The 57,671-nt window shown below is 63.8% G+C and carries 51 protein-coding genes and 1 pseudogene (1 of these 52 running past the window's edge); 29 read left to right on the forward strand and 23 right to left on the reverse strand.

The genetic code is table 11. From position 1 onward, the window contains the following. The 8 genes and pseudogenes from G559_RS28945 to G559_RS0112685 all read right to left on the reverse strand — a co-directional run. Window positions 1-260: pseudogene (locus G559_RS28945) on the reverse strand (hypothetical protein); the annotation flags it as partial. 75 nt (window positions 261-335) lie between these two features. Further along, window positions 336-1,547: an NADH:flavin oxidoreductase gene (locus tag G559_RS0112655; protein WP_028628565.1), complete on the reverse strand. Its 1,212-nt coding sequence runs from the start codon at window positions 1,545-1,547 to the stop codon at window positions 336-338. After that, the gene (gene ribB, locus G559_RS0112660; protein ID WP_028628566.1) at window positions 1,544-2,632 is read right to left on the reverse strand and encodes a 3,4-dihydroxy-2-butanone-4-phosphate synthase; all 1,089 of its coding nucleotides are present in this window, start codon (window positions 2,630-2,632) and stop codon (window positions 1,544-1,546) included. The genes G559_RS0112655 and ribB overlap by 4 nt, the downstream gene beginning before the upstream one ends. A gap of 11 nt (window positions 2,633-2,643) precedes the next feature. Beyond that, the gene (locus tag G559_RS0112665) at window positions 2,644-3,570 is read right to left on the reverse strand and encodes an alpha/beta hydrolase (protein ID WP_028628567.1); all 927 of its coding nucleotides are present in this window, start codon (window positions 3,568-3,570) and stop codon (window positions 2,644-2,646) included. A gap of 11 nt (window positions 3,571-3,581) precedes the next feature. Beyond that, a complete protein-coding gene (locus G559_RS0112670) occupies window positions 3,582-4,397 on the reverse strand; it encodes an SDR family NAD(P)-dependent oxidoreductase (RefSeq protein ID WP_028628568.1) in 816 nt (271 codons plus the stop codon). 87 nt (window positions 4,398-4,484) lie between these two features. After that, window positions 4,485-5,459 carry an NADP-dependent oxidoreductase gene (locus tag G559_RS0112675; protein WP_028628569.1) on the reverse strand — a complete coding sequence of 325 codons (975 nt, stop codon included), beginning with the start codon at window positions 5,457-5,459 and terminating at the stop codon, window positions 4,485-4,487. A 13-nt stretch (window positions 5,460-5,472) separates the two neighbouring features. Continuing rightward, window positions 5,473-6,111, reverse strand: a complete 639-nt coding sequence (locus G559_RS0112680; RefSeq protein WP_028628570.1) for a Dabb family protein — start codon at window positions 6,109-6,111, stop codon at window positions 5,473-5,475. Further along, window positions 6,101-6,433 carry a hypothetical protein gene (locus G559_RS0112685; protein WP_028628571.1) on the reverse strand — a complete coding sequence of 111 codons (333 nt, stop codon included), beginning with the start codon at window positions 6,431-6,433 and terminating at the stop codon, window positions 6,101-6,103. Before G559_RS0112685 ends, G559_RS0112680 begins: the two co-directional genes overlap by 11 nt. A 180-nt stretch (window positions 6,434-6,613) precedes the next feature. Here G559_RS0112685 and G559_RS0112690 point away from each other — a divergent pair, with 180 nt between their 5' ends. From G559_RS0112690 to G559_RS0112725, 8 genes are all read left to right on the forward strand, one after another. Then, window positions 6,614-7,660 (forward strand): Rieske 2Fe-2S domain-containing protein, encoded by a 1,047-nt coding sequence (locus tag G559_RS0112690; protein WP_028628572.1) that lies wholly within the window; start codon window positions 6,614-6,616, stop codon window positions 7,658-7,660. A gap of 108 nt (window positions 7,661-7,768) precedes the next feature. Further along, the gene (locus tag G559_RS0112695; RefSeq protein WP_036997370.1) at window positions 7,769-8,899 is read left to right on the forward strand and encodes a helix-turn-helix transcriptional regulator; all 1,131 of its coding nucleotides are present in this window, start codon (window positions 7,769-7,771) and stop codon (window positions 8,897-8,899) included. 230 nt (window positions 8,900-9,129) lie between these two features. Continuing rightward, window positions 9,130-9,714: an ADP compounds hydrolase NudE gene (gene nudE / locus G559_RS28950; RefSeq protein WP_051246638.1), complete on the forward strand. Its 585-nt coding sequence runs from the start codon at window positions 9,130-9,132 to the stop codon at window positions 9,712-9,714. Window positions 9,715-9,757: 43 nt separating this feature from the next. Further along, complete coding sequence (locus G559_RS30420) at window positions 9,758-9,931, forward strand: hypothetical protein (RefSeq protein ID WP_155945720.1); 174 nt, start codon at window positions 9,758-9,760, stop codon at window positions 9,929-9,931. 235 nt (window positions 9,932-10,166) lie between these two features. After that, entirely contained in the window at window positions 10,167-11,582 is a 1,416-nt protein-coding gene (gene ccoG, locus G559_RS0112710) for a cytochrome c oxidase accessory protein CcoG (protein ID WP_028628574.1), read from the forward strand. Between the two features lie 81 nt (window positions 11,583-11,663). Beyond that, a complete protein-coding gene (gene mapR, locus G559_RS0112715; protein WP_028628575.1) occupies window positions 11,664-13,085 on the forward strand; it encodes a GntR family transcriptional regulator MpaR in 1,422 nt (473 codons plus the stop codon). A gap of 303 nt (window positions 13,086-13,388) precedes the next feature. Then, window positions 13,389-13,586 carry a hypothetical protein gene (locus G559_RS0112720; RefSeq protein WP_028628576.1) on the forward strand — a complete coding sequence of 66 codons (198 nt, stop codon included), beginning with the start codon at window positions 13,389-13,391 and terminating at the stop codon, window positions 13,584-13,586. A 154-nt stretch (window positions 13,587-13,740) separates the two neighbouring features. After that, complete coding sequence (locus tag G559_RS0112725; protein WP_028628577.1) at window positions 13,741-15,213, forward strand: inorganic phosphate transporter; 1,473 nt, start codon at window positions 13,741-13,743, stop codon at window positions 15,211-15,213. 217 nt (window positions 15,214-15,430) lie between these two features. On the opposite strand, the gene G559_RS0112730 is transcribed toward G559_RS0112725, so the two are convergent. Then, window positions 15,431-16,921, reverse strand: coding sequence for a helicase HerA-like domain-containing protein (locus G559_RS0112730; RefSeq protein ID WP_028628578.1), 1,491 nt, complete (start codon window positions 16,919-16,921; stop codon window positions 15,431-15,433). A 124-nt stretch (window positions 16,922-17,045) separates the two neighbouring features. Between G559_RS0112730 and G559_RS0112735 the strand changes: the two genes are divergently transcribed. After that, window positions 17,046-18,923, forward strand: a complete 1,878-nt coding sequence (locus G559_RS0112735; protein WP_028628579.1) for a methyl-accepting chemotaxis protein — start codon at window positions 17,046-17,048, stop codon at window positions 18,921-18,923. 35 nt (window positions 18,924-18,958) lie between these two features. On the opposite strand, the gene G559_RS30685 is transcribed toward G559_RS0112735, so the two are convergent. The 3 genes from G559_RS30685 to purU are packed head-to-tail and all read right to left on the reverse strand — an operon-like array spanning window position 18,959 to window position 20,467. Further along, the gene (locus G559_RS30685) at window positions 18,959-19,132 is read right to left on the reverse strand and encodes a hypothetical protein (protein WP_169338771.1); all 174 of its coding nucleotides are present in this window, start codon (window positions 19,130-19,132) and stop codon (window positions 18,959-18,961) included. A gap of 9 nt (window positions 19,133-19,141) precedes the next feature. Beyond that, window positions 19,142-19,567 (reverse strand): CBS domain-containing protein, encoded by a 426-nt coding sequence (locus G559_RS0112745; RefSeq protein ID WP_028628580.1) that lies wholly within the window; start codon window positions 19,565-19,567, stop codon window positions 19,142-19,144. A gap of 48 nt (window positions 19,568-19,615) precedes the next feature. Next, a complete protein-coding gene (gene purU / locus G559_RS0112750; protein WP_028628581.1) occupies window positions 19,616-20,467 on the reverse strand; it encodes a formyltetrahydrofolate deformylase in 852 nt (283 codons plus the stop codon). A gap of 325 nt (window positions 20,468-20,792) precedes the next feature. Between purU and mvaT the strand changes: the two genes are divergently transcribed. After that, the gene (mvaT, locus tag G559_RS0112755) at window positions 20,793-21,173 is read left to right on the forward strand and encodes a histone-like nucleoid-structuring protein MvaT (protein ID WP_028628582.1); all 381 of its coding nucleotides are present in this window, start codon (window positions 20,793-20,795) and stop codon (window positions 21,171-21,173) included. Between the two features lie 82 nt (window positions 21,174-21,255). On the opposite strand, the gene sbcB is transcribed toward mvaT, so the two are convergent. Next, window positions 21,256-22,686, reverse strand: a complete 1,431-nt coding sequence (gene sbcB / locus G559_RS0112760; RefSeq protein ID WP_028628583.1) for an exodeoxyribonuclease I — start codon at window positions 22,684-22,686, stop codon at window positions 21,256-21,258. A 309-nt stretch (window positions 22,687-22,995) separates the two neighbouring features. Between sbcB and G559_RS0112765 the strand changes: the two genes are divergently transcribed. The 6 genes from G559_RS0112765 to G559_RS0112790 are packed head-to-tail and all read left to right on the forward strand — an operon-like array spanning window position 22,996 to window position 29,865. Next, window positions 22,996-23,730 carry an RDD family protein gene (locus tag G559_RS0112765; protein WP_036997371.1) on the forward strand — a complete coding sequence of 245 codons (735 nt, stop codon included), beginning with the start codon at window positions 22,996-22,998 and terminating at the stop codon, window positions 23,728-23,730. Continuing rightward, entirely contained in the window at window positions 23,727-24,707 is a 981-nt protein-coding gene (locus G559_RS0112770; RefSeq protein ID WP_028628585.1) for a stage II sporulation protein M, read from the forward strand. Before G559_RS0112765 ends, G559_RS0112770 begins: the two co-directional genes overlap by 4 nt. Then, complete coding sequence (locus G559_RS0112775) at window positions 24,694-26,277, forward strand: DUF4129 domain-containing protein (protein WP_028628586.1); 1,584 nt, start codon at window positions 24,694-24,696, stop codon at window positions 26,275-26,277. Before G559_RS0112770 ends, G559_RS0112775 begins: the two co-directional genes overlap by 14 nt. After that, on the forward strand, window positions 26,274-27,515 hold the full coding sequence (locus G559_RS0112780; protein WP_028628587.1) for a DUF4350 domain-containing protein: 1,242 nt from the start codon (window positions 26,274-26,276) through the stop codon (window positions 27,513-27,515). The genes G559_RS0112775 and G559_RS0112780 overlap by 4 nt, the downstream gene beginning before the upstream one ends. Continuing rightward, entirely contained in the window at window positions 27,512-28,537 is a 1,026-nt protein-coding gene (locus G559_RS0112785; protein ID WP_028628588.1) for an AAA family ATPase, read from the forward strand. The genes G559_RS0112780 and G559_RS0112785 overlap by 4 nt, the downstream gene beginning before the upstream one ends. Further along, complete coding sequence (locus G559_RS0112790; protein WP_028628589.1) at window positions 28,534-29,865, forward strand: DUF58 domain-containing protein; 1,332 nt, start codon at window positions 28,534-28,536, stop codon at window positions 29,863-29,865. Before G559_RS0112785 ends, G559_RS0112790 begins: the two co-directional genes overlap by 4 nt. Before the next feature lie 104 nt (window positions 29,866-29,969). Here the strand turns inward: G559_RS0112790 and rhlB are convergent, their stop codons facing one another. The 5 genes from rhlB to G559_RS0112815 form a co-directional block, all read right to left on the reverse strand. Next, the gene (gene rhlB / locus G559_RS0112795; protein ID WP_028628590.1) at window positions 29,970-31,445 is read right to left on the reverse strand and encodes an ATP-dependent RNA helicase RhlB; all 1,476 of its coding nucleotides are present in this window, start codon (window positions 31,443-31,445) and stop codon (window positions 29,970-29,972) included. A 98-nt stretch (window positions 31,446-31,543) separates the two neighbouring features. Beyond that, on the reverse strand, window positions 31,544-32,701 hold the full coding sequence (locus G559_RS0112800) for a dipeptidase (protein WP_028628591.1): 1,158 nt from the start codon (window positions 32,699-32,701) through the stop codon (window positions 31,544-31,546). A 176-nt stretch (window positions 32,702-32,877) separates the two neighbouring features. Beyond that, window positions 32,878-33,816 (reverse strand): GGDEF domain-containing protein, encoded by a 939-nt coding sequence (locus G559_RS0112805; RefSeq protein ID WP_028628592.1) that lies wholly within the window; start codon window positions 33,814-33,816, stop codon window positions 32,878-32,880. A gap of 313 nt (window positions 33,817-34,129) precedes the next feature. Continuing rightward, window positions 34,130-36,031 (reverse strand): acyl-CoA synthetase, encoded by a 1,902-nt coding sequence (locus tag G559_RS0112810; RefSeq protein ID WP_028628593.1) that lies wholly within the window; start codon window positions 36,029-36,031, stop codon window positions 34,130-34,132. Between the two features lie 28 nt (window positions 36,032-36,059). Beyond that, the gene (locus tag G559_RS0112815) at window positions 36,060-36,719 is read right to left on the reverse strand and encodes an alpha/beta hydrolase (RefSeq protein ID WP_028628594.1); all 660 of its coding nucleotides are present in this window, start codon (window positions 36,717-36,719) and stop codon (window positions 36,060-36,062) included. A gap of 476 nt (window positions 36,720-37,195) precedes the next feature. Here G559_RS0112815 and G559_RS0112820 point away from each other — a divergent pair, with 476 nt between their 5' ends. From G559_RS0112820 to G559_RS0112835, 4 genes are all read left to right on the forward strand, one after another. Continuing rightward, entirely contained in the window at window positions 37,196-38,224 is a 1,029-nt protein-coding gene (locus tag G559_RS0112820; RefSeq protein ID WP_028628595.1) for an amino acid ABC transporter substrate-binding protein, read from the forward strand. Between the two features lie 109 nt (window positions 38,225-38,333). Beyond that, the gene (locus tag G559_RS0112825) at window positions 38,334-39,521 is read left to right on the forward strand and encodes an amino acid ABC transporter permease (protein ID WP_028628596.1); all 1,188 of its coding nucleotides are present in this window, start codon (window positions 38,334-38,336) and stop codon (window positions 39,519-39,521) included. Between the two features lie 10 nt (window positions 39,522-39,531). Further along, window positions 39,532-40,629, forward strand: a complete 1,098-nt coding sequence (locus tag G559_RS0112830) for an amino acid ABC transporter permease (RefSeq protein WP_028628597.1) — start codon at window positions 39,532-39,534, stop codon at window positions 40,627-40,629. 10 nt (window positions 40,630-40,639) lie between these two features. After that, complete coding sequence (locus tag G559_RS0112835; RefSeq protein ID WP_028628598.1) at window positions 40,640-41,401, forward strand: amino acid ABC transporter ATP-binding protein; 762 nt, start codon at window positions 40,640-40,642, stop codon at window positions 41,399-41,401. 177 nt (window positions 41,402-41,578) lie between these two features. Here G559_RS0112835 and G559_RS0112840 read toward each other — a convergent pair whose 3' ends face one another. From G559_RS0112840 to G559_RS0112860, 5 genes are all read right to left on the reverse strand, one after another. Further along, entirely contained in the window at window positions 41,579-42,355 is a 777-nt protein-coding gene (locus G559_RS0112840) for an ABC transporter substrate-binding protein (RefSeq protein ID WP_028628599.1), read from the reverse strand. A gap of 264 nt (window positions 42,356-42,619) precedes the next feature. Further along, window positions 42,620-43,069: a molybdopterin synthase catalytic subunit MoaE gene (moaE, locus tag G559_RS0112845; RefSeq protein WP_028628600.1), complete on the reverse strand. Its 450-nt coding sequence runs from the start codon at window positions 43,067-43,069 to the stop codon at window positions 42,620-42,622. A 1-nt stretch (window position 43,070) separates the two neighbouring features. Beyond that, window positions 43,071-43,319 (reverse strand): MoaD/ThiS family protein, encoded by a 249-nt coding sequence (locus G559_RS0112850; RefSeq protein ID WP_028628601.1) that lies wholly within the window; start codon window positions 43,317-43,319, stop codon window positions 43,071-43,073. 2 nt (window positions 43,320-43,321) lie between these two features. Next, entirely contained in the window at window positions 43,322-43,792 is a 471-nt protein-coding gene (gene moaC / locus G559_RS0112855; protein WP_028628602.1) for a cyclic pyranopterin monophosphate synthase MoaC, read from the reverse strand. An 81-nt stretch (window positions 43,793-43,873) separates the two neighbouring features. Continuing rightward, entirely contained in the window at window positions 43,874-45,265 is a 1,392-nt protein-coding gene (locus G559_RS0112860) for a PhoH family protein (protein WP_028628603.1), read from the reverse strand. A gap of 420 nt (window positions 45,266-45,685) precedes the next feature. On the opposite strand from G559_RS0112860, the gene yaaA reads away from it, so the two are divergent. From yaaA to G559_RS0112905, 9 genes are all read left to right on the forward strand, one after another. Further along, the gene (gene yaaA, locus G559_RS0112865; RefSeq protein ID WP_028628604.1) at window positions 45,686-46,465 is read left to right on the forward strand and encodes a peroxide stress protein YaaA; all 780 of its coding nucleotides are present in this window, start codon (window positions 45,686-45,688) and stop codon (window positions 46,463-46,465) included. Between the two features lie 773 nt (window positions 46,466-47,238). Then, the gene (gene algD / locus G559_RS0112870) at window positions 47,239-48,549 is read left to right on the forward strand and encodes a GDP-mannose 6-dehydrogenase (protein ID WP_028628605.1); all 1,311 of its coding nucleotides are present in this window, start codon (window positions 47,239-47,241) and stop codon (window positions 48,547-48,549) included. 57 nt (window positions 48,550-48,606) lie between these two features. After that, window positions 48,607-50,088 carry a mannuronan synthase gene (gene alg8 / locus G559_RS0112875; RefSeq protein ID WP_028628606.1) on the forward strand — a complete coding sequence of 494 codons (1,482 nt, stop codon included), beginning with the start codon at window positions 48,607-48,609 and terminating at the stop codon, window positions 50,086-50,088. Between the two features lie 29 nt (window positions 50,089-50,117). Next, window positions 50,118-51,278: an alginate biosynthesis protein Alg44 gene (locus G559_RS0112880; protein WP_028628607.1), complete on the forward strand. Its 1,161-nt coding sequence runs from the start codon at window positions 50,118-50,120 to the stop codon at window positions 51,276-51,278. A gap of 13 nt (window positions 51,279-51,291) precedes the next feature. Then, a complete protein-coding gene (algK, locus tag G559_RS0112885; protein WP_028628608.1) occupies window positions 51,292-52,665 on the forward strand; it encodes an alginate biosynthesis TPR repeat lipoprotein AlgK in 1,374 nt (457 codons plus the stop codon). Between the two features lie 15 nt (window positions 52,666-52,680). Then, complete coding sequence (locus G559_RS0112890) at window positions 52,681-54,126, forward strand: alginate export family protein (RefSeq protein ID WP_028628609.1); 1,446 nt, start codon at window positions 52,681-52,683, stop codon at window positions 54,124-54,126. 71 nt (window positions 54,127-54,197) lie between these two features. Then, a complete protein-coding gene (gene algG, locus G559_RS0112895; protein WP_371926369.1) occupies window positions 54,198-55,715 on the forward strand; it encodes a mannuronan 5-epimerase AlgG in 1,518 nt (505 codons plus the stop codon). Between the two features lie 11 nt (window positions 55,716-55,726). Beyond that, window positions 55,727-57,151 carry an alginate O-acetyltransferase AlgX-related protein gene (locus G559_RS0112900; RefSeq protein ID WP_028628611.1) on the forward strand — a complete coding sequence of 475 codons (1,425 nt, stop codon included), beginning with the start codon at window positions 55,727-55,729 and terminating at the stop codon, window positions 57,149-57,151. Window positions 57,152-57,165: 14 nt separating this feature from the next. Continuing rightward, window positions 57,166-57,671: the 5' portion of a mannuronate-specific alginate lyase gene (locus G559_RS0112905; RefSeq protein WP_028628612.1), read on the forward strand. The gene runs 589 nt beyond the window's last position; only the first 506 of its 1,095 coding nucleotides appear in the window; its start codon is at window positions 57,166-57,168; its stop codon lies off the right edge, out of view.

A 57,671-nucleotide genomic window follows, 5' to 3' on the forward strand; every position in this document is an offset into this window, starting at 1 on the left:
AGCCAGAAACCATCCTGGCCCGCTTCATACACCACGACCACTCTGGCGGACGCCGGCAACGCCCAGAGCGCGCGCGTCTCCGCGATCGTTTGCACCACCTGCTCCAGGCGCGCCAGGGGCTGCGGTGCGTCGACTGTCTTCAGCCGGGGGTTGCGCCGGGCATCGCTCAGCGCCACTTTCCAACTGGCCTTGGCCAACTCCAGCGCCACTGCCAGGACCGGTTCATTCGCACTATGCTGTTCAACGTAGGCCGTTCGCATGTCGATTCCTCCTCTGGGCCAAACCTTCTATCCCCCGGATTAAGAATCGGCGTGCGGGCGGCCTTTGCATAGGATCTACCGGAAGACCGCCGGCTGGTTAAGCACACAACGAATCCCACCTGGGAGTCCCATGCTGGCCACGCACTGGTTGCAGTGGGTGCAGGCACTGCGCCAGGTCGAGCCTTGATGCTGCAGGTGCTGCAGCAGGTGCGGGTCATTGAGCAAGGCGCGCCCGAGGGCAAGAAAGTCGAAGCCTTCCTCCACCGCCCGCGCCATGCCTTCGCCGCTGGCCACGCCGCCGAGGTACACCAGCGGCATGCTCACGGCGCGCCGCATCTGCCGGGCCAATTCGAGGAAGTACAGCTCCTCGAAGGGCAGGTCGGGGAAGCTGGCGCCGCCAAACCACTTCATGGCGGTGCGCTGCAGCGGGTTCCTCTCCAGCGGCACCATCTGCGCCAACGGGCTCGCGCCCCGGAAGAGGAACATCGGCGTGCGGCTGACCAGCCCACCGCTCATGACGATGGCGTCCAGCCCCGCCTCTTCCAGCAGGCGCGCGGCCTGGCAGGCTTCTTCGATCTGCAGGCCACCGGCAAAGCCATCGCTGAGATTGAGCTTGGCCAGAATCGGGAAATCGCGTCCCACCGCACCCCGCACCGCCGCCAGCACCTGCAGTGGCAGGCGCATGCGGTTCTCCAGCACGCCGCCGTAGGAATCGCGACGCTTGTTCAGGGCCGGCGAGATGAACTGGCTGAGCAGGTAGCCATGACCCATGTGGATTTCGATGGCATCGAAGCCCGCGTCGCGGACAAGGCTGGCTGCCGCAGCGTACTCAGCGACCGTGCGGCCGATGTCGGCGATGCTCATGGCACCGCCGAATGGAATGCCGGAGAACAGGCCGTACTGGTTGATGCAGGCGCTGGGACCACGCGGCCGTGGAATATTGAGCGGACGATTGCGGCTGAAGTAGCCGCAGTGGGCGAGCTGGGCGGATAGGGCGCCCCCCTCGGCATGCACCGCCGACGTCAGGCGCTGCAGCTGCGGGAAGATGCCGGCGTGCATCCACATCTGGTCGGGAAAGGTCAGGCCGTCGGGCGAAACGCCGCAGTAGGCAACGGTGGTCAGACCGACGCCGCCGCGAGCCATGGTCGCGTGATGCTCGACCAGGTCGTCGCCGGGAACCCCGCCGGGGCACATGCCTTCGAAAGTGGCCGTCTTGATCAGTCGATTACGCAACTGAAGGCCGGCCAGGCGAGCCGGCTGCAGCAGGCTGTCGAGGTTCGGGTTCATGCCTGCTCCCGATCGAAGGGGACGAATTCGGCGACTTCCAGCTCGAAGCCGGACACCGCCTTGTAGTTCACCGGGAAGCTCAGCAGGCGCATCTTGCGAACGCCAACGTCCCGCAGGATCTGCGCGCCGATCCCCAGCGTGCGCTGCGGAAAGCTTGGCGGGCGAGGCTTGTGCGCGCCCTGCTGGAGCTGTTCGATCAAGGCGGCCGGCGTTTCCTGCTGGGCCAGCAGCACCACGACGCCGGCGCCTTCCTGCGCCACCTTCGCCAGGGAACGGTCGAGGTTCCACTGGTCGGGATGGCTGTCCAACAGGTCGCGCAGGGTTTCCGCAGCCTGCACCCGCACCAGTGTCGGCCGGTCGCGGCGGACATCGCCACGTACCAGGGCCAGGTGCAATTGCCCCTGGTAGTCGTCCAGGTAGGTGACAACGCGGAACTCGCCGTGACGGGTCTGGATCGGGTACTCGCCCGAACGGCGGATGGTGCCCTCGTGGAGGATGCGGTAGTGGATCAGGTCAGCGACGCTACCCAGCGGCAGACCGTGCCGTTGCGCAAAGTCGCGCAGGGCCTGGCCGCGTGCGGGTTCGCCGTCTTCGTCGAGGATGCCGACCAATACCGCGGCGGGCATCAGTCCGGCCAGGCGTGCCAGGTCGCAGGCGGCCTCGACATGGCCGGCGCGCTGCATCACCCCGCCGGGTTGCGCACGCAGGGGAAAGATGTGGCCGGGCTGTACCAGGTCGGTCGCGGTGCTGGTCGGGTCGACGGCCACTGCGATGGTGTGGGCGCGGTCGGCCGCGGAGATGCCGGTGGAAACCCCGCTGCGGGCTTCGATGGAGAGGGTGAAGCCCATGCCGTGACGGGCCCGCGAGTTGGGCACCATGAGTTCCAGGCCGAGGGCCTGGCAGCGCTCTTCGGTCAGGGCCAGGCAAATCAGCCCGCGTGCCTCGCGGGCCATGAAGTTGACGGCGGCGGCATCGGCGCGACCGGCAGCGATCACCAGCGAACCTTCGCCATCCCCCTCGTCGTCGGTGACCACCAGCATGGTGCCGTTGGCCATGGCCTCGATCAGTCGTTGCGGGCTGTCCATGGCGTGCCCCTTCAGTTCAGCGCGTGGCGCAGGTCGGCGGCGGCGGATTCCAGCACGGCCTGGGCGCCGGAGACGAACGCAGCCATGCTGATGAAGCCGTGGATCATGCCCGCGCAACGCTCCAGCCGGGTCTTCACGCCCGCCTGTTCGAGGCGTCGGGCGAAGGCCTCGCCCTCATCGCGCAGCGGGTCGTACTCGGCACTGAACACGGTGGTCGGCGGCAGACCCGCCAGCTCCTCGGCACGCAGCGGCGAGGCCAGGGCATCGTCGCCCTGCTCCGCGCGTGGCAGGTACTGCCGCCAGAACCATTGCATCTGCTCGCGGGTGAGGAAGTAGCCTTCGGCGAACTCGTGCTGGGAGGCGCTCTCGCAACGGGCGTCGGTGGCCGGGTAGAACAGGCACTGCGAGGCGATGCGCGGGCCCTTGCGGATCTGCGCCAGGCGGCTCACGGCGATGGCCAGGTTGGCCCCGGCGCTGTCACCGGCAAGGGCCAGGCGGCTGGCGTCGAAGCCCAGTTCACGGGCCCTCTCCACCAGGTCACAGGTGGCGCGGTAGCAATCATGCGGGGCGGCCGGGAAGCGATGCTCCGGGGCCAGCCGGTAGCCCACCGAGACCACCACGGCACCGGTCAGGCGGGCCAGGCTGCGGCAGAGGTTGTCGTGGGTATCGAGATTGCCGATGACGAAGCCGCCGCCGTGGAAGAACACCAGCAGGGGCAGGTCATCACGGTCTTCCGGGCGATAGAGGCGCGCGTCCAGCTCGCCCTCGGCGCCGGCCAGGCGCAGGTTGCGCACCTCGAACAGGCGTTCGCCGGGCATGGGCGGCATCAGGTTGTCGGAGAACTGGCGGTACTGAACCGGGTCGAGTTGGCTGTAGTCCGGCTGTGGCATGCCGCTGAATTGCTGGAGCACGGCGGCGATCTGGGGGTCGAGGGACATGCTGGATATCCTTAGGCGTCGGCCATCTGGAAGACCGGGTTGGTCTCGTCGAGGATGCTGGACAAGCGCCGTTCCAGCGCCGGTTTGAAGTTCTTGTGGGGCAGCAGCCAGAAGCGCCCGGCCTCCAGGCCGGCAAACACTTCGCGGGCCAGTTCGCGCGGGTCCATGCCCTGGCGGATGCTACTGTCGAGCAGGTCGTCGAGCTGTTGCGTGGCGGCGCCGCCAGCCTCGTTGGAGGCCATGATGTCGCTGGCCACCGGCCCCGGGCAGAGCACGGCCACCGCCACCTGAGACTGGAGCATGGCCAGTTCGTAGTGCAGGGTCTCGGAGAGCGCCACCACCGCCTGCTTGCTGACGGTGTAGGGGCCGAGCATGGGGCTGCAGATCAGCCCGGCGAGGGACGCGGTGTTGACCACCCGGGCCGGGCGCTGCTGGCCGAGCAACAGCGGCACGAAACTGCGGACGCCGTTGATCACGCCGCCCAGGTTGATGGCCAGCAGACGCTGCCACTGGGCGCTGTCGATTTGCCAACTGAAGCCGGTCTGCATCACGCCGGCGTTGTTGAACAGCAGATCGACGCCGCCAAAGCGCTGCACGGCGAGATCGCGCAGGGCATCCACCTGCTGCGAGTCACCAACGTCGACCACCAGGCTGGCGACCTCCACGCCCTGCCCTTGCAGCGTTTCGGCCAGGGCCGTCAGGCGTTCACCGCTCACGTCGCTCAACACCAGGCGCAGGCCACGCGCGCCCGCTTCCTCCGCCAGACCGCGGCCAATGCCACCGGCCGCTCCGGTGATCACCGCCACCTGGCCCCGTTCGATTCGCATGGCTGATTCCCCTTCCTATTGTTGTAGTGCTCGCCAGTAGAGCCGCTTCGGCCCGGCCGGCCATCGTCCGTGCGGACGAGGGCAGGGTCAGCCGACGACCTGCAGCACCTGCTTGCGCCGCGCCCGCCCCTGCTGTAGACGTTCGTGGGCACCGGCCACCTCGGCCAGGGGCAACAGGTCGATGGCCGGCGGACGCACCCGCCCGGCAGCCAGCAGGCTGGCGATGCGCCCCAGCAGTTCGCCGCTGGGCATGCGGCTGTAGGCCATTGCCGTGCGCAGCCCACGCTGAGCCGCCGTGGCGTGGTCGGGGCCGGCATCCCCCGGCGCCAGGGTGAGGATGGCGACCAGGATGCCGCCCGGCCGCAACAGGTCGAGGCCATTGGGCAGGCTGCCCCCGCCGATGCAATCGAGCACCAGGTCAACGCCATCCGGCGCCCATTGGCGCAGGGTCTTGTGGATATCTCCGGCGCGGTAGTCGATGGTGCATTCGGCACCCTGGGCTCGCGCCTGGCTGGCACTGTCCGCGCCGCAGGTGGTAGCGATGCGCGCTCCGGCGCAGCGGGCGAACTGGATGGCAAAACCGCCCACCGCGCTGCCGCCGCCGTGGATCAGTACAGTCTGCCCGGGGACCAGGCCACCTTCGTCGAACAGGCCGGTCCAGGCTGCCAGGGCCGGGGTGGGAACGGCCGCTGCGGCGGCGAAATCGAGGTTGTCCGGCATGGGCACCAGCGCGGCACGGGACACGCAGGCGTACTCGGCGTAGGAGCCCCACTTGCCGGCGCCGACATCGCTCTGGGCGAACACGCGGATGCCGAGGGGCAGGTCGTTGACGCCCTCGCCCAGGGCTTCGACCGTGCCGGCCAGATCGAAGCCGAGCACGAAGGGGAAGCGGTAGGTGAGGAAGGCGCCGAGGTAGCCCTCGCGGCATTTCCAGTCCGCCGGATTGACCCCGGCACAGACCACCCGGACCAGGACTTCGCCGGGGCCGGGTTGGGGGCGGTCGACTTCTTTCAGTTGCATAACCTCGGCTCCGCCGAGGCGTTCGATGACCACTGCGCGCATGCGAGTCTCCCGGTCAGTTGTCTGGGTTTGAGGCGGCCCGGCCGAGCAGGCTGGTCTGCAAGGGGCAGAAGGCATGGGCGATGGCGTCCACCGTCCAGTCCGGGCAGTCGGGGTCGAACCAGCGGTCCACCCAGGCCCAGTGATAGGGGTGAATGAGGTACTCGCCCAGCAGGTCGTCGACACAGGCGAATTCCTGCTGCCAGACATGGGTCCAGTGCCCCGGCGTCGAGACCCGGGCCAGCTGCCAGTTGCGGATGCCACCGATGTAGTCCGGCATCCGCAGCAGGTCCTGCTCCAGGGCCGCGCGCTGCTCGACCGTGGCCTGCGGGCGAACCCGCAGTAGCAAGGTGCGCCAGATGCCGCCCGCCAGCCCCGGCTCGCGCAAGCCACCGCCAATGCGCCGGTAGGCCACGCGCTCGACGCTGGCGATGCCGGGTAGCTGGCCGAGCCGGTCATCCAGGTTCGCGGGCGCCGCATCGGCAAACAGCAAGTCGAGGGTGCAATCGGCGGCCCCCCAACTGCCGGGCAGGTTGCGGCCAAAACCGAAATGCAGCAGACCGGGCAAGGCCTGGAGGCGCTCACGCAATCGGACTTCGAACTCCACGGGGTCAACGCCGCCGAACAGGTTCAGCTGCAGCGATTCACGCGACATCGGGAGCCTCCAGGGGTTGGCCCGCCGATCCGAGCACATGGCGGCGACGGCAACTGCCGCCCTCTTCCACCAGGTCCCAGAAGTCACGTACCTCGGCGCCTGCGGCGCTGCGCATGGCGTAGTAAGCCGGGACATCGGCCACGCGCCAGAGCAGCCAGAGGGTGTTGGGCTGCCCCGGCACCACGACCGGCGGCGACACCCAGCGCTGTTCCAGGGTCAGGCCCCGGCCGGCGCAGGCCGGCAGGTAGAGCCTGTCCAGCGCCTCCAGCACCTGGGCGATGCGCCCGGCGACGAGCGGAATCTCATCGAGTATGTGGATCACCTTCGGGCGCTCCTGATTGTTGTTCTGCCGCGCAGTAAAACCGGGGGACAGTCCGGGGCCATCGTCCGATCAGACGATGCCGGGAATTGCTGGCACCGCAGAATCCGGTCAGTGCATGTGCTGCAGCGACTCTCAGAAGCCGGATGCAGCCCACGAGAACCCTGATGGGAGAACAAGAAGATGAGTACCCTGCACCGAATCGAAACCAAGCAACTGGAACCGCGTTTCGCCCGTGGCTGGCATTGCCTGGGGCTGGCCGGGCAGTACCGCGACGGCAAGGCCCACCGCCTGGATGTTTTCGGCACCCGCCTGGTGGCCTTCGCCGGGGAGGATGGGCAGATCCGCATCCTTGATGGTTACTGCCCGCACATGGGCGCCGACCTGAGCCAGGGCTGCGTCGAAGGCGATGCCATTCGCTGCCCTTTCCATGAATGGCGCTGGCGCGCCGACGGCGTGTGCGACGACATTCCCTACGCCAAGCGCATTCCCCCCCGCGCGAAAATCAAGTCGTGGCCGGTCCTGGAGCAGAACCAGCTTCTGTTCGTCTGGAACGACCCGGAGGGCAACCCGCCGATTGCCGAACAGGCCATTCCCCGAATCGATGAATGCTTCAGCGACGAATGGGCCGACTGGGAAGTGGCCGAACTGAAGATCGACACCAACTGCCGTGAACTGATCGACAACGTGTCCGATATGGCGCACTTCGATTCCGTCCACGGCACCGACCTCAACCACTTCAGCAACACCTTCGAAGGCCACAAAGCGGTGCAGGTGATGCGCGGCAGCAGTGCCCGGTTGTCGGGCGACAGTGAGCTGACCACGGTCGCCACCTACTACGGCCCGGCCTACCAGATCACCGAGATGACCGGCGCAATGGACGGCGTGCTGATCCACTCCATCCTGCTCAACTGCCACGTGCCCATCGACCTGAACAGCTTCACGCTGCGCTACGGCGTGCTGGTGAAGAAGGTTCCAGGCCTGACCGAAGAGCAGAACCGCGAGATGGCCAAGGCATACGTGAAACAGGCACAGGACGCCTTCTACGAGGACGTGGCCATCTGGCACAGCAAGACCCGCGTGGACAACCCGCTGCTGTGCGACGGCGATGGCCCGGTCTACCAGCTGCGCAAGTGGTACGACCAGTTCTACACCGATGTCGCCGAGCTGCCCGCCAGCATCAAGGAGCCACGCTCCTTCGTCGTACTGGATGAAACCGAAACCGCCTGAGTCCGGACTGGGCCGATCGTCTCCCGATCAACGGGGGACGATCCAGCTTGATGAACCATCCCATAAGCCGGTAAGAAGCTCCCTACAAAAATAAGAAGCGGTTCAGATATGGCACACACTCTCTTGCTCGACGAATTCAGTGAGATGCTCGGCAACCTCTATCAGGGGCCCTTGGAAGACGTCCCGTGGGCGACCTTCCTCAATCAACTGAACCTGTATCTGCACAGCAAGTACGTCACCTTCATCCTGCGCCCTCCAAGCGAACATGCCGAAGGCCTGATGGTGAACACCACCGGCAGCTCCTCGGAAGTGACGGCCTCCTATAACAAGCACTTCTTCGCCCTCGATCCTTTCGTCGACCTGCCCAACCGCCAGGTAGTCACCAGTGGCGAGTTCCTCTCGCGGCAGGAGTGGGTGGAGTCGGAGTTCTACAAGAGCTTCCTGGAACCCGTCGGGGTGTTTCACATCCTCGGTGCCGACATCCGCACCTGCGACGGCGCCCAGTGCCGCATCCGCATCAGTCGCGGCCCGGAGGAGCCTGACTTCACCGACGACGACAAGGCCCTGGTTGCGCGGTTCATTCCGCACCTGGAACGCTCGATCAAGATTCATATGCAGCTCAACCGCATCGAGACCGAGCGCAATCTCTACGCCGGCGCCGTGGACCAGTTGGCAGTCGGCACCATCATCCTCGACGAAGACGGCAAGGTGCTGCAGACCAACCGCGTTGCCGAGCGCCTGCTGCATGACAAGGACGGCCTCAAGCTGATAAATGACGGCCTGCAGGTGGGCAACCCGCGCGACACGCAGGAGTTCCGCCGGCTGGTGAAGCAGGCCCTGCAGTCCCAGAAGAACAACCTGCCTTCAGTGGTGGAGGCGCTGCGGGTCCAGCGGCCGTCGGGCAAGACGGACTTGGGCATCATCGTGCGTTCAGTACCGCTGTCGGCCTGGAACGAGGGCAAGCAGTGTCCCTCGGTGGTGATCTTCATCAGCGACCCGGAGCAGGAGTCCAGCGCGCCCCAGGAGATCGTCAAGGCGCTGTTCGACCTGACCCCGGCGGAGGCGCAACTGGCCATGCTTCTGGCCAACGGTCTGACCCTGGATGAAGCCTCCGACGCCCTCGGCATCAGCCGCAACACGGCGCGGGCGCACCTGCGCTCGACCTTCTCCAAGACCGGGGTCACGCGGCAGACCATGCTGGTGCGGTTGATTTTGCGAAGTGTGGCAACACTGGGCTGAGCCCGTCGACACCGGGTGGAAATCCGTCCTGGGATTTCCACCGATTCGAAGCCGGGCCCCTACCGCGAGTCGGGTGATGGGGACTTCTCCGTTGCGCCAACGGGTGGACAGAACACGTTGCCCACCCTGAGGGACGGCCTCGCCGACCCTCTCGGTGCTAGTCCATCCAGACGATGCCCCAACACCTAATGCGCGCGACGCTCTGCCTGGACACGACACGGGAGCCCGCCATGCGCAGCTTGCCCACCATCCTGAAGACCGAACTCCTGGCCAAGAGCGACTGGTTCCAGATCGAAGCTCTGCACCTTGAATTCAGCAACGGCCAGCAGCGGGTCTATGAGCGCCTGCGTGGCTCCGACTACCAGTCGGTGATCGTGGTGGCACAACCCGATCCCGACCATGTCCTGCTGGTGCGCGAGTACGCAGTAGGGGTCGAGCAACGGGTCCTGGGTCTGCCCAAGGGCGGCGTCGAAGGCGACGAAAGCCCGGTGCAGGCCGCCACTCGCGAACTCATGGAGGAGGTCGGCCTGCGTGCCAACCGCGTGCAGGAACTGGGCTTGCTGACCCTGGCTCCCGGCCACCTGTGCCATAGCTGCCGCGTGGTATTGGCCGAAGACCTCCAGCCCTGTACAGCCGAGGGTGATGAACCGGAACCCCTGGAGGTCGTGCGCGTACCCGTATCGAAGCTGCCGGCCCTGGTGGCCTCGGGAGAGCTGCAGGAAGCACGCGCCATTGCTGCGCTGTTCATGGCACTTAGTCGGCCAATCCGACATCTAGTCCATTCGGACGAGGCGGCCTGTCGCAGCGGTTCCTAGTCTTGCCCCAAACAACATGTCCCTCCTGTGTAGAGGAATGACCATGAAAACAAGAAAAAAGCTGTACCTCGCCCTTGTCCTCTGCGCCTTCGGCGCTGCCTACACCGCCATGATCATGCGTCCTCTGCCACCGACGCTGGCTGCCACGCAGTACTGCCCGCCCGCGTACCCCAGCTGTTTCATGCCAGTCCCAACCATTGGAACGATGCTGCCCTGAACAGGCCCCGTCAGCTCTGAGCCACACTGGGCGGCCAACCCGCTCGACGCCCCGCGACCGGATGCCGCACAGCTGCCACGGATTCTGCCGTCAGGCGCCCAATCCATGCACCTTGCGGCCTGGCGCCCTGTTCCGAATCATCTGATATGGTTTTTACCGGCTGATCTGAATCTGTTTTACCCATCAGTGCCTTCCTATAGTCCGTCTCGCCGTAACAGCCTGATGGGCACTGATCATGAGCGAGAGAATCCCGGCGCAGGTCATTGAGGTAGCTCCCTCCCTGCCGCCCGCAGCAAGCAAACCCCTTTCCGCCTCCAACGGACCTGTCCACACCCGCCGCTTCACCGGTTTCTACCGCGACCTGCGCCGCCTTGGCGCGGGGCTCCTGTGCCTGCTGTTCTTCGGCACGCTCTGGCTCGACTGGGATGGCCGCCAAGCGGTGCTCTGGAGCCTGGAGCAAAGCAAGTTCTTCATCTTCGGCGCCACCTTCTGGCCCCAGGACTTCATTCTGCTGTCGGGGCTATTGATCATCTGCGCCTTCGGCCTGTTCTTCATCACGGTGTTCGCCGGTCGCGTCTGGTGCGGCTACACCTGCCCGCAGAGCGTCTGGACCTGGATCTTCATGTGGTGCGAGCAGGTCACCGAGGGTGACCGCAACCAGCGCATCAAGTTGTCCGCCGCGCCCTGGAGCCTCAACAAGTTCCTGCGGCGCACGGTCAAGCACAGCCTCTGGCTGGTGATCAGCCTGGCCACGGCCATCACCTTCGTCGGCTACTTCACCCCGGTGCGCGAGCTGGTGGCCAACCTGGTCACCTGGGAGATTGGCGGCACCGCACTGTTCTGGGTGATCTTCTTCACCGCCGCCACCTATATAAATGCAGGCTGGATGCGCGAGCAGGTGTGCATCCATATGTGCCCTTACGCCCGCTTCCAGAGCGTGATGTTCGACAAGGACACGCTGATCGTCTCCTACGACGCCACCCGCGGCGAATCCCGCGGCCCACGCAAGAAGGGTAGTGACCCGAAGGCCAAGGGCCTGGGCGACTGCATCGACTGCCAGATGTGTGTACAGGTCTGCCCCACCGGCATCGACATCCGCGATGGACTGCAGATCGCCTGCATCGGTTGCGCAGCCTGCATCGATGCCTGCGACTCGATCATGGAACACATGGGGTATGCCCGTGGCCTGGTGGGATACAGCTCGGAACGCGCGCTGGAAGGTGGCAAGACCCGGCTGCTGCGCCCGCGCCTGATCGGCTATGCCGTCGCCTTGCTGCTGATGATCGTCGCCCTGGCCTGGATGGGCGCGACCCGTTCGCAGCTGTCGGTGGATGTGATCAAGGACCGTGGCATGTTCCGCGAAAACGCCGCCGGCGAGATCGAGAACATCTACAACCTCAAGCTGATCAACAAGACTCAGCGAGAACAGCGTTATGTGGTGGAACTTGAAGAGGTCCCGGGCTTCCGCCTGCAGGGCGAGCACGAGGTGAACATCGGCGCAGGCGAGATCGTGTCGCTGCCAGTCTCGGTGGCACTGACCGACGACAGCGGCCCCGCCGGCTCGCGTCCACTGCGTTTCGTGGTGCGCAGCCTGGATGAACCGGGCACCGTGACCAGCGCCAGCAGCACCTTCGTCAGTCCGAGGCGCTGACGCATGGCCCGGGATCATGGCGGCGAACGCGTCGAGCGCTTAGAGTTGGGCACCAACTGGCCGCTGCCCAACCAGGAAAAGATGAAGCGCTACGAGAAATTCGCTGACGACATCGCCGAACTGATCCGCACCGGAGTCCTGGCCCCTGGGCAGAAAGTACCCTCGGTGCGCCACGCCAGCCGCACCTACGGTGTGAGCGCATCCACGGTATTCCAGGCCTACTACTTGCTGGAAAGCCGCGGGCTGATCATGGCCCGCGCGCGCTCCGGCTACTTCGTCTGCGAACACGTGCGCCGACCGCTGCCGGAGCCGCAGCCAGGCCCACGGGAGGCGGCGACCACGGAAGTGGACGTCAGCGAACTGGTGTTTTCGGTCCTGAGTTCCATCAAGGACCCGGACACGGTGCCCTTCGGTTCGGCCTTCCCCAGCCCAGAGCTATTCCCCCTGCAGCGCCTGGCCCGCTCCATGGCCCACGCGGTTCGCGAGATGGACCCACGCTCCACAGTGGCCGATATGACGCCGGGTAATCATGCCCTGCGCCGACAGATCGCCCTGCGCTACATGGTCGGCGGCCTTCCGCTGCCCATCGAGGAACTGGTGATCTGCAATGGGGCGCTGGAAGCACTCAATCTCTGCCTGCAGGTCGTGGCCCGCCCTGGCGACCTGGTGGCCATTGAGGCACCGGCCTTCTATGCCAGCCTGCAGGTGCTGGAGCGGTTGAAGCTCAAAGCCGTGGAAATCCCCGTGCACCCGCGCGACGGTATCGACCTTCAAGTGCTGGAGGACAGCCTTGAGCGGCTACCAATCAAGGCCTGCTGGTTCATGAGCAACTTCCAGAACCCGCTGGGGGCAAGTCTCTCCGAAGAGAAGAAGCGCCAGCTGGCGGCCCTGCTCGCCAAGCACCAGGTGCCGATGATCGAGGACGATGTCTACGCCGAGCTGTACTTCGGCCAGCAGGCGCCCAAACCGGTGAAGGCGTTCGACACCGAAGGCCTGGTGATGCACTGCAGCTCATTTTCCAAGAGCCTGGCGCCCGGCTACCGGGTTGGCTGGGTGTCCGGTGGGCGATTCGCCGGGCAGATAGAACGGCTGAAGCTGATGACCAGCATCTCCGCCTCGGTGCCGGCCCAGGCGGCCATCGCCGACTACCTGCAACACGGCGGCTACGACCGTCACCTGCGCAAGTTGCGCTACGCCCTGGAAAGCCAGCGCAACGCCATGCTGGCCGCAGTGGCCCGACACTTCCCCGAAGAAACCCGCGTCAGCCGGCCCGAAGGGGGCTACTTCCTCTGGCTGGAATTCCCCGAGCAGGTAGATTCTCTACGCCTGTTCCAGCTCGCCCTGGCCCAGGGCATCAGCATCGCCCCGGGGCCGATTTTTTCCGCAACACGGCGTTTCGGCCATTGCGCCCGCCTCAACTATGGTCACCCCTGGAGCAACTCCAGCGAGCAGGCGATGGAAACTCTCGGCAGGATTATCCGGTCTCTTATGGGCAATCCCTGATACCCGACGAATAGATATCCTTCACGCTCAAGGGATTCTTCTGTAATGGAGCTTTCCCGTTTGCTTGTTATACTTCCCAATGTTCGCTCCGGGCCTTCAGAGAAATCGACTTCTAATCCCGGAATAGTCGCAGGGCCTTTCCGTAGTGCGTAGGAAAGTCCACCGTAGTTGCGACAATCGAACTTTGTCCTACAAGAAGGCCGCGACGACGGCCTCGACCGGGCGACCGACGCTATGGGGGCCGAGACCTCTAGATCGCCCGTTCCACCTGAAGACCATTAATCAAAGAGACGGAAAAACCACGTGACGAAAGACGAACTGCGCGCCGAACTTGAGCGCCAGGCGCAACGTTACAAGGATGTATACGGCGGCGAGGTCACGACCTATGCCGCGCAAAGGGATCCTGAGCGCAAGCCTTGGCGCAAGAAACCCAGCCTGCTTGACAAGAGCTTCGAGAAAGAACTCGAGAAGATCGAGAAAGAGCTCAGAGAGGAACCCTGACAATTTGTCGCACCCAGTCAGCTGGGGAATCTTCCGTATAGATTTGCGACAACTTGCGTAGGGAATGCCAGGAACCGCTCGACGCCCGGGTCTGGGCGACGACCGGTTTTCTGGCATAATCGCGGCCCCTCCATGAGCCAGTCACAAAACTTTCATGTTCGATCTCTTCAGCGGGCTAGATGCCTGGCTGGTGCTGAGCCTCTGTCTCGCCCTGGCATTCGTCCTGACCTTCGAGTTCATCAACGGTTTCCATGACACCGCCAACGCGGTGGCCACTGTCATCTACACCAAGGCCATGTCGCCCTACCGGGCGGTGTTCCTCTCGGGGATCTTCAACTTCCTCGGTGTGTTGCTGGGCGGCGTCGGCGTGGCGTATGCCATCGTCCACCTGCTGCCGGTGGAACTGCTGATCAACGTCAATACCGGCCACGGCCTGGCCATGGTGTTCAGCCTGCTCACCGCCGCCATCGCCTGGAACCTGGGCACCTGGTATTTCGGTATCCCGGCTTCCAGCTCGCACACCCTGATCGGTTCGATCCTTGGCGTCGGCCTGGCCAACGCACTGCTCACCGACCTGCCCCTGGGCGAAGGTGTGAACTGGGGCAAAGCCATCGATATCGGCCTGTCGCTGATCTTCTCCCCGGCTGCTGGTTTCCTGGTCGCAGCCCTGCTGCTGCTGGGTCTGAAGTGGATGTACCCGTTATCGAAGATGCACAAGACGCCGGAAACCCGTAAGGAGCTGGACGAGAAGAAGCATCCGCCCTTCTGGAACCGCCTGGTCCTGGTGCTTTCCGCCATGGCCGTGAGCTTCGTACACGGTTCCAACGATGGCCAGAAAGGCATCGGCCTGATCATGCTGGTACTGATTGGTATCGTTCCGGCCAAGTTCGTGCTGGACCTCAATAGCACCACCTACCAGATCGAGCGTACCCGCGACGCGGCGACTCACCTGAGCCAGTTCTACCAGCGTCACACCGACACCCTTGGTGAGATGCTGGCCCTGGGCAAGAGCAATGGCAGCGAGATGCCGAAGCTCTATCGCTGCGATCCGAAGCAGACAGAGCCGACCATCAACGCCCTGCTCCAGAAGCTCAATGGCGTGGCCAACTACAACGACCTTAACGACGACACCCGCGTCGAGGTCCGCCGCTACCTGCTCTGCCTGGACGACACCGCCAAGAAGGTGGGCAAGCTCTCTGAGCTGCCGGCTCGCGAAAAGGCCGACCTGGAGAAGCTGCGCAAGGACCTGACCGCCACCACCGAGTACGCCCCGTTCTGGGTGATCCTGGCCGTGGCCTTGGCACTGGGCATCGGCACCATGGTTGGCTGGAAACGCGTGGTGCGCACCGTCGGCGAGAAGATCGGCAAGCAGGGCATGACCTATGCCCAGGGCATGAGCGCCCAGATCACCGCCGCCTGCGCCATCGGCATGGCCAACATCTACAGCCTGCCGGTGTCCACCACCCATGTGCTGTCCTCCGGCGTCGCCGGCACCATGGTTGCCAACCGCAGTGGCCTGCAAGGTGGCACGGTGCGCAATATCCTGATGGCCTGGGTGCTTACCCTGCCCACTACGATCCTGCTCTCCGCCGCGCTGTTCTGGGTGGCCATCACCTTTATCGTCTGATCAGGACGAACATGAAGAAGGGCGCCCACGGGCGCCCTTCTTCGTTTGGCTGTTGCGAGAGATTTACCATCGGGCCAAGAGCCTTGTAGGCAAGGCAGCTGCTTGCCACGCGTAGAGCAGACATAGCCCATTCATTCACCAAGGGAAGCGAAGCGGCCCCGAGTGAACCTCAGGGCAGACCTTCGACCTGCAAGTCGATTGAAATCGACTCCACCAATCAGCGGCGCTTGCTGCCACCCAACAGGGAGCCCATCAGGCCGCGAACCAATTGCCGTCCGAGCTGGTTGGCTGCCTGGCGCACCGCAGTCTTCATTGCCTGACTGGCGAAGGTTCCCAGCAGCTCGCCGGCCAGGTCACCCATGCCGGGCTGACTGGCCTGCGTCTTGCCGCCCTTGTCGGATTCAACCTCCGGACTTTGTGCCGCGCGGGCGGTGAGCATTTCATAAGCTGACTCGCGATCGATTGGCTTGTCGTAACGCCCAGCCTGGGGCGAGCCACGTACCAGCACGGCGCGCTCGCTGTCGTTCAGCGGGCCGATGCGCGACTGCGGCGGCGCAATGGCCACGCGCTGGACCATGGCCGGAGTGCCCTTCTCTTCCAGGGTGCCGACCAGCGCCTCGCCGATACCGAGTTCGGTGAGCACGGTCAGGGTGTCGAACGCAGGATTCGGGCGGAAACCATCAGCCACGGCGCGCAGGGATTTCTGCTCCTTGGCGGTGAACGCGCGTAGGCCATGCTGGATACGCAGGCCGAGCTGGGCCAGTACGTCGTCCGGCAAGTCGCTGGGCGACTGGGTGACGAAATACACGCCAACGCCCTTGGAACGAATCAACCGCACCACCTGTTCCAGGCGCTCCTGCAGGGCTTTCGGGGTATCGGCGAACAGCAAATGGGCCTCATCGAAGAACAGCGCCAACACTGGCTTGTCGGCATCACCACGCTCGGGCAACTGCTCAAAGAGCTCAGCCAGCAGCCAGAGCAGGAAAGTGGCGTAGACCTTGGGCGCCTCGTGGACCAGGCGGCTGGCATCCAGCAGGTGGATACGTCCGCGGCCATCGCGATCGGGCTGGAGGATGTCCTCCAACTGCAGCGCCGGCTCGCCGAACAGCGCTTCGGCACCCTGCTGCTCCAGGGTGGCCAGGCGTCGCAATAGAGCCTGAGCGGATGCATCGGCGAACAGGGCGCGGTCCTCACCCAGCATCTCCGGATGATCCTTGAGGTGGTTGAGCAGGGCTTTGAGGTCCTTGAGGTCGAGCAACAGCAGGCCTTCGCGGTCGGCTACCTGGAAGGCGGCATAGAGTGCGGCCTGCTGACTGTCAGTCAGCTCCAGCAGGTTGCCGAGCAGCAGCGGCCCCATTTCGCTCAGCGTGGTGCGCAGCGGATGGCCGGACTGCCCGGCGACGTCCCAAAGGGTGACCGGATACGCCTGGGGCTGGTGTCCCAACCAGGGCATCGAGGCGATGCGTTCGGCCACCTTGCCCTGAGGATTGCCGACGGCGCCGAGGCCGCAGAGGTCGCCCTTGATGTCTGCCGCGAACACGGCCACGCCGGCGTCGCTGAACACTTCGGCCAACCGCTGCAGGGTCACTGTCTTGCCGGTGCCGGTGGCGCCGGCGATGAGGCCGTGCCGGTTGGCCAACTTCATGGCCTGGGAAACGGCATTGCCCTCTGGGTCAGCGCCAAGAATCAGGGAACGTTGCTCGGGCATTTTGCCTTCCTCGGTTAAAGCTTTTATTGGTTCGCGCCGATATATAAACCGACGTTTCTACTCAGTTTTTCTGCACTCACGTGCCATAAAGACTGGTGCCTGACCTAACCGGACGCAAGCAAACATGATCAAAAACCTGAGGTTCAGCCACAAGATTCTGCTTGCCGCCTCGCTGGTGGTAATTGCGGCTTTCTCGCTGTTCACCCTGTACAACGATTACTTGCAAAGGAATGCGATCCGTAACGACCTGGAAAACTATCTGCAGGAAATGGGCGATGTCACCGCCAGTAATATCCAGAACTGGCTTTCGGGCCGGATTCTGCTGGTGGAAAGCGTGGCCGAATCCCTGGCCGCCAACCCTTCGCCTGACGCCGTACCGACCCTGTTGCAACAACGGGCATTGAGCTCCACCTTCGCCTTCACGTACTTCGGCACCCAGGACGGGCAATTCACCATGCGCCCGGACAGCGCAATGCCCGAAGGCTATGACCCGCGCACCCGACCCTGGTATCAGGGCGCCAAGAGCGCCGGCGGCACCACCCTCACCGAACCCTATGTCGATGCAGCCACCGGCCAGCTGATCATGACCATCGCCACGCCGGTGCAGTCCCTCGGCGTGGCCGGCGGCGACCTGAGCCTGCAAACCCTGGTGCAGATCATCAACGCCCTGGACTTCGACGGCATGGGCTATGCCTTCCTGGTGAGCTCAGACGGCAAGGTCCTGGTGCACCCGAACAAGGACATGGTGATGAAGAATCTGCGGGAGATCTATCCGCAGAACACACCGGCCATCAATGCCGGCTTCAGCGAAGTGGAGGTGGAAGGCGTCACCCGCATCCTGACTTTCGCCCCGGTCAAGGGCCTGCCTTCGGTGAACTGGTACATCGGCGTGTCGGTGGACAAGGACAAGGCCTTCGGGATGCTCAGCGAGTTCCGCGCCTCGGCCATCATCGCGACGGTGATTGCCGTGGTGATCATCATCCTGTTGCTGGGCATGTTGATCCGGGTACTGATGCAGCCACTGCACATCATGGGTCGCGCCATGCAGGACATCGCCCAGGGTGAAGGCGACCTGACTCGCCGCCTGGCGATTCATGCGCAGGACGAGTTCGGTGAACTGGCCAGTGCCTTCAACCGCTTCCTCGAGCGTATCCACGGTTCCATCCGCGAAGTGTCTTCGGCCACCAACCACGTGAACCAGGTGGCCAAGCTGGTGCTGAACGCCTCCAACTCGTCCATGAGCAACTCCGACGAACAGGCCAACCGCACCAACAGCGTCGCCGCGGCGATCAACGAACTGGGCGCTGCCGCCCAGGAAATCGCCCGCAACGCCGCCGACGCCTCGCACCAGGCTTCCTCCGCCCGCACCCTGGCCGAGGACGGCCGTCAGGTGGTCGAGCGCACCATCCAGGCGATGAATGAGTTGTCCGGGAAGATCCGCGCTTCCTGCGGCAACATCGAGACCCTGAACAGCAAGACGGTGAACATCGGCCAGATCCTCGAAGTGATCAAAGGCATCTCCGAACAGACCAACCTGCTGGCGCTCAACGCCGCCATCGAAGCCGCCCGTGCCGGCGAGGCCGGCCGTGGTTTCGCCGTCGTGGCGGATGAAGTGCGCAACCTGGCCCACCGCACCCAGGAGTCGGCCCAGGAAATCCAGCAGATGATCGAGGAGCTGCAAGTCGGCGCCCGCGAGGCGGTCAGCACCATGACCGAGAGCCAGCGCTACAGCGAGCAGAGCGTGGAGATCGCCAACCAGGCCGGCCAGCGCCTGGGCAGCGTGACCCAGCGCATCGGCGAGATCGACGGCATGAACCAGTCGGTGGCCACCGCCACCGAAGAACAGACCGCCGTGGTCGACTCGCTGAACATGGACATCACCGAGATCAACACCCTCAACCAGGAAGGCGTGGAAAACCTCCAGGCCACGCTGCGTGCCTGTGCCGATTTGGATCAGCAGGCAGCACGCTTGCAGCATCTGGTGGGGAGTTTCCGGATCTAGATCGACGCTCTGCCATCCCAATACAGAGAAGGCGCCTAAGGCGCCTTCTTCTTTTCTTCCTCTTCCTGCACTTTTCGCCACAGCTCGGCAGCCCCGGGAAACTCGGTGCCGTTGTCCTCACTCAGCTCATCCGGGTCATAACGCCGTACGCAGCCTTCGCCCAACGTGGGCGGCGGCGTGGATGTAGCGCGGTCGCGTGGATCGGTCATGGGCGTTCCTCAGACTTCCGGCGGTTGCCCGGAATCGTGTTGGGCAAAGGCTTTTACGGCTCGCAGCACATCGCGGCGACTGATCTGGCCGACCAGCACACCCTCCTCCACCACAGGGAAACAACGGCGTTTGTCACGCAGGAAGCGCTGGCAAACATCGATGATATCGGTTTCCGGAGAAATGGTTTCCACCTGGGTGGACATATAGCCGCTGACGTTGCCGCCAATGGCCTCGTAATAGGCCCCGGAAAGAATGCCGCGCAGGCAATCGCCCTCCGAGATCATGCCGATGAGATGGCCCTGGGAATCCACCACCGGAGCGGCGGGAATGTGATGTTCCAGCAGGCGTTCGATAGCCAGGAAGAGGTCGGTGTCGGACCTGAAGGTCACCAGGTGGCGAGCCATGTAGTCGCGCACCTTGATGGATCTGAGCATGGGGCGGGCTCCTGTTCCAATTGACCGGAGCGGTGCCCGCCGAAGGGATCAGTCGAACACGACGGTCTTGTTATCGTGCACCAACACCCGGTCTTCAAGGTGATAGCGTAGCCCACGGGACAGGACCATCTTCTCCACGTCCTTGCCGAGTCGAACCATGTCCTCGACGCTGTCGCGGTGGGTTACGCGCACCACGTCCTGCTCGATGATGGGGCCGGCATCCAGCTCCTCGGTAACGTAGTGGCACGTGGCGCCGATCAGCTTCACCCCGCGCAACGACGCCTGGTGGTAGGGCTTGGCGCCAACGAAGGACGGCAGGAAGCTGTGGTGGATGTTGATCACCTGATGGGCGTAACGCTGGCACAGCTCCGGCGGGAGGATCTGCATGTAACGGGCGAGCACCACGGTATCGGCGCGATTCTCTTCCACCAGGCGGGAAACCTCGTCGAAGGCCGGCTGCTTGTTCTTCGGATCCACCGGGACGTGGACGTAGGGAATGCCATGCCACTCCACCATGCTTCGCAGGTCGTCATGGTTGGAGATCACGCAGGGGATCTCGCAATCCAGCTCGCCGCTATGCCAGCGGTGCAGCAGATCGGCCAGGCAATGGGACTCACGACTGGCCATCAGCACGACACGCTTTTTCACTTCGGAATCGGTCACCCGCCAGTCCATGGCGAACTCACGGGCGATCGGCGCGAACGCCTGGCGGAAACCATCCAGATCGAAAGGCAGGGAATCGGCACGGATTTCATGGCGCATGAAGAACCAGCCGCTCTGATTATCCGAATGATGGCTGGCCTCGGTGATCCAGCCGTTGTAGGTAGCCAGGAAGTTACTGACCTTGGCTACGATACCGACGCCGTCCGGACAGGCAATCACCAGACGAAATGTGCGCATGAGGGAACACTCCAGAGACTTCGCAAAGGCGGCCATTCTAGCTACTGCGCGCAGAAACTTCAGTAACCGCGTGCTTTGAAGGGGATTCCGCTGATCGCGGAGCAACACACAGCGCACAACTAAAGGGCACCATCCGACGCTGATATAGCGAGTATCCGAAGCACAATTACGCATTAGAACGGCAGCGGGACTAGTATCAAAGAAGAAGCCGACAACAATGCGTACAAAAGTTTTCGCGCTTATTTACTTACAGATAATCGCTGTCTATTATTGCTGACACTTCGCAATCGCAAGTCAACGTACGATTCCAACAAGGGACGCCGACATGTCGCTGATCAACGAATACCGGGCTACGGAAGAAGCCATCAAGGAGCTCCAAGAGCGCCTGAAGAACCTGTCCCAGGACGACAAGCTGAAGAAAGAACTGGAGTTCGAAGGCAAACTGCGCACTCTGATGGGCGAATATCAGAAATCCCTGCGCGACATCATTGCCCTGCTCGATCCGGACGCCCGCTCCAGCAAGGCTCCGCGCGCCGCAAAGGCCGGTGCTACTGGCAGCAAGCGCGCCCGCAAGGTCAAGCAGTACAAGAACCCGCACACGGGTGAAGTGATCGAAACCAAAGGCGGCAACCACAAGACTCTGAAAGAGTGGAAAGCCAAGTGGGGCGCCGAAGCCGTTGAAGGTTGGGCCACCATCCTGGGCTAAGCCCCTCGGCAATAAAGAACGCCAGCATCTGCTGGCGTTTTTTATGGCGCAGGTAAACCCCGGAAAGTTCCGGGGCCGGTTATCACAACCGATAGCGATGACCCAGTTCCAGGGCATATCGGCGCCACTCCAGCAACACCGTCTGTTGCGACGGTTCGGCTTTGGCCTGGAACTCATCCAGCGCCGCGAAAAAACTCTCCAGGGTATTTGGCGCCCCGAATTCCGGGCTCTTCAGCCGATTCCTGCAGAACTCCTCCCAGCGCCATCGATCGGTTTCCGACAAAGTTTCAGGGAAGTTTCTCGCACGGTAACGGAACAGCAACTCCGGCAGGCGCGTGTCGTCGAACGGCCAATTTTCCCGGGACAATTGCTGCGGATCGGCACGTCGAACTTGTTCGCAGAGACGACGATCCCGGTCGCCGAGAAATCCGCCGTACAACTGCTGCTCAGGATCATCCAGCGAAGTGAATTCCTCCTCCGCATAAATAACCGGCAACTTCTCTTGCCAGATGGCGGCCAGTTCGGTGAGCTGCGCGGCACGACGCTGGCAGAGTTCCAGGTCGACGCCCAGGCGCTGGCGATCGGTTTCTCGCAGTACCGCCAGCGGTGCTACCACCGGACAACGGTTGATATGCAGCAGCTTCAGCGGCACCGGCAACTCACCTTCCGCCAACTCATCACGTCGGGTGTACAGACGCTTTTGCAGAGCCTCCCCGTCGAGGTCCAGCAGCGGCGCAGGATCAGCTTGCAGGTCCAGCACGATCAAGGCATTGCGGTTGCGCGGATGCCAGGCCAGCGGCAGGACGACTGCCAGGTAATGGCGCTCGCCGGCAAAGCGCCCGGAGATATGCACCAGGGGCTGCAACAGGCGCACCTGCTCCTGCACCTTGTGCTTGCTGCGCAGTTGATAGAGATAGTCGAACAACCTCGGCTGACGCTCCCGCAGCAGACGCGCCAGGGCGATGGTCGCACGCACATCGGACAGCGCATCGTGAGCCTGGCCGTGATCGATACCGTTGGCGGCAGTGAGCAGCTCCAGGCGCAGGCTGACACGGCCGTCCTGCTGAGGCCACTCGATACCTTCAGGACGCAGCGCGTAGGCGGTGCGAACCACGTCGATCAGGTCCCAGCGACTGTTGCCGCCTTGCCATTCGCGGGCATAGGGGTCGTAGAAATTGCGGTAGAGGCTGTAGCGAGTGACCTCATCGTCGAAGCGCAAGGTGTTGTAGCCGGCGCCACAGGTGCCTGGTAGCGCCAGTTCGGCATGTACCCGATGCATGAACTCGGCTTCACCCAGCCCCTTCTCCGCCAGGGTACCGGGCAGGATGCCAGTGACCAGGCAAGCTGCCGGATGAGGCAGGATGTCGTCGCTGGGCTTGCAGTAGAGGTTGATCGGCTCACCGATCTCGTTGAGCGCCTCGTCCGTGCGAATGCCGGCAACCTGCAGCGGACGGTCGCAGCGCGGGTTGATACCGGTGGTTTCGTAGTCGTGCCAGAAGATGCTGGATGTCACGGCGTCCCCCTTGTTCGTGAGCGGGTCAGTCTAACACCGGGGCGGGTCAGGCAATGGCGCCGAACAGGCTGGGAAATTTCGCCATCAGCCCGCTTGCTGGCCGGAATATGGCGGGCCTAGAATCGCCGCCACTGGATGATCGACCCCCGACAAGGACTGCCCCCATGCCTGTGCCTTGCGCACCTCGCGCACACTCTGCCCCGTCGAATATCCCACACCCTTCACAGCATGCAGGTTGAGTCCTTCCTGCCAGGTTGCCTGGATACCGGCCGGTCGCTAGCATCGGGCTTTCCCCTTGGCGCCCAGCCGATGCCCGCAACCCGATCCAGTTCCCATCCTGCCGAGCCCCAGGCCCTGCCGCTGGACACCCGCTACCAGGTAGAGACACCGGAAGGCATTGACCTGGTCCTGCGTCCCGCCGGCCTGTTACCCCGCGCGCTGGCCTATGCCATCGACCTGGCGATCCGCGGTGCCATCATGCTTGTGTTGTTCATCGCCCTGGCCCTGCTCGGGCAGTTCGGCATAGGTCTCGGGCTGATCCTTATGTTCCTGCTCAACTGGTGGTACATGGTGCTGTTCGAGGTGCTCAACCAGGGCCGCTCGCCGGGCAAGCACGTGATGGGCCTGCGGGTGGTGCATGACGACGGCACGCCCATTGGCTGGTCCGCCTCGCTGGTGCGCAACCTGCTGCGCTTCGTCGATATGCTGCCCTTCGCCTACACCCTGGGCGCCCTCAGTTGCCTGCTGCACCCGACCTTCAAGCGCCTGGGCGACATCGCCGCCGGCAGCCTGGTGGTCTACCGCGACGAAAAGCCCCAGCGTCCTGAACTGCCGGATGCCGAGCCGGAGCGCACGCCCTTCCCCCTGAGCCTGGCCGAACAGCGCGCCCTGCTCAGCTTCGCCGAGCGCCAGGCCAGCCTGTCGCCGGCCCGTCGCGCCGAACTCGCCGGCATCCTGGCCGAGCCGCTGGAAGTGCCACCGGAACAGGCGCAAGCACGTATAAACGGCATCGCCCGTGGCCTGTTGGGGACGAACTCGCCATGAAACAGAACCTCTTCGAACGCCAGCACCAAGCAAGCTGGAAAGCCTTCGCCGAACTGCTCGATCGCCTCGAAGGCGGCAAGGCCGATGCGCAGGCCTGTGCGTCCTTCTCCGCCGACTACCGGCAGCTCTGCCAGCACCTGGCGCTCTCGCAGGAGCGCGGCTACAGCAGCCATCTGGTGGAGCACCTGCAGCAGCTGGCCATGCGCGGCCATCAGCAGTTCTACCGCCATCGCAGCCACCTCGGCGCGCGCCTGCTGGGCTTTCTTCTCGGCGGCTTCCCGCGCCTGGTACGCAACCAGTGGCGCAGCATCGCCGCCGCCAGCCTGCTGTTCTACGGGAGCCTGTTGCTGATGGGCCTGCTGGTGCACAACTGGCCTGACCTGGTCTACAGCGTGCTGGACCCGGAACAGGTGTCGTCGATGGAGTCCATGTATGACCCTGACGCCCGACGCATCGGCCCCATGAGCGAGCGAGACTCGGGGGATGACTGGATGATGTTCGGCCACTACATCATGAACAACATCGGCATCGCCTTTCAGACTTACGCCGGAGGCCTGCTCTTTGGTGTCGGCAGCCTGTTCTTCCTGCTGTTCAACGGCCTGCACATCGGCGCGGTGGCCGGCCATCTGACCCAGATCGGCTTCGGTGAAACCTTCTGGTCATTCGTCATCGGCCACGGCGCCTTCGAACTCACCGCCATTGCCTTCGCGGGCGCCGCCGGCCTGCAGCTGGGCTGGGCCCTGCTCGCCCCCGGCCGCCTGCCCCGTGGCGAAGCCCTGCGCCTGGCCGCCGGACGCAGCGTGCAACTGGTGGCCGGGGTGATCCTGCTGCTGGTGATCGCCGCCTTCGTCGAAGCCTACTGGTCCTCCGTGACCCTGGTGGAGCCCCAGGTCAAATACCTGGTGGGCGCCGGCCTCTGGCTGCTCGTAGGCCTCTACTTCGGCCTGGTCGGCAGGAGGGCGCATGCGCCTGACTGATGCCAGCGTCGCCATCCGCCCGCGCAGCGCCTGGGAAGCCATGGACCTTGGCGTGTTGCTGGCCCGCCGTCACGCCGGCCTGCTGATGGCCAGCTGGGCCCTCATCACCTTGCCGGTGTTCGGCCTGCTCACCCTGATCTGCTGGAACTACCCGGGGCTGTCCGTCTTCCTGTTCTGGCTGCTCAAGCCGGCCTACGAACGCCTGCCGCTGTACATCCTCTCCCGCGCCCTGTTCGGCGATACGCCCACGCTCAAAGAAGCCCTGCGCGCCTATCCGCGCCTACTCAAGCCCCAGTTGCTCGCCAGCCTCACCTGGCGCCGCCTCAGCACCACCCGCAGTTTCGACTTGCCGGTACTGCAACTCGAAGGACTTTCCGGGCAGGCCCGCAGCCAGCGCCTGGTGGTACTGGGCCAGCGCGATGCGGGCGGCGCCACCTGGCTGACAGTGATCGGCGTGCACCTGGAGTCAGCGCTCTGGTTCGGCTTGGTCACACTGCTCTACCTGATGCTGCCCCAGCAGGTGGCAATCAACTGGGACTGGCAGAAGCTCCTGGAAATGGCCTCCGGCGAATGGCTCTGGCTGGAGCATCTATCCAATAGCCTCTACGTCCTGGTGCTGATGGCCTGGGGGCCGGTGTACGTTGCCTGTGGCTTTACCCTTTACCTGAACCGCCGCACCTCCCTGGAAGGCTGGGACATCGAGCTGCAGTTCCGCCGACTACGCCAGCGCCTGACCGGCACCGCCTATGCCTTGCTGCTGGGCGTGGGCCTGCTGTTGACCCAATTGCCGCAACCCGCCATGGCAGACGATGCCCCGACCCTTTGCCTCGCACCCCAGGCATTCCTCGACGGCCCCGATGCCGAACGCCTCACTCACCAGTCCCTGACCGGCAAGGCGGCGAAGGACAGCATCACCGCCCTGCTCGACGCCCCGCCCTTCCAGAACCGCGAAACCGTTACCCGCTGGCGCCTGGGCGAGGAAAGCCCCGACCAGGATGTGAAGCCTGAAGATATGGAAGGCTGGGCTGAATTCATTCGCAACCTGTTCAAGCTGGCCGAGTACGCCAAGAGCCTGGATGTCGTCGCCTTGGTGATCAAGGTGTTGCTCTGGGGCCTGCTGATCAGTCTGTTGGGCTTGCTGCTCTGGCGCTACCGCGACTGGCTCGCCGCCTTCGCAAGCCGCCTGGGGCTGCCGCAGCGCCGTCGACGCGAGGCGCCGTCGGTGCTGTTCGGCCTGGAGCTGGCGCCGGAAAGTCTGCCCGACGATGTCGCCGGAGAAGTCGAACGCCTCTGGGCCAGCCAGCCCCGCGAAGCCCTCGGCCTGCTCTACCGGGCCCTGCTCAGCCGCCTGTTGCACGATTTCCGCCTGCCGCTCAAGCAGTCCCACACCGAAGGTGAAGTGCTGCAACTGGTGCATCGCCTGGATAACACCGAACTGGAAGGCTACAGCCAGACCCTCACCGGCCACTGGCAGAACCTCGCCTACGGCCACCGCCTACCCGCCGCCGAGCAGCGCCAGGGCCTCTGCGATGGTTGGCGGCGTCTGTTCGTCACGGGAGCCGTGTCGTGAACCTGCGTCCGCGCTTCCTCATCGGTGCCGGCCTGTTCCTGCTGCTTGGGCTGGCGGCGATCTACATCGCTGGTCGCCTGCAACCCTACCAGGACACCGTCGAACACGGCCCAGCGCCCGAAGTGCTGGGCAATCCCTATCTCGCCGCCGAACATTTCCTGCGCAAGCAGGGCCTGCAAGTGACCCGTGCCGACGGACTCGACGTGCTCGACGGCCTGCCCAGCGCGGGCCACAGCCTGCTCTTGCTCGGCAGTCGTTCGCGCATGACGCCTCGTCAGGCCGACCGCCTGCTGGAGTGGGCGAACAAAGGCGGCCACCTGCTGTTCATCGCCGAACGCCTCTATGAAGAAGAGGATGGCAAGAGCGGCGACCTGCTGGCCGACCGCCTGGGCGTCCAGCAGTACGAGACCAAGGACCTGGATGAAGACAAAAGCACCGAGCCAGGTGAGCCGGAGGAGCGCGAGGCCGAGGCACAGGCGATGGACGCCGCGGCCACGCAGGACGAGCAGGCCCCGGCCGAGGAAGACCCCTTCCCCGAGCTGACCAAGCTCTACCTTGAAAATGAACAGGCCCCTGCCTACGCCAACTTCGATCCGGACTTCCACCTTTACGACAGCCAGAACCGAGCCCACGCCTGGGCCAACAGCGCCAAGGCCACGCACATGCTGCAACTGAACCACGGCGACGGACTGATCACAGTCCTCACCGACGGCTGGATCTGGCAGAACCGCGACATCATCGAATACGACAACGCCTGGCTCCTCTGGTACCTCACGCAGGACAGCGCCGTCACCCTGCTGTACCGCGCCGAGCGCGACAGCCTCGGCACCCTGCTCGGGCAGAACTTCCCCGAGGCCCTGGTGGCCCTTGTGCTGCTCATCGTCCTCGTGCTCTGGCATGTCGGCCAGCGCCAGGGCCCGCTGATGGCACCAGCCAACCGGGCACGCCGGCAACTCGAAGAACACCTGCGCGGCAGCGCCGACTTCCTGCTCCGCCGCAGTGGCCAAGCCAGCCTGCTACAAGGCCTGCAACGGGATATCCAGCGCCACGCACGGCATCGCCACCCCGGTTTCGAACGACTTCCCGTGGCCGAGCAGTGGCAGGTGCTGGGCCGCCTGACCCGTCTGCCGCCCAGCGCCATCAGCCAGGCCATGCGGCCGCTGCCCAAGCAACGGCTCAACGCCAACGACTTCATCCGCCAGGTCGCCCACCTGCAAACCCTCAGGAATGCCCTATGAGCGAACAGATTTCCGACCCGTCGCAATCCGAAGCTGCCGGCGCCAACGCGGCCTCGGTCGCCACCCAGCGCCAGCGGGCCAGCCAGTTGGCCCAGGCCCTGCGCCTGGAACTGCAGAAGGCCGTGGTTGGCCAGGTCACCGTGATCGAAGACGTGCTCACCGCCTTGCTGGCTGGCGGTCACGTGTTGGTGGAAGGCGTGCCCGGGCTCGGCAAGACCCTGCTGGTACGTGCCTTGGCCCGCTGCTTCGGCGGCGAATTCTCGCGCATCCAGTTCACCCCCGACCTGATGCCCAGCGACGTTACCGGCCACGCCGTGTACGACATGCAGAGCGAGCAGTTCAAGCTGCGCAAAGGCCCGGTGTTCACCAACCTGCTGCTGGCGGACGAGATCAACCGCGCCCCGGCCAAGACCCAAGCCGCCCTGCTGGAAGTGATGCAGGAGCGCCAGGTGACCCTCGAAGGCCGCGCCTTGCCGGTGCCACAGCCGTTCCTGGTGCTGGCGACGCAGAACCCCATCGAGCAGGAAGGCACCTATCCCCTGCCGGAAGCCGAGCTCGACCGATTCATGCTCAAGCTGCGCATGGACTACCCGGCTGCGGACGAAGAACTCAACCTGGTACGCCAGGTCACCCGCTCTGCCCGCGCCGACATGCTCGAAGTGGCGCCGCTGCGCACCCTCCTCCAGGCCCGCGATGTGATGGCCCTGCAGAAAATCGCCAGCGAACTGCCGGTGGACGACCAGGTCCTCGATTACGCAGTGCGCCTGGCCCGCGCTACCCGTAGCTGGCCGGGCCTGGCGATGGGGGCCGGACCACGTGCGTCCATCGCTCTGGTCCGTGGCGGTCGCGCCCGTGCCCTCCTGCGTGGCGGCGATTTCGTGTTGCCGGATGACGTCAAGGGCTGCGCCCTGGCGGTGCTGCGTCACCGCGTGCGTCTCTCGCCGGAACTGGATATAGAAGGCCTCTCGGTGGACCAGGTACTCCAGCAACTCCTCGATCAGGTGCCGGCGCCGCGTCTATGAAGCCTTCCCGCGCATTGCTCGCGCTGGTAGCCGGACTCTTCGGTCTGGCCCTGTTGCTCGGCGCCTTGCCAGTCCTGGGAATAGGCCTGCCAGCGCAGTTGCAGCCGCTCTGGTGGGGCCTGCTCTGTGCCCTGGCGCTGCTCGGCACGCTCGACGCCGTCTGGTTGCGCCGCCTGCCGTCGCCAAACCTGGAACGGGCACTGCCGGGGAACCTGGCACTGGGCCGCTGGAGTGAAGTCCGACTGACCCTGCACCATGGCTACGGCCGCCCCCTGATGGTCGAAGTTTTCGACCAGGTGCCGGCGACCATGGAGTTCGAACCCTTGCCACAGCAGGTTGCCCTGCACCCCGGCGAACACACCGAGTTCGGCTATCGGGTACGTCCGCTCAAGCGTGGCCACTTCCACTTCCCGGCTTGCGAAGTCCAGCTACCCAGCCCGCTGGGCCTGTGGCGCCACAGGCGGGTGCTCGACCTCCGTGGCGAAGCGCGCGTCTATCCAGACTTCGCACGTCTCTACGGTGCCCAGCTGAAAGCGGTGGACGACTGGCTCAGCCAACTGGGCGTGCGCCAGCGGCCACGCCGTGGGCTCGGCCTGGAATTCCATCAGCTGCGGGAGTTCCGTGACGGCGACACCCTGCGCCAGATCGACTGGAAAGCCACCGCACGCAAACGCACGCCCATCGCTCGCGAGTACCAGGACGAGCGCGACCAACAGATCGTCTTCCTCCTCGACTGTGGCCGTCGCATGCGCAGCCAGGACGGCGATCTGTCCCACTTCGACCATGCGCTCAATGCCAGCCTGCTGCTCAGCTATGTGGCCTTGCGCCAGGGGGATGCGGTGGGTCTGAGCACCTTCGCTGCGGAGCACGACCGCTTCGTGGCGCCGGTGAAGGGCCCAGCACAGCTGAATGTGCTGCTCAACGGCGTCTACGACCTGGACAGCACCCTGCGTCCGGCCGACTACAGCGCCGCTGCGGAAGCGCTTCTGGCGCGCCAACGCCGGCGCGCCCTGGTGGTGCTGGTGAGCAACCTGCGCGATGAAGACGATGCCGAGCTGTTCAGCGCGGTAAAACGCCTTGGCCGACAACACCGCCTACTGGTGGTCAGCCTGCGCGAGGAGGTCCTCGACAGCTTGCGCCACACGCCGGTGCAGGGCTTCGATGACGCCCTCGCCTATTGCGGCACGGTGGACTATCTCAATGCCCGAAACAGCCTCCATGAACGCCTGGCCGCGCACGGCGTACCTGTGCTGGACGCCCGCCCCAGCGAGCTGGGGCCGCAACTGGTGAGCCGCTACCTGGCGTGGAAGAAGGCTGGAGCGCTGTAGGGGCGAATTAATTCATTCGCCAAGGAGACCGCAGGTCTCCCCTTCCCGCCGTGCAAACAAAAAAGGCGAAGCCTTCGCTTCGCCTTTTCTCATTCCGCCAAACCTCAGTGATGCTTGCGCGGTACCGACTTGAGCAGTTCGGTCGGAGGCATTTCGCAATTGATCTTGCGACCCAGCAGCTCCTCGATCGGCGGCAGGGCGAAAGCATCGTCCTCACCAGCGAAGCTGATGGAGGTGCCGCTGGCGCCAGCGCGACCGGTACGGCCGATGCGGTGGACGTAGTCGTCCGGGTCTTCCGGCAGGGTGAAGTTGATCACGTGGCTGATGCCATCGATGTGAATCCCACGACCGGCGACATCGGTCGCCACCAGCACGCGGATCTTGCCTTCACGGAAGCCTTCCAGGGTCCTGATGCGCTTGTGCTGGGGCACGTCGCCGGACATCTGGGCGGCGCTGATGCCGTCCTTGGTCAGACGTTCCTCAATACGGCGCACTTCGTCCTTGCGGTTGGCGAAGACCATTACCCGGGTCCAGTCGTTCTGGGCGATCAGGTTGTAGAGCAGCTTGTACTTGTCGCTGCCGGCTACGGCATAGACATGCTGTTCAACGGTTTCGCTGGCAACGTTCTCCGGCTCGATCTCGACGATGGCCGGATCGACGGTCCATTGCTTGGCCAGGTTCATCACGTCTTCGGTGAAGGTGGCGGAGAACAGCAGGGTCTGACGCTCCCCCTTGAACGGGGTCTGCCGGATGATCTGGCGTACCTGCGGGATAAAGCCCATGTCCAGCATGCGGTCGGCTTCGTCCAGCACCATCACCTCGACCATGTCCAGGTGCACCTCGCCGCGCTGGTTGAAGTCCAGCAAACGGCCGGGGGTGGCAACCAGGATGTCGCAGAAGCGCGATTCCAGTTGTTTGAGCTGTTTGTCGAAGTCCATGCCACCGACGAAGCTCATCACACTGAGGCCGCTGTACTTGGTGAGGGCCTGGGCGTCCTTGGCGATCTGTACCACCAGCTCGCGGGTCGGCGCGATGATCAGTGCGCGCGGCTCGCCCATGTAGCGCTCTTTCGGCGGCGGGGTTTGCAGCAGCTGGGTGATGATGGAAATGAGGAAGGCGGCGGTCTTGCCGGTGCCGGTCTGGGCGCGGCCGATGGCGTCCTGGCCCTTGAGGGTGAAGCCCAGTACCTGGGCCTGGATCGGGGTGCAGTAGGGGAAGCCCAGATCATGGATGGCATGCATCAGCCGCGGATCGAGGTTGAAGTCGTGGAAACGGGTCTTGCCTTCCAGGGGCTCCACCGCGAAGTCTTCGAGCTTCCAATTGTCTGCCGGGGCGGCAGCCTTGGCCGGACGCTCGCGGCGCGGCTTGTCGGATTTGGGCTTGTCGCTGCGGGGTTTCTTCTCGCTACGCGGCGGGCGTTCGCTGGAGCCTTCGGCCTTTTCGCCTGCTTCGCGAGGCGCTTTCTTCGGTTTGGCCGGACGCTCTTCCTTCTCGGCATGGGCGTGGGCGGGTACAACGGGGGCGGGGCCGGATTGGGGCTCTTCGCCCTTGCTGAATATCTTCTTGAGTGCTTTGAGCACGGTGGTCTCGTCGATTGATTAAGGAATGAACGGCCGCCAGTGTAAAGCAAGATGCCCGCAGGGCGAAGAGCCGCGGGCATTCGAGGGCTTGACTTGGACTAAGGAAGGGTCTCCAGAAGCAATCTGCGCACGTTTCCGCCCATGATGGCGGCGATCTCCGCCTCGTTGAAACCGGCTTCCTTGAGCCCCTGGGTCAATTGCGCCAGGCCGCTGGTGTCGAAAGGCGTATGGACCGCGCCATCGAAGTCAGAACCCAGCGCCACATGGGCCACACCCACCTTGTCGGCAACGTAGCGGATGGCTTTGACGATGGCCTTGACCGAGGTTTCACAGACGGCGGTGTCCCAGTAGCCGATGCCGATGACCCCGCCGGTGGCGGCAATCCGCTGGACATGGGTATCGCTCAGGTTGCGGGTGCCCGGGCAGGTCCCTTCGACGCCGGTGTGGGATACCAGCACCGGACGCTCGGCCATGCTCAGCACATCGTCGATCAGTGCGCGTGAAGCGTGGGCGAGGTCCACCAGCATCTTCTTCTCTTCCAGGTGGGCAATCACCCGACGACCGAAGGGCGTCAGGCCGCCCTTCTCCAGGCCGTGGGCGGAGCCGCCTAATTCGTTATCGAAGAAATGGGTCAGCCCCATGATGCGGAAGCCCGCGTCGTACATCCGGTCAACGTTCTCCAGCTTGCCCTCCAGAGGGTGCAGGCCCTCGGTAGCGAGGAGGGCGGCAACCTGGTTCGGGTCCTTCTCCCAGGCTGCGAGGTACTTGGCGAAATCGTCGCGGCTGCGCACCAGGGTCAGCTTGCCCTGGCTGCCGGCGGCGGCTTCCTCGAGCTTCTTGCCTTGATAGAGGGCGCGTTCAAGCAAGCTGGTCCAGGTCGCACGGGGCCAGCGCTGGGCCATGACCAACAGGGTGATGTCGTCGGTGTCCGAACCATTGCGCTCGTAGTTGAGGCCACGCGGGGTCTTGGTGACGGTGGAGAACACCTGCAGGCCGACATGGCCTTCGAGCAGGCGCGGCAGGTCACTGTGGCCGAAGTCATGGCGCTCCAGCAGGTTGCGGTTCCACAGCAGGGCGTCGTCGTGCAGGTCCGCGACGAACAGGGTCTTGTGCAGGCTCTCTGCCTCGTCCGAAGCGTGATAGGGCGGCGGTGCGGCCACCGTGTTCATCTCACGGTCGAGGAACCCCGGCAGGTAGAAGAAAATCCCCAGGCCAACGGCCACCAGCAGTAGCAAAGCGATCAGGAGTTTGCGCATGTCCAGCTTCCCGGCTGTCTTTTGTAGTGAACGGACTCTAGCAAACAGACGTTTGAACGAAGCGGAAATGTAGGCAAATGCTCTTTTGTGGCAGCGAACTCATTCGCTTGGGGCAGCGCGGCTGCCCAGGGGAGCCTGCTTGGCCAATGAATTCGCCCCTGCAACTGCCGGGGTTACTAACCGTTCAGGCGGTTTCGTCCATCCTGCTTGGCCTGGTAGAGCGCCGTGTCGGCTCGGGCGATCAAGCCCTGCAAGCTGTCCGGTTGGCGCATTTCGGCCAGGCCGATGGAGACCGTCACGCCGGGCAGCACCCCCAGTGGTGAATAGAAGGAAGTAATCTGCTCCAGGCTGGAACGCAGTCGCTCACCGATGGTGCGGGCCTCTTCGCAGCTCATTTCCGGCAACAGGATGACGAACTCCTCCCCCCCGTAACGCGCCATGCTGTCCTTGGGACGCAGTTGGCTACGCAAGGTGTGGGACACCAGGCAGAGCGCGTAGTCGCCGGCCAGATGACCATGGCGGTCGTTGTAGGCCTTGAAGTGGTCGACATCGAGCATGAGCATCGACAGCGGTTGCTCGTTGAAAGCGCAACGGGTGCTTTCACGCTGATAGATCTGTTCCAGCCAGCGCCGATTGAACAGTCCGGTGAGGGTGTCGATCTTGGCATTCTGCTCGGTATCGAGAATGATCCGATTGCCCCGGCGCACACGGTCGCAAAGCACTTCCAGCAGGTTCTGCATCAACTGCGGCGATTGCTGGAACAGACTGACCAGGGATTGCCGATGCAAGCGCAGCGCGGTGGTGGGCTCGCAGGCCACCACGTAAGCCGAAGGATGCTCGTTGTCGATGAAGCTGATCTCACCGGCGCATTCGCCCGGTTCGATGTTGCTCACCGGGTTGTTGTCCAGGGACCCGAGGTAAACCTTCAGCCGGCCGCTCACTACCAGGTAGAGGTACTGGTTGCGATTGAACGGAGACAGCACCACTTCACCCGCCTCCAGATCGCAGGCGCGGAATTCCTTCAGTAGCTGCTCGAGACTTTTCGCGGCGACGTTCTGGAACAGGCGCAGTCGGCTCAGCAGGTGTAAGTCTTCTTGCCAGTGAACATGCTTCATAGCTGCAACAGCCTCGGATGGCAGTCGAAGCGGACGGCACCGCTAACGATCCCTGTCTTAGGTGTTAACTCCACGTGACAGTATTCCCGCACCTTTTAGCTGGCAATGCCCGCCAAAAGTTGGGCCGACAGACGGCGTCATATCGGTAAGGAACGCGACAATTCCTGATATTCGCCACAATTTCGCAACATATTTCTGCACACACACAAAACCCGGAGGCGTAACGCATCCGGCGCGAGCCGCTCGATTCAGGTACTTGGAGCGCAACAGGCCGCCCTGGAAGGCGGCCTGTTGCCAGCCAGTATAGATGGCTTCAGGCCATCAGCCGGAACTTCACCGAAAAGCCAGCCATGCGGGCCTCCAGCCGCTCCTGGAGTTGCGAATCCAGATTCGGCACGTGGATCTCGGCGATCTGCCCGTGGCGATCATCGTTCACCACCTCCACCCGAACGCCCGGGGCGATTTCGCCCAGCACCTCTTCCAGCACTCGACGGGTGGCGTCGAAACGCAGCGTCGGCTTGAAGGTCTTGCCCACGGCGGTGACCGGAATGGCGTCGATAATCCAGACATCCTTGGGCACTGCTGCACGCTCGGGCACATGTTGCGCCGCATGTGCCAACAGCTCGGCTTCGCTGGCACGGGTGCCGGGCTTTAGCTGCACATAAGCCACCGGCAGCTCACCGACCTTGTCGTCCGGCTTGCCGACGGCGGCCGCCATGGCCACCGCCGGGTGTCGATGCAAGGCTTCTTCGATCATCTGCGGATCGATGTTGTGACCGCCGCGAATGATCAGATCCTTGCTGCGGCCGGTGAGCCAGATATAGCCATCGGCGTCCATGCGGCCGAGGTCGCCGGTATTGAACCAGTCCCCATCGACCCAGATGTCCTTGTTCTTGCTCGCCTGCAGGTAGCCCTTGAACACGGTCACGCCACGCACGCAGAGGTTACCGATCTCGTCAGTCGCGGCATCTCGCAGGTAGCTGCCCTGCTCGTCCAGCACCACCACCTTCACCTGGCAGTAAGGCATGCGCATGCCGATGGAGCCTGGCCGGCGTTCGCCATGGGCAGGGTTGCCACAGGTGCCGCAGGTGGCTTCGGTCAGGCCGTAGCCTTCGATCAGCTTGAGGCCGGTCTTGGCCTCGAACTGGCGGATCAGCTCCACCGGCATCGGCGCCGCACCGCACAGCGCATAACGCAGGCTGGACAGGTCATGCCCCTCGCTGGGCACCTGCAAGAGACCGGCATAGATAGTCGGTACGCCGCTGAAGAAGCTCACCCGGTAGCGCTCGATGACCTTCCAGAAGTTCTGGATCAGCCGCGCGTTGCGATAACCCTGGGGCGTGGCGATGAGGATCTCGGCGCCGGCGAAGAACGGCGCGAGGCCAGTGACCATCACGCCATTGACGTGGAACAGCGGCAAACCACAGAGGGTGTTGTCGCCCTCTCCCAGGTTGATGGCGTAGGCGAGGATCATCGCCATGGCCACTTCATTGCGATGACTGTGGGGCGCCAGCTTGGGCGTACCGGTGGTGCCGCCGGTATGGAAGTAGGAGGCGACATCGTCCGGCGCGATCACCCGGCCGCTTTGCAAATGGTCGGCCGGGAAGCGGTCGAGCAACTCGTCGAAGTCCAGCACGCCGTCCGGCAGCGGGCCGCGCTGAGCCTTGATTGCGCTGCGCTGAGGTTCCGGCAGCAGGTTGGCGAGGTCGACGGTGACAATCGCCTCCAGTTCCGGCAGGCGCTCGCGCAGCCCTGCAACCTTGTCCCAGAGATCGGTTCCCGGAAACGGAGCCAGGGTCACCAGCACCTTGGAGTCGGCGGCATGGATCAGCTCGGCGATGTGCTCGGGCTCCAGCAGCGGGTTGATGGCGTTGACCACACCGGCCGCTTCACCGCCCCAAATGGTGAAGTGGGTGTGCGGCAGGTTCGGCAACAGGAACGACACCGCCTTGCCCGGCCGCACGCCCAGATGGTGGAAGGCGTTGGCCGCCTGGGTGACCCGCGCCAGCAGTTCCGCATAGGTCAGCTCGAAGGGCGCTTCCTCGGCGTCGCCCTGCAGCAGGAAGGTCATGGCGCGTTTGTGCGGGTGGCGTTCGGCACTGCGACGGATCAGCTCGTAGGTGCTGTCCGGCATGCCGCGTTCTTCCAGCGAAAGGCGTTCGATGTCTTCAATATCGCGCAGGTTGGCGATAGGCGGAGCGGAGGTCTGGGCCATGGTCGGTTCTTGTTCTGTTGGATTGGGATCAGCTGTGCAGTCGTTCCACCAACCAGATGCCGATGTCACGAATCTGCTGCGGCAATACTTCATGGGCCATCGGATAGTCGCGCCACTCCACGGGAACGCCGGCGGCCGCCAGGCGATCGTGGGCAGCGCGGCCCATCGCGGGCAGCACCACGTCGTCGAAAGTGCCATGCAAGCAAAGGACCGGCAGTTGTCGTTTTGTATCCGACAGTTTCATTTCGTCAGTGAAGGTCGGCGCGTAGGTGGACAGCGCCAGCACGCCACCCAGTTCACCCGACCAGCGCAGGAAGGCCGTGTGCAGCACCACGGCGCCGCCCTGGGAGAACCCGGCGAGGAGGATGCGGCGAGGCTCGATGCCGCCGTCGATCTGCGCCTGTACCAGGGCCATCACCTGCTCCGCCGATTCTTCCAGCTGGGCCTCGTTGATGGCGCGCTCGGGGCGCATGGCCAGGATGTCGTACCAGGACGGCATGGCCCAGCCGCCATTGATGGTCACCGCGCGGGTTGGCGCCTGGGGCATCACGAAGCGGGTGGTACCCAGGACTTCCTGCAGGGCCTCGGCCACCGGCAGGAAGTCATAGCGATCCGCACCCAATCCGTGGAGCCAGATGACGCAGGCATCGGCGCGATGTGTGGGCTCAAGGATCAATGTGTCGCTCATGTGTGGCTCCGTTGTGGTGCATCTGCACAGTTGTGGGGCGGATGCATCAGACAGGGTGGTTTGATAACTGAAATATATGTCGCAAGGCTAAAACTTTACCTATTGACCTATCGGAATAGTCCTACTGGCATCTTGCTGGTACGGCCTTTGCTATCTAGCTGCAGACTGAAACATGCCCGCGGCAAGGTAACACTTGCCCGGCGTGCAACGGGTTGGGCAGCGGCTCCGGCCGAAGCCTTGCAGGCGGTCATCTGGCGACATTCGTGGCGTCGGGGTGGGCGCAATCCGTCTCCAGCCCATTTGACCAATGGGCGAGGAAGCGTCTGGTGGCGAGCGGAGCAGCGCCAACTAGACTCCTTCCTTAGGTCCGACACCCCGGTTGACCTTTTCCAGTGCATGAAAGGTTGAACCTGCCTCACGAGGGTACGGCGGTGGGACCGAGACTCCAACACCAATAAAAGCAACTGGAGGTTTTGATGAAGATGGTGAAATCCACCCTGGCCGTGCTGACCGCGGCAACCGTTCTCGGTGTCAGCGGTTTCGCGCAGGCGGGCGCCACCCTGGACGCGGTGAAGAAGAAAGGCTTCGTGCAATGCGGCATCAGCGACGGCCTCCCGGGCTTCTCCTATGCCGATGGCAAGGGTAACTACAAGGGCATCGACGTTGATGTCTGCCGTGCCGTTGCCGCCGCCGTGTTCGGCGATGCCAGCAAGGTCAAGTTCAGCCCGCTGACCGCCAAGGAACGTTTCACCGCGCTGCAGTCCGGCGAAGTCGACGTCCTTTCGCGCAACAGCACCTGGACCAGCTCACGTGACGCCGCCATGGGCCTGAACTTCACCGGCGTGACCTATTACGACGGTCAGGGCTTCCTGGTGAACAAGAAGCTCGGCGTATCCAGCGCCAAGGAACTCGATGGCGCCACCGTCTGCATCCAGGCCGGCACCACCACCGAGCTGAACCTGTCGGACTACTTCCGCGCCAACAACCTGAAGTACACCCCCATCACCTACGACACCTCCGACGAGAGCGCCAAGTCGCTTGAATCCGGTCGTTGCGACGTACTGACCTCCGACCAGTCCCAGCTCTATGCACAACGCATCAAGCTGGCCGCTCCGGATGAGTACGTGGTACTGCCGGAAGTCATCTCCAAGGAGCCTCTGGGCCCAGCCGTGCGCCAGGGTGACGAGGAATGGTTCGACATCGTGCGCTGGTCCCTGTTCGCCATGGTGAACGCCGAGGAACTGGGCATCGACTCGAAGAACGTCGAGGAAACGGCCAAGTCCACCAAGAACCCCGACATTGCCCGTCTGCTGGGCACTGAAGGCGAGTTCGGCAAGGACCTGAAACTGCCGAAGGACTGGGCGGTGCAGATCGTCAAGCAAGTGGGTAACTACAGTGAAATCTTCGATCGCAATATCGGTGCCGGTAGCGAGCTGAAGATCGAACGTGGTCTCAACGCCCTGTGGAACAAGGGCGGTCTGCAGTACGCACCGCCGGTGCGCTGACCGTCGCCCGGCGGCCACATGACGTGGCTGCCGGGTTCGAGTTCCGTTTCAACGCGAACCCTGGCCGCCGTCCCCCATCCGGCCGGCCAGCGGTTCCCAGAGGGCTGTCATGCAAAAAACTGCCAACGCCCCGCGTGCCCCGAAAGGTTCGATCTGGACCGACCCGAAGGCGCGTGCGTGGCTATTTCAGATCATCGCCGTCGTCGCGGTCGTGGCACTGGGCTGGTACCTGTTCCAGAACACCCAGAACAACCTGCAACAGCGCGGCATCCTGTCCGGCTTCGACTTCCTCGAACAGAGCGCCGGCTTCGGGATATCCCAACACCTGATCGACTACAACGAAAGCAACAGCTACGGCCGCGTTTTCGTCATCGGTCTACTCAATACCCTGCTGGTTTCGGGTATCGGTATCTTCTTCGCCACCATCCTCGGGTTCATCCTGGGCGTAGCGCGGCTGTCGCCGAACTGGCTGGTGCGCAAGCTGGCGACCGTCTACATCGAGACCTTCCGCAACATCCCGCCGCTGCTGCAGATCTTCTTCTGGTACTTCGCGGTGATGCTGCCCATGCCGGGGCCGCGCCAGAGCATGGCCATCGGCGAGCACTTCTTCCTCAACAATCGCGGTCTGTACATGCCGGCACCGACCCAGGCCGATGGCTTCTTGCCTTTCCTGGTCAGCCTGGTGCTAGTGATCCTGGCGATCATCGTCATGGCGCGCTGGGCCAAGGCCAGGCGTGAGGCCACCGGCCAGCGCTTCCCGGTACTGATTACCTCGCTGGCGCTGCTGGTGGTGGTTCCCGGCCTGGTGACAATGCTCTTCGGTTCGCCGTTCGCCTGGAGCATGCCGGTACTGCAGGGCTTCAACTTCCGCGGCGGCTGGGTGGTAATTCCGGAACTGATCGCCCTGACCCTGGCGCTGACGGTCTACACCGCAGCCTTCATCGCAGAAAACGTGCGCTCCGGCATCCAGGCGGTCAGCCACGGACAGACCGAAGCGGCCCGCTCCCTGGGGCTTCCCGCCGCCAAGATCCTGCGCCTGGTCATCATCCCGCAGGCCCTGCGCGTGATCATTCCGCCGCTCACCAGCCAGTACCTGAACCTGGCCAAGAACTCGTCCCTGGCGGCCGGTATCGGCTACCCGGACATGGTCTCGCTGTTCGCCGGTACGGTGCTGAACCAGACCGGCCAGGCGATCGAGGTGATCACCATCACCATGAGCGTCTACCTGGCCATCAGTATCAGCATTTCGCTGCTGATGAACTGGTACAACAAGCGCATCGCGCTGATCGAGCGGTGAGGTCCGAGCCATGACAACACACGTATTCAAGCCCGACCAGCCGCCACCCCGCAGTACCGTGGGCGTAGTCGGCTGGCTGCGCGGCAACCTGTTCTCCAACTGGTTCAACACCCTGCTGACCCTGTTCGCCGTCTACCTGGTGTGGCTGATCGTGCCGCCGTTGCTCCAGTGGGCCTTCTTCCAGGCCGACTGGAATGGCAGCACCCGCGCCGATTGCACCAGCGAAGGCGCCTGCTGGGTCTTCATCAAGATGCGCTTCGCCCAGTTCATGTATGGCTTCTATCCCGAAGCGCTGCGCTGGCGAGTGGACCTGGCGGTGTGGATCGCGATCATCGGCGCCGCGCCGCTGTTCATTCCGCGCTTCCAGCAAAAGGCCAAGTACGGCCTGGCGTTCCTGGTGATCTACCCCCTCGTCGCCTACTGGCTGCTGCACGGCGGCTTCCTCGGCATGAGCACCGTCTCCACCAGCCAGTGGGGCGGCCTGATGCTGACCCTGGTGATCGCCGCGGTGGGTATCGTCGGCGCGCTGCCACTAGGCATCCTGCTGGCACTGGGACGGCGTTCCAACCTGCCGGCGATCAAGGTCATCTGCGTGACCTTCATCGAGTTCTGGCGCGGCGTTCCGCTGATCACCGTGCTGTTCATGTCCTCGGTGATGCTGCCGCTGTTCCTGCCGGAAGGCCTGTCCTTCGACAAGCTGCTGCGGGCGCTGATTGGCGTGATCATGTTCCAGTCGGCCTACATCGCCGAGGTGGTGCGTGGCGGCCTGCAGGCGATCCCCAAGGGCCAGTACGAAGCCGCAGCCGCCATGGGCCTGGGCTACTGGCGGATGATGGGCCTGGTGATCCTGCCGCAAGCCCTGAAGCTGGTAATCCCCGGCATCGTCAACACCTTCATTGCGCTGTTCAAGGACACCAGCCTGGTGATCATCATCGGCCTGTTCGACCTGCTCAACAGCATCAAGCAAGCCACCACCGACCCGGCCTGGCTGGGGATGGCCACCGAAGGCTACGTCTTCGCCGCCCTGGTGTTCTGGATCTTCTGTTTCGGCATGTCCCGCTACTCCATGAGCCTGGAGCGCAAGCTGGACACCGGCCACAAGCGTTAGGAGTCACTCCATGACTGAAGCAAGCAAGAAAACCGCCGGCGAGCCGATCATCCGTCTGCAGGGCGTGAACAAGTGGTACGGCCAGTTCCACGTGCTGAAGGACATCAACCTCGACGTGCAGCAGGGCGAACGCATCGTCCTCTGCGGTCCGTCCGGTTCCGGCAAGTCCACCACCATCCGCTGCATCAACCGTCTCGAAGAGCACCAGCAGGGCCGCATCATCGTCGACGGCACCGAGCTGACCGGCGACCTCAAGCACATCGAGGCGATCCGCAGCGAAGTGGGCATGGTGTTCCAGCACTTCAACCTGTTCCCGCACCTCACCGTGTTGCAGAACTGCACCCTGGCGCCGATGTGGGTGCGCAAGATGCCCAAGCGCCAGGCCGAGGAAATCGCCATGCACTACCTGGAGCGTGTGCGCATTCCCGAGCAGGCCCTGAAATACCCGGGACAACTCTCCGGCGGGCAGCAGCAGCGTGTAGCCATCGCCCGCGCGCTGTGCATGAAGCCGAAGATCATGCTGTTCGACGAACCGACCTCGGCACTTGACCCGGAGATGGTGAAGGAAGTGCTCGACACCATGATCGGCCTGGCCCACGACGGCATGACCATGCTCTGCGTGACCCACGAGATGGGCTTCGCCCGTACCGTGGCCGACCGGGTGATCTTCATGGACAAGGGCGAGATCGTCGAACAGAACGAGCCTCACGCCTTCTTCGATAACCCACAGAACGAGCGGACCAAGCTGTTCCTGGGGCAGATCCTGCATTGAGGATTGGACGCTGAACGAGAAAGGGAACCTTCGGGTTCCCTTTTTCATTTCGCAGGGTGGCGCTGAGCGAAGCGAAGCCCAACAGTTCCCCCAGCATCGTCGGGACGAAAGCATCAGCCGCTTACCAGAATGAAAAAGCCGCGCAATCGCGCGGCTCGTTCGGCAGGGTTCAGCCCTTCAATCGCCGTAGATATCGAAGTCGAAATACTTGGCCTGGATCGCCTGGTACTTGCCGTTCTCACGCAGGGTCTTGATGGCGCTGTTGAATTTCTCCCGCAGCTCGTTATCACCCTTGCGTACCGCGATGCCGGCACCCTCGCCGAAATACTGCGGATCGTTCAGCACCGGGCCGACGAACTCGAAGCCCTTGCCGCTATCGGTCTTGAGGAAGCCTTCGTTGAGCGGGAAGACGTCAGCCAGCACGCCATCCAGACGACCGGAAAGCACATCCAGGTAGATTTCGTTCTGGGTGCTGTAGCGCACGATCTTCACGCCCTTGGGCTCCAGCACCTCGGTGGCGAAGCGGTCGGTGGTGGTGGAGCGCTGGGTGCCGATGGTCTTGCCCACCAGGCTCTTGAACTCGGAATCGACCACGACGCCCTTCTTCATCGCCAGACGCGCCGGGCTGTAGTAGTACTTACCGGTGAAGTCCACGGACTTCTTCCGCTCTTCGGTGATGGTCATGGACGACAGCACAGCGTCCACTTTCTTCACCTTGAGAGAGGGAATCAGGCCATCGAACTCTTGTTCGACCCATTGGCACTTGACCTTCATTTCCTCGCACATGGCGTTGCCGATGTCGTAGTCAAAGCCGGAAATCTGCCCTTCTGGTGTCTTGAAGGCGAAAGGCGGATAGGCAGCTTCGATGCCGATGCGCAGGGGCTTGTCGGCGGCGAAAACGCTGGAGGCCAGCAGGCTCAGGGCAAGGCTGCCCAGCAGAACGAGTTTCTTCATGGTGCGACTCCCGCAGTACGGATGGATGCCCGCCACAGGGCTTGGCGAGCAGGTTCGAAATGGGTTTGCGAGGCAGAAGAAGACGCCGCCGGGGCTGGCCGGCATGGGAATGCTATGGGTAGCTGGCGATGGATCATCGTGTAGGCCGCTAACTTGTACTTATGAGTCCATACTGGACTCAAATGTACACATCGTCAATCACCCATGAAAAAGCCCGGCTGACCGGGCTTTTTCGAACCTACAGAAAAGCAGTTTGCACCAGGCTCATTTCCAGCGCTCGGCCGCCGCCTTGTCGCTGCAGCGCCCTTCTACCCAGCGCGGGCCTTCGGCGGTGTCTTCCCTCTTCCAGAAGGGCGCGCGGGTCTTGAGGTAGTCCATGATGAAGTTGCAGGCGTCGAACGCGGCCTGCCGGTGGGCGCTGGCGGTGCCGACGAAGACGATGGGCTCGCCAGGTTCCAGGCGGCCGACGCGGTGGAGGATATCCACATTGAGCAGCGGCCAGCGCTCCCGTGCCTCAACAGCGATTTTCTCCAGGGCTTTCTCGGTCATGCCCGGATAGTGTTCGAGGAACATCCCCGCCACGTCCTGACCCTCATTGAAATCGCGCACGTAGCCAACGAAGCCGACCACCGCGCCAATGCCGACATTGGCCGCGTGCAGTGCGTTGAGCTCAACACCGGGATCGAAGGCGGTTTCCTGCACGCGAATGGCCATCTCAGCCTCCGGTGACCGTGGGGAAGAAGGCAACCTCGTCGCCATCGGCGAGGGCCTCGTCCAGGCTGCACAGTTCCTGGTTACGGGCGCACATCAGGTTCTGCTCGGCGAGCACCTCCCAAACGCCGCCACGGGCCAACAGGTGCTGACGCAGATCATCCAGCTTCGCGAACGCCGGGTCACAGTTGAGCTGCTCGCCTTCAATGCCGAGCGCTTCACGGTAACGGGCGAAATACTGCACGCGAATCATCATTACTCCCCGGCCTGGTAGTGGCCGCTCTTGCCGCCCAGCTTTTCCAGCAGGCGAACGGTTTCGATGGTCATGCCGCGGTCCACGGCCTTGCACATGTCATAGATGGTCAGGGCGGCAACGCTGGCAGCGGTCAGTGCCTCCATTTCCACACCGGTCTGCCCGGCGAGCTTGCAACGGGCGACGATGCGCACGCAGTCCTCCCCTTCCGCTTCCAGCTCTACCTTGACGCTGGTGAGCATCAGCGGGTGACACAAAGGGATGAGGTCGGAAGTCTTCTTTGCCGCCTGGATGCCGGCAATGCGCGCCACGGCGAACACGTCGCCCTTGGGATGGCCGCCGGCCTGGATCATGGCAAGGGTTTCCGGGCGCATGCGCACACGGGCTTCAGCCGTCGCCTCACGAGAAGTCACCGCTTTGTCGGTGACATCGACCATGTTGGCGCGACCTTCGGAATCGAGATGGGTAAGCACTGCAAGTCTCCTCGGACAGGAGACAGATTGTATACAGAAACCCATACCGGGCGGCAGGTGCCGCCCGGCGGGAGGTGAGGGTCACATGTGAGCTTCGGCGTACTCGGCCAGCACGGAACGCGGCACACCCTGGAGGGTAATGTGCACACCGTGGGGGAAGTCCTTGAAGCGTTCGGTCAGGTAGGTCAGGCCCGAGCTGGGGGCGGAAAGGTAAGGGGTATCGATCTGCGCCAGGTTGCCCAGGCAGATCACCTTGGACCCGGTGCCGGCACGGGTGATGATGGTTTTCATCTGGTGCGGCGTCAGGTTCTGGCACTCATCGATGATGATCAGGCTCTGCTGGAAGCTGCGGCCGCGGATGTAGTTCAGGGATTTGAACTGCAGCGGCACCTTGCTGAGGATGTAATCCACGCTGCCGTGGGTGTTCTCGTCATCCATGTGCAAGGCTTCAAGGTTGTCGGTGATCGCTCCCAGCCAGGGCTCCATCTTCTCCGCCTCGGTGCCGGGCAGGAAGCCGATTTCCTGGTCCAGGCCCTGCACGCTGCGGGTGGCGATGATGCGACGGTAACGCTTGCTGACCATGGTCTGCTCGATAGCCGCGGCCAGCGCCAGGATGGTCTTGCCGGAACCCGCCGCGCCGCTGAGGTTGACCAGGTGGATATCCGGGTCCAACAACGCGTAGAGCGCCAACGCCTGATACACATCGCGCGGACGCAGGCCCCAGGCTTCCTGATGCAGCAGTGGCTCCTGGTGCAGGTCGAGGATCAGCAGTTCATCGGCCTTGATGCCCTTGATCCAGCCAACGAAACCCTGCTCGTCGACGATGAACTCGTTGACGTGTACCGCCGGCAGGTTGTCGGTGAGCTGTACCCGGTGCCAGGTGCGTCCGTGGTCCTGACGGGTCTCGACCTTGCTCACGCGGTCCCAGAAGGAGCCCGGCATGTCGTGATAGCCACGGGACAGCAGGGACACATCGTCCACCAACTGGTCGGTGTGGTAGTCCTCCGAGTCGATCCCGCACGCCCGCGCCTTCAGGCGCATGTTGATATCCTTGGTCACCAACACCACGGACATGCCTGGCCTGCGGCTCTTCAGCTCCACCAGTTGGTTGATGATCTTGTTGTCGTTGAGGTCTTCGGGCAGCCAGGTGATGGGGGCTGCGCTCTTGCTCATGAGGATCGAGAGGAAGCCGCAAGGGCCGCTTTTCTCTCGCTGGATGGGTACTCCGTGCTCCACTTCCTCAGGGGTGGCGCCACTGAGGATCTTGTCGATGTTACGGATGGCCTGCCTGCATTCAGCGGCAACGCCCTGTTTACCGGTCTTGAGCTTGTCCAGTTCCTCCAGCACGGTCATCGGAATGGCCACGTGGTGTTCCTGGAAATTGAACAATGCGTTGGGATCGTGAATCAGGACGTTGGTGTCGAGCGCGTACAAGGTTGGAGCGGTAGGGCGGGAGCGTCCGTGGTCATCCATACTCGGTCACCTTCTTATAGGGCCAAGCGACGGAATGCCAGGCTGGCGCTCCGCCGCGGAGCGCCGCCGACTTCCCCCTTCCGGGTCATGCCGTTCGGGGGATGCTGCCAACAGGGTGAGGGCCGATGGCCGCCACCTGTCTGCAGGGTTCGGCGGTCTGCTTTGTTAATACTCCATTCGGGATGACAGAAAAAAGAACTTTTTTGCCTGTACGCGTCTTTTTTCACACCACGACAAAAACCCCTTGGCGCGTAGGAAAGTGCCCGTTAAAGTCGAAAGTCCCCTCCCCAAGAATCCCCCCGAATTTTCCGTCCCTGGCGGTCGATCCGCCTGAGGCGTCCCGTCTGCCTATCGGCGGTATAGGTGGAGCCAACACACGCAAATCCCTAGAATCGTCGCGTTCCCGAAGGAGACGATTCGATGCTGTTGGTGATTTCCCCTGCCAAGACCCTGGACTACCAGACCCCGCCGGTCACCTCGCGCCATACCCAGCCTGAGTTCCTCGACCACGCCCAGGAGCTGATCCAGCAACTGCGCGAGCTCAGCCCTGCGCAGATCGCCGAGCTGATGCACCTGTCCGACAAACTCGCCGGCCTCAACGCCGCCCGCTATGGCAGCTGGCACCCGGACTTCACCCCGGACAACGCCAAACAGGCCCTGTTGGCCTTCAAGGGCGACGTCTACACCGGACTCAACGCCGAAGATTTCAGCGAAGCCGACTTCGACTTCGCCCAGCAGCACCTGCGCATGCTCTCCGGCCTTTACGGCCTGCTGCGCCCGCTGGACCTGATGCAGCCCTACCGCCTGGAAATGGGCACCAAGCTGGCCAATGCCCGCGGCAAGGACCTCTACGCCTTCTGGGGCGAGCGCATCAGTGGCTGGCTCAGCGAAGCCCTGGCGGCCCAGGGCGACGACATCCTGCTCAACCTGGCCTCTAACGAATACTTCAGCTCGGTGAAGCGCAAGGCGCTGAACGCCCGCATCATCGACACCGAGTTCAAGGACCTGAAGAACGGCCAGCACAAGATCATCAGCTTCTACGCCAAGAAGGCCCGTGGCCTGATGGCCCGCTACGTGATCAAGGAGCGCCTGCGGGACCCCGAAGGCCTGAAGGACTTCAATTACCAGGGCTACCGCTACTCCGTGGAGCATTCCAAGCCGGACAGCCTGGTGTTCCTGCGCGACCATCCCGAAGATTGATGCAAACAACCCCGCCGCCCGGCGGGGTTCTTGTTTCCGCCCCTGGAAGCGTAACTTCCCGCCCCGCCCCGCCTGCCGCCTCCGCCGTTGGACTTCGCTGCGCTCTGCCCAACCTGCGAGCGCACGCCAATCAACTCCTGCGTGCCACGTAATTGCCACTGCAGTTTCCAATATCACTTCAAGATCATATGGCCGGCACACATACCATTTTAATACTGGCCAACATGCTGACTTATAGTGGCCAACTTGCAAAATGCAATCACTGAAATCCTGCAATTTGCACTATCTGGAACTTTTCCCAAGCAAGCCAACTCTGAGAATGCCACCGAGCAGACATAGGGCGTAGTCAAAAAACTGCAATAAGCAAATTCAGGGACGAACGGTAGGAACTATCCGAAAAGACGGACACTCATACCCCCGTGACTTAATTCTTCACACCATATTTCGGTGTGATCTCAAACTGCCTTGGTAACTATCGGCGCACAGCCGAGGGGTAGTTTTTATCTGGTGAAAACCAAATAAGTTGATTAAGGAGAAGCGCAACAAACTCGACCTACTGGACAAAACCAACGAGCCAGAGCCCTTGCGGCGATCAGCTCAGGACTCTACCCGGGCAAGCGTAACGACATGCCCTGTTCAGGCGCCCTAACTTTGGCGTCCGGTATTAATCATGCCTGTGCACTGGAAAGTTGCAGTTGCGACATAACAGTGCAAACGGAAGTGACACTAACGTCACATATTAAACAGCGTGCTGAAAGGACGAGGTGAATACGATGCGAATCAGCATCTTCGGTTTGGGCTATGTTGGTGCAGTGTGCGCCGGCTGCCTCTCTGCTCGTGGTCATGAAGTTGTCGGCGTCGACGTTTCTCAGACCAAGATCGACCTGATCAACAATGGCAAATCGCCCATTGTCGAACCGGGTCTGGAAGAACTTCTTCAACAAGGCGTAAAAACCGGCCGCCTGCGCGGCACCACCGATGTTGCCGGTGCGGTGCGTGAAACCCAGGTGTCTTTCATCTGCGTCGGTACCCCGAGCAAGAAGAACGGTGACCTGTCCCTGGATTACATCGAAGGCGTTTGCCGCGAGATCGGCTTCGCCCTGCGCGACAAGGCCGAGCGCCACACCGTCGTGGTGCGCAGCACTGTGCTGCCGGGCACCGTGAAGAATGTGGTGATCCCGATCATCGAAGACTGCTCCGGCAAGAAGGCCGGCGTCGACTTCGGCGTGGCGGTGAACCCCGAGTTCCTCCGCGAAAGCACCGCGATCAAGGACTACGACTACCCGCCCATGACCGTCATCGGTGAGCTGGACAAGGCTGCCGGCGACGTACTCGAGACCCTGTACCGCGAACTCGACGCGCCGATCATCCGCAAGGACATCGAAGTGGCCGAGATGATCAAGTACACCTGCAACGTCTGGCACGCGGCCAAGGTCACCTTCGCCAACGAGATCGGCAATATCGCCAAGGCCGTTGGCGTCGATGGCCGCGAAGTGATGGACGTGGTCTGCCAGGACAACAAGCTCAACCTGTCCAAGTACTACATGCGCCCCGGCTTCGCCTTCGGCGGTTCCTGCCTGCCCAAGGACGTGCGTGCGCTGAACTACCGCGCCACCTCGCTGGACGTGGACTCCCCGCTGATCGGCTCGCTGATGCGCAGCAACGCCGGCCAGGTGCAGAAGGCGTTCGACATCATCTCCGGCCATGACAAGCGCAAGGTCGCCCTGCTCGGCCTGTCCTTCAAGGCGGGTACCGATGACCTGCGTGAAAGCCCGCTGGTGGAGCTGGCCGAGATGCTGATCGGCAAGGGTTTCGACCTCAGCATCTACGACCGCAACGTCGAGTACGCCCGCGTCCATGGCGCCAACAAGGACTACATCGAGTCGAAGATCCCCCACGTGTCGTCGCTGCTGGACAGCAACTTCGACTCGGTGGTCGACAAGGCCGACATCATCGTCCTGGGCAACCGTGACGAACTGTTCGCCCCGCTGGCCCAGAAGGCGCCGGCCGGCAAGCAGGTGATCGACCTGGTGGGCTTCATGCCAAAGGGCACCCAAGGCAACGCCGAGGGGATCTGCTGGTAAGCGCCCTGCCCCCTCCCACCCGGGAGGGGGCATCCGCAACGAGCCCGGGACGATTCTATGGACAAGATCAAGCATGGCCTGCTCGAAGCCTCGGGCTGGCTGTTCTACCTCATCGCGCTGATGCTGCTGGCACTGGCTTTGCCCAAGTCGGTGTTCGACCCCGACTCCAAGCACTTCCTGCTGCTGATCGGGGCTGTGGGCATTTGGCGCTACTCCATGGGCGCCCTGCACTTCGTGCGCGGCACGCTGTTCCTCTACGTCGTCTACCCCTGGTACAAGCGGCGCCTGGCCAAGCTCGGCAACGCGGCCGACCCGTCCCACGTATTCCTGCTGGTGACCAGCTTCCGCATCGAGGCCCTGACCACTGCAATGGTCTACCGCTCGGTGATCCAGGAAGCCATCGACTGCGGCTATCCGACCACCGTGGTCTGCTCCATCGTCGAACTCTCCGATGAACTGCTGGTGAAGAACCTCTGGGCCAAGCTGGCACCGCCTTCGCGGGTCAAGCTGGACTTCGTACGCATTCCCGGCACCGGCAAGCGCGACGGCCTGGCCTACGGCTTCCGCGCCATTTCCCGGCAGTTGCCGGACGAGAACGCGGTGGTGGCGGTGGTCGACGGCGACACGGTGCTGGCCGAAGGCGTGGTGAAGAAGACCGTGCCCTGGTTCAAGCTCTTCCCGAATGTCGGCGGCCTGACCACCAATGAGTTCTGCGAAGTGCGCGGCAGCTACATCATGAGCGAGTGGCACAAGCTGCGCTTCGCCCAGCGCCACCTCAACATGTGCTCGATGGCGCTCTCCAAGCGCGTGCTGACCATGACCGGCCGTATGTCGGTGTTCCGCGCCCAGGTAGTGACCGACCCGGACTTCATCGCCGACGTGGAAAGCGACCACCTCGACCACTGGCGCCTGGGGCGTTTCCAGTTCCTCACCGGTGACGACAAGTCCAGCTGGTACAGCCTGATGCGCCTGGGCTACGACACCTTCTATGTGCCGGACGCAGCGATCAACACGGTCGAGCACCCGCCGGAGAAGAGCTTCATCAAGGCCAGCCGCAAATTGATGTTCCGCTGGTACGGCAACAACCTGAGGCAGAACTCCCGCGCCCTGGCGCTCGGTCCGCGTCGCCTCGGCTGGTTCACCACCGTGGTACTGGCCGACCAGCGCGCGTCGATGTGGACCTGCCTGCTGGGCCTGGCCGTGGCCATCATCGCCAGCCTGAAGTACAGCATCGCCTACCTGCTGGTGTACCTGCTGTGGATCGGCCTCACCCGCTTCGTCCTGACCCTGTTGCTCAGCATCACCGGGCACCGGATCGGGCCGGCCTATCCCTTGATCCTCTATTACAACCAGATCGTCGGAGCGCTGGTGAAGATCTACGTCTTCTTCCGCCTCGACCAGCAGTCCTGGACCCGCCAGAACACCAAGCTCAACCGTGACCTCGCCAGCTTCTCGCGCTGGTTCAACACCTGGTCCTCACGCGCCATGACCTTCTCCGCAACCAGCGTATTCATCGCCACGCTGCTGGCGATCGTGTGAGCACAAGGAACCTGACAGGAATCGAAGCCATGAATACAGCCGTCAATCTCAATGTGGTGCATGAATCCGAAGCCCAGCGCCAGCATGCGCGGGTGAAGATCCCGGGCAAAGTCCGCTACATCGCCCGTGGCGAACGCTTCGAGGCGTCGCTGCTGGACGTTTCCGCCGGCGGCTTCGCCTTTACCGCTGGCCGCGCGGGCGCCCATGTCGGCGACCACCACAAAGGCCGCCTGATGTTCCAGATCGACGGCCTCAGCCTGGGCCTTGACGTGGAGTTCCAGGTACGCGCCGTGGACACCCGCAACGAGCGCATCGGCTGCGTCTTCCACAACCTGCAACCGCGCGACATCGCCACCCTGCGCTACCTGATCAGCTCGCACCTTTCCGGCGAACTGGTCAGCGCCGGCGACCTGCTCAACACCCTGCAGCGCGAGAACTTCACCAAGCCGCGCAAAGCCGGGGCCGGCGGCGGCATGGGCGCCCTGGGCCGCCTGAAGGCCGTCAGCTTCAGCCTCGGCATCTTCGTCATCGGCGTCGGCGCCTTTGCGTACATCACCAAGTCCCTCTACGGCCTCTACTTCGTCACCCATGCCGACTCGGCCATGGTCGCGGTGCCCTCCATGCAGGTCACCATGCCCCGCGAAGGTACCGTGCAGAGCCTGGTGGGCCCGGATGCCAGCGTCGAGAAAGGCGCCCCTATCGCGTCCTTCAGCGCCACCATGCTGGAAATGCTCAAGGGTCACCTGACGGACGCTCAACTGTCGCCGCGCAATGTCGAAGAACTCTTCGGCAAGCAGATGAAGGGCACGCTCACCAGCCCCTGCAACTGCAAGATCGCCCGCCAACTCGTCGCCGATGGCCAGTTCGCCAGCAAGGGCGACGTGATATTCGAACTGGTGCCCCAGGACACCCAGGCCACCGTGCAGGCGCGCTTCCCCTTCCGCAACATCGCCCAGGCCAAGCCAGGTGCTCGCGTCACCTTCCAGGTGGCCGGCGAAGACCAGGTGCGCCACGGCAAGATCCTCAGCAGCAACCTGCATGACGGCAGCATGTCCGCCGACATCCGCGCCACCGTCCAGCCCGACGAGCCGCTGCCCAGCAGCCTCGCCGGCCAGCCGGTGGAAGTCAGCATCGATCGCGGCCCGTCCCTTGACTGGCTGATCGACCGTGCCCTGGCGGCCGGCTTCTGAGGAGGGCACCGCCATGGCCCATCACACCCCCCCTGTCCTGCTGCTGGCTGCGGCTATCGCCCTGGCCGGCTGCGCCGGGCTGCCCGACGAACGCCTCGCCCGCGAAGCCCTGAAGCGCGGTGACAGCGCCACCGCCGAGCAGAACTTCCGCCAGTTGGCCGAGCTCGGTTATGCCGATGCCGCGGTCGGCCTGGCCGACCTGCAGGTGGCCAGCGGCGACCCCGAGCAACTCGCCAAGGCCGAGCAAACCTACCGCCAGGCCATGGACCAGTCACCGCGCGCCAAAGCCCGCCTGGGCAAGCTGCTGGCGCGCAAGACCGAGCTGAGCCAGGCGGAGCGCCGCGAAACGGCGCAACTGCTGGAGGAGTCCTTCGCTGCGGGTGAGGAGACCAGCCTGCTGCCGCTGGTGATGCTCTACCTGCAGTACCCGCAGGACTTCCCCTCCGTGAACGTGCCCGCACGCATCGCCCAATGGCGCGCCGAAGGACACACCCAGGCCGAGCTGGCGCAGATTCTCTTCTATCGCACCCAGGGCACCTACGATCAGCACCTGGGCGAGATCGAGCAGATCTGCACCCGCAGCCTGGCCCTGGCCGACGTCTGCTACGTCGAGCTGGCCACGGTCTACCAGAAGCAAGGCAAGGCTGACGCCCAGCAGAAACTGCTGGATGGCCTGATGTCCGGCTACCACGCCGGGCGCATCCCCGCCCAGCGCGTGGAGTCAGTGGCCCAGGTGCTCGCCGATGCCGAACTCGGCAAGCCCGACGAAGGCAAGGCCCAGGCCATGCTCGAGGAACTGGCCCCGGCCTACCCCGCCGCCTGGGTCAGCCTGGCCAAGTTGCTCTACGAGTATCCGGCGCTCGGTGATACCGAGCAGATGCTGGGTTACCTGGAAAAGGGCCGTGCCGCGTCCCTGCCCCGCGCCGAACTGCTGCTGGGTCGCCTCCACTACGAGGGCAAGCTGGTCCCCCTGGACCCGCGCAAGGCCGAGGAGCACCTGCTCAAGGCCGCACCCACCGAGCCCAGCGCCAACTACCTGCTGGGCCAGATCTACCTGCGCGGCTACCTGGGCGACATCGCCCCGGACAAGGCCCTGGAGCACCTGCTCAGCGCCGCCCGCAACGGCCAGATCAATGCCGACTTCGCCCTCGGCCAGATGTACACCCAAGGCAAGGGCATCCAACCCAACCTGGTCAACGCCTACGTCTTCAGCCAACTCGCCCTGCCCAAGAACACGCCGCAGGCCCTGGAGCTGGCGCAACGCGTGGAACAGCAACTGCCGCAGGCCGAGCGTGCCCGCGCCGAGCAACTGCTGCGCGAAGAGCGCCAGGTGCGCGGTGCAACGGCACCGGACGCCGCCCAGATGCAAGCCATGCAGACCCAATAAGGACACGTACTGACGATGAACACCAAACCCTGGATTCGCGCCGGCCTGGGCCTGTCCCTGCTGGCCGCGGGCATCGCCCACGCCGCCCAGCCCGAGGGCAGGAATTTCGGCCTGGACGTGAAGATCACCGCCCAGTCGGAAGACGACCGTGACCTCGGCACCCGCGACGGGGGCGATGTCAACGGCATCGGTCTCGACCTGCGTCCCTGGGTCTATGGCGAACGTGGCGACTGGAGCGCCTTCGCCATGGGCCAGGCGGTCACCGCCACCGATATCGTCGAAACGGACACCCTGGAGTCCGGCGACATCGAAGCCGACGCCGGCCAGCGCAACAATGGCCGCGAGCCGGACAAGAGCTACCTGGCGATGCGCGAGTTCTGGGTCGACTACGGCGGCCTCACCGCTTACCCGGGTGAGCACCTGCGCTTCGGCCGCCAGCGCGTGCGCAGCGAGGAAGGCACCTGGTGGGACACCAACATCGAAGCCTTGCGCTGGAGCTTCGACACCACCCTGCTGCGCGCCCATGCCGGCGTCGCCGAGCGCTTCAGCGAGTACCGCACCGACATCGACGAACTGGCCCCGGAAGACGAAGATCGCCAACACTTCTTCGGCGACATTTCCACCCAATGGCGCCCAGGCCACTGGGTCGGCGCCAAGCTGCACCACAGCCGCGACAACGGCGACTTGCCCAACGTGGGCGAAGAAGTCGATGAACTGGATAAACGCACCACCGGCGACCTGACCTGGCTGGGCCTGGAAGCCGATGGCGGCTTCTTCGATCGCCGCTCCACGCAACCCCTGAACTACTGGGCGCAGGCCACCTGGCTGACCGGCGATGTGGACGAACTGCAGCAGTCAGCCGTGGGCGACCAGACCCTCGCCGCCGGCTCACGCAATGTCGATGTGGACGCCTGGGCGATCGACCTCGGCCTGCGCTGGAACATCGATGACCAGTGGAAGGTCGGCGGTGCCTATGCCCGCGGCAGCGGTGGTGGCGATGACGACAGCTCCGAGCAATTCCGCCAGACCGGGCTGGAGAGCAACCGCTCCAACTTCACCGGTACCGAAGCCCGCATGCACCGCTTCGGCGAAGCCTTCCGTGGCGAATTGAGCAACCTGCAAGTGGCGACCGCCTTCACCTCCTGGCAGTTGGGCGAGGACTACGACGCGAGCGTCGTCTACCACCGTTTCTGGCGCGTGGACGACAACCAGGACGTCGGCCAGAGCGGAATCATCGCGCCGCTGGAAGACGGCGAGAAAGACATCGGCCAGGAGATGGACCTGGTGGTCACCAAGTACTTCAAACAGGGCCTGCTGCCCGCCTCCATGGCCGAACACCTGGACGAGCGCTCTGCCCTGGTGCGTTTGCGTGGCGGCGTGTTCAAGCCGGGCGATGCCTATGGCAGCGGCACCGACTCGCTGATGCACCGCGCCTTCGTCGATTTCATCTGGCGCTTCTGATGGACATCCGGCGCAACGGAGGAACAGCCATGAAACGTGGCATGGGAACCACATTGCTGGTGGGCGGTGTCATGCTCGGCGCCCTGCAGATGGCCGCGCCCTGGGTCCAGGGCGCGGAGCTGACCCAGGAACTGAAGCCGATCAAGAACTACACGGTGTCCACCGCGCCGGTGGAGCAGCTGCATCTGGAGACGCCGAAACTGCCGGATTTGTCCGGCTACACCCTGGCGGCGGTGGAAGCGAAGATCGATCGCAACACCCGCGGCCGCGTGGTGGTCAGGCGCATGCTCCAGCAAGACGCACTGAAGGACTTCATCGGCGGCGACGAGCGTCTGCGTGAATGGGTCAAGCGCCAGCAAGGCATGCCCCAGGCGATCTTCGTCGAGGGCGGTTACGTGACCCCGGCGGACCTGGCGAAAGCCCTGCCGGACAGCCAGTTCAGCGAGACCGAGCCGGGCGTCTACATTGCCCGCCTGCCCGTCGTGGTGGCCCAGGGTGCGAGCCTGCAGATCGGCAAGGAAACCAAGGACTTCCGCCTCTCGCAGGAACGCGGCGCCTTCCTGGTCAACGACGGCAAGCTGTTCATCACCGGCAGCCAGCTCACCGCCTGGCGTGAAAAGGACAAATCCCCCGCCTGGTTCCGCAAGCCCGAGGAGTTCCGCCCGTTCCTGGTGTCCTGGGGTGGCAGCGAGCTGTATATCGTCGGCAGCAAGGTCACCAGCCTGGGCTACGACAACTCCAAGTCCTACGGCGTCTCCATCACCCAGTACACCCCGGGCCAGGCCGCGCGCCTGAAGCGCCCGGCCCCCACCGGCTGGCTGCTGGACTCGGAGTTCGTCGACCACTGGTACGGCTTCTACTGCTTCGAAGCGGCGGATGTGGTCATCAAGGGCAACACCTACCGCGACAACATCGTCTACGGCATCGACCCGCACGACCGATCCCACGGTCTGATCATCGCGCACAACACCGTGCACGGGACCAGGAAGAAGCACGGCATCATCATTTCCCGTGAGGTGGACGACAGCTGGATCGTCCACAACAAGAGCTACGACAACAAGCTCTCGGGCATCGTGATCGACCGTAACTCGGTGAACAATCTCGTGGCCTGGAACGAGGTGTACCAGAACCACGCCGACGGCATCACGATCTACGAAAGCTCGAACAACCTGCTCTGGGGCAACAAGATCCTCAGCAACCAGCGCCACGGCATCCGCGTGCGCAACAGCGTGAACATCCGCCTGTACGAAAACCTCTCGGCAGCCAACGGCCTGACCGGCGTGTACGGCCACATCAAGGACCTCTCCGACACCGACCGGAACATCGAACTCGACCCCTTCGATACCAAGGTCTCGATGATCCTGGTGGGCGGCAAACTCGCCGGCAACGGTTCCAGCCCCCTCTCCATCGACTCGCCCCTGTCGGTCGAGCTGTACCGCGTGGAGCTGCTCGCCCCGAGCAAATCCACCGGCATCAGCTTCGCCGGCATCCTCGGCGAAAAGCAGGACGAAATCCTCGACCTGATGGTGCGCCGCAAGCAGGCGGTGCTGATCGACCCCGTCGAAAGCCAGGCCGAACTCCAGGATTGAGGTACGAGATCATGCAAAGACTTTCCCGCTACTGGTTCACCCCCTCCGCCCTGGCCGCCGCCCTGCTGGCCGCCGCCCAGGGTGCTCAAGCGGCACCCGAATACAGCGTGCAACGCACCGGTCCGCTCTGCGCCGTGGCGCAGAACCCGGCCACCTACAACACCAAGTACCTGAGCTTCTTCACCACCCTCGTGCAGGGTCAGGACGACTGGTTGTTCCGGACCCAGTACGACCTGCGTACCGACTTCGGCACCACGCCTTATGGCTGGAGCCAGTTCCGCCGCCTGCGCGATGCGCTGAAGGCCAAGGGCGTCGAGCTGATGGTGGTCTACCAGCCCACCCGTGGCCTGATCAATCGCGAGAAACTCACACCGGAAGAGAAGCGCCACTTCAACTACGACCTGGCGAAGAAGAACTATCTCGCCGCCGTGGAGCAGTTCCGCAAGGCCGGTATCTGGGCCACCGACCTCTCGCCACTGTTCGATGAGCAGGGCGTGGGCACCGACTACTACTTCAAGGCGGACCACCACTGGACGCCGGCCGGCGCCGAGCGAACCGCCAAGCTGGTGGCCGAAACCCTGAAGCAGATCCCCGGCTTCAACGACATCCCGAAGAAGGACTTCCAGAGCAAGGTGGTCGGCCTGCTGCCCAAGGCCGGCACCCTGCACAAGACCGCCGGCCAGCTCTGCGGCACCAGCTACGCCACCCAGTACGTCGACCGCTTCGAGACCGAAGCGGCAGGCGACGGCGGCGACAGCCTGTTCGGCGATGAGTCCAATCCGCAGGTCACCCTGGTAGGCACCAGTAACAGCGGCCCGGCCTACAACTTTGCCGGCTTCCTGCAGCAGCACAGCGGCGCCGAAGTACTCAACATGGCGGTCAGCGGCGGCGGCTTCGACAGTGCCCTGCTGCAGTACATGAGCAGCAAGGAGTTCCACGAGAACCCGCCCAAGGTGCTGATCTGGGAGTTCGCCACCCACTACGACATGGCGCAGAAGAGTTTCTACCGACAGGCGGTGCCCCTGGTGAACAACGGCTGCGAGGGCCGTCCGGTGGCGCTTAAGAACAGGATGAAGCTGCGCCCCGGCGCCAACGAAGTGCTGGTCAACGGCAAGGGCTCGGCCCTGCGTGACCTGCGCGGGCGCGACTACCAGGTGGACCTGACCTTCAGCGACCCGTCGGTGCACGAGTCCAAGGCCACCATCTGGTACCTCAACGGCCGCCGCGAGAACTTCAAGCTGGAACAGAGCGACCGCGTCGACACCGGCGGCCGCTACGTCTTCGAGCTGCGCAACGACCCGGACTGGGCCGACCTGAACCTGCTCGCCCTGGAAATCCACAGCCCCGAACAGACGCCCCAGGACCTCAGCGTCGAGGTGAGCGTCTGCGCACGTCCCGGCAAGGGCGGGGACAACCTCACGGCCACGGCCGAATGAGGAAGGAGGAATCCATGAAACGACCCTGGCTGATCGCTCCCCTCTTCGCCGGCATCCTGCTCGCAGGGCAAAGCCACGCCGCCGACCTGGTGCCGCCCAAGGGCTACTACGCCCCTGTGGATATCGACGCCAAATCCGCTGGCAGCTGCAAGTCGCCACCCGCGCCCTACACCGCCAAACTGGAGTTCCGCAGCAAGTACGAGGGCTCCGACAAGGCCCGCGCCACGCTCAATCCGACGGCGGAGAAAGCCTTCCGCGAGAAGACCGCCGCCATCACCGAGATGGAGCGCGGCGTCAGCAAGATGGTCATGGAATACATGCGCAAGGGTCAGCGCACCCAGCTCGAATGCACCCTGCAGTGGCTGGGCAACTGGGCCCAGGCCAACGCCCTGCTGAGCACGGAGTACAACCACACCGGCAAGTCGATGCGCAAATGGGCGCTGGGCAGCATGGCCTCGGCTTACCTGCACCTGAAGTTCTCCGAATCGCAGCCGCTGGCGCCCTACCGCGCCCAGACCCA

This window comes from Metapseudomonas resinovorans DSM 21078, assembly GCF_000423545.1.
Lineage (GTDB): Bacteria > Pseudomonadota > Gammaproteobacteria > Pseudomonadales > Pseudomonadaceae > Metapseudomonas > Metapseudomonas resinovorans.

Bases quoted from the DNA above. Each gene is read 5' to 3' on its own strand.
- G559_RS0112835 (WP_028628598.1), top strand. From the start codon at position 40,640: ATGACTGAAGCAAGCAAGAAAACCGCCGGCGAGCCGATCATCCGTCTG.
- G559_RS0112900 (WP_028628611.1), top strand. From the start codon at position 55,727: ATGCAAAGACTTTCCCGCTACTGGTTCACCCCCTCCGCCCTGGCCGCC.
- G559_RS0112680 (WP_028628570.1), bottom strand. From the start codon at position 6,111: ATGTCGCGTGAATCGCTGCAGCTGAACCTGTTCGGCGGCGTTGACCCC.
- G559_RS0112820 (WP_028628595.1), top strand. From the start codon at position 37,196: ATGAAGATGGTGAAATCCACCCTGGCCGTGCTGACCGCGGCAACCGTT.
- yaaA (WP_028628604.1), top strand. From the start codon at position 45,686: ATGCTGTTGGTGATTTCCCCTGCCAAGACCCTGGACTACCAGACCCCG.
- G559_RS30420 (WP_155945720.1), top strand. From the start codon at position 9,758: ATGAAAACAAGAAAAAAGCTGTACCTCGCCCTTGTCCTCTGCGCCTTC.
- G559_RS0112665 (WP_028628567.1), bottom strand. From the start codon at position 3,570: ATGTCCCTCGACCCCCAGATCGCCGCCGTGCTCCAGCAATTCAGCGGC.
- G559_RS0112800 (WP_028628591.1), bottom strand. From the start codon at position 32,701: ATGCGCAAACTCCTGATCGCTTTGCTACTGCTGGTGGCCGTTGGCCTG.
- algK (WP_028628608.1), top strand. From the start codon at position 51,292: ATGGCCCATCACACCCCCCCTGTCCTGCTGCTGGCTGCGGCTATCGCC.
- purU (WP_028628581.1), bottom strand. From the start codon at position 20,467: ATGCGCACATTTCGTCTGGTGATTGCCTGTCCGGACGGCGTCGGTATC.
- G559_RS0112890 (WP_028628609.1), top strand. From the start codon at position 52,681: ATGAACACCAAACCCTGGATTCGCGCCGGCCTGGGCCTGTCCCTGCTG.
- G559_RS0112655 (WP_028628565.1), bottom strand. From the start codon at position 1,547: ATGAACCCGAACCTCGACAGCCTGCTGCAGCCGGCTCGCCTGGCCGGC.
- G559_RS0112830 (WP_028628597.1), top strand. From the start codon at position 39,532: ATGACAACACACGTATTCAAGCCCGACCAGCCGCCACCCCGCAGTACC.
- G559_RS30685 (WP_169338771.1), bottom strand. From the start codon at position 19,132: ATGACCGATCCACGCGACCGCGCTACATCCACGCCGCCGCCCACGTTG.
- G559_RS0112810 (WP_028628593.1), bottom strand. From the start codon at position 36,031: ATGGCCCAGACCTCCGCTCCGCCTATCGCCAACCTGCGCGATATTGAA.
- algD (WP_028628605.1), top strand. From the start codon at position 47,239: ATGCGAATCAGCATCTTCGGTTTGGGCTATGTTGGTGCAGTGTGCGCC.
- ribB (WP_028628566.1), bottom strand. From the start codon at position 2,632: ATGGACAGCCCGCAACGACTGATCGAGGCCATGGCCAACGGCACCATG.
- G559_RS0112725 (WP_028628577.1), top strand. From the start codon at position 13,741: ATGTTCGATCTCTTCAGCGGGCTAGATGCCTGGCTGGTGCTGAGCCTC.
- mvaT (WP_028628582.1), top strand. From the start codon at position 20,793: ATGTCGCTGATCAACGAATACCGGGCTACGGAAGAAGCCATCAAGGAG.
- G559_RS0112860 (WP_028628603.1), bottom strand. From the start codon at position 45,265: ATGGATGACCACGGACGCTCCCGCCCTACCGCTCCAACCTTGTACGCG.
- alg8 (WP_028628606.1), top strand. From the start codon at position 48,607: ATGGACAAGATCAAGCATGGCCTGCTCGAAGCCTCGGGCTGGCTGTTC.
- G559_RS0112785 (WP_028628588.1), top strand. From the start codon at position 27,512: ATGAGCGAACAGATTTCCGACCCGTCGCAATCCGAAGCTGCCGGCGCC.
- moaE (WP_028628600.1), bottom strand. From the start codon at position 43,069: ATGGCCATTCGCGTGCAGGAAACCGCCTTCGATCCCGGTGTTGAGCTC.
- G559_RS0112670 (WP_028628568.1), bottom strand. From the start codon at position 4,397: ATGCGAATCGAACGGGGCCAGGTGGCGGTGATCACCGGAGCGGCCGGT.
- G559_RS0112695 (WP_036997370.1), top strand. From the start codon at position 7,769: ATGGCACACACTCTCTTGCTCGACGAATTCAGTGAGATGCTCGGCAAC.
- G559_RS0112690 (WP_028628572.1), top strand. From the start codon at position 6,614: ATGAGTACCCTGCACCGAATCGAAACCAAGCAACTGGAACCGCGTTTC.
- G559_RS0112745 (WP_028628580.1), bottom strand. From the start codon at position 19,567: ATGCTCAGATCCATCAAGGTGCGCGACTACATGGCTCGCCACCTGGTG.
- G559_RS0112880 (WP_028628607.1), top strand. From the start codon at position 50,118: ATGAATACAGCCGTCAATCTCAATGTGGTGCATGAATCCGAAGCCCAG.
- G559_RS0112850 (WP_028628601.1), bottom strand. From the start codon at position 43,319: ATGATTCGCGTGCAGTATTTCGCCCGTTACCGTGAAGCGCTCGGCATT.
- G559_RS0112730 (WP_028628578.1), bottom strand. From the start codon at position 16,921: ATGCCCGAGCAACGTTCCCTGATTCTTGGCGCTGACCCAGAGGGCAAT.
- G559_RS0112815 (WP_028628594.1), bottom strand. From the start codon at position 36,719: ATGAGCGACACATTGATCCTTGAGCCCACACATCGCGCCGATGCCTGC.
- mapR (WP_028628575.1), top strand. From the start codon at position 11,664: ATGAAGCGCTACGAGAAATTCGCTGACGACATCGCCGAACTGATCCGC.
- G559_RS0112805 (WP_028628592.1), bottom strand. From the start codon at position 33,816: ATGAAGCATGTTCACTGGCAAGAAGACTTACACCTGCTGAGCCGACTG.
- G559_RS0112825 (WP_028628596.1), top strand. From the start codon at position 38,334: ATGCAAAAAACTGCCAACGCCCCGCGTGCCCCGAAAGGTTCGATCTGG.
- algG (WP_371926369.1), top strand. From the start codon at position 54,198: ATGCTCGGCGCCCTGCAGATGGCCGCGCCCTGGGTCCAGGGCGCGGAG.
- G559_RS0112735 (WP_028628579.1), top strand. From the start codon at position 17,046: ATGATCAAAAACCTGAGGTTCAGCCACAAGATTCTGCTTGCCGCCTCG.
- G559_RS0112840 (WP_028628599.1), bottom strand. From the start codon at position 42,355: ATGAAGAAACTCGTTCTGCTGGGCAGCCTTGCCCTGAGCCTGCTGGCC.
- G559_RS0112790 (WP_028628589.1), top strand. From the start codon at position 28,534: ATGAAGCCTTCCCGCGCATTGCTCGCGCTGGTAGCCGGACTCTTCGGT.
- G559_RS0112675 (WP_028628569.1), bottom strand. From the start codon at position 5,459: ATGCGCGCAGTGGTCATCGAACGCCTCGGCGGAGCCGAGGTTATGCAA.
- ccoG (WP_028628574.1), top strand. From the start codon at position 10,167: ATGAGCGAGAGAATCCCGGCGCAGGTCATTGAGGTAGCTCCCTCCCTG.
- G559_RS0112765 (WP_036997371.1), top strand. From the start codon at position 22,996: ATGCCCGCAACCCGATCCAGTTCCCATCCTGCCGAGCCCCAGGCCCTG.
- nudE (WP_051246638.1), top strand. From the start codon at position 9,130: ATGCGCAGCTTGCCCACCATCCTGAAGACCGAACTCCTGGCCAAGAGC.
- G559_RS0112770 (WP_028628585.1), top strand. From the start codon at position 23,727: ATGAAACAGAACCTCTTCGAACGCCAGCACCAAGCAAGCTGGAAAGCC.
- G559_RS0112775 (WP_028628586.1), top strand. From the start codon at position 24,694: ATGCGCCTGACTGATGCCAGCGTCGCCATCCGCCCGCGCAGCGCCTGG.